Annotated in this window: 42 protein-coding genes, 1 tRNA gene, 2 rRNA genes and 4 pseudogenes (1 of these 49 cut by a window edge); 33 read left to right on the plus strand and 16 right to left on the minus strand. The window is 48.3% G+C overall.

Annotated elements, in window-relative coordinates; translation table 11 throughout:
* Positions 1-107: 107 nt before the first annotated feature.
* The 6 genes from QQM41_RS08715 to QQM41_RS08740 all read left to right on the plus strand — a co-directional run bounded on the left by QQM41_RS08715 (position 108) and on the right by QQM41_RS08740 (position 8915).
* Positions 108-2850 (plus strand): 23S ribosomal RNA (locus QQM41_RS08715).
* 108 nt (positions 2851-2958) lie between these two features.
* Positions 2959-3074 (plus strand): 5S ribosomal RNA (rrf, locus tag QQM41_RS08720).
* A gap of 55 nt (positions 3075-3129) precedes the next feature.
* Positions 3130-3206 (plus strand) — tRNA-Met (locus QQM41_RS08725).
* A gap of 158 nt (positions 3207-3364) precedes the next feature.
* On the plus strand, positions 3365-6022 hold the full coding sequence (locus QQM41_RS08730; RefSeq protein ID WP_339078094.1) for a Hint domain-containing protein: 2658 nt from the start codon (positions 3365-3367) through the stop codon (positions 6020-6022).
* Between the two features lie 104 nt (positions 6023-6126).
* Positions 6127-6516, plus strand: coding sequence for a hypothetical protein (locus tag QQM41_RS08735; RefSeq protein ID WP_339076883.1), 390 nt, complete (start codon positions 6127-6129; stop codon positions 6514-6516).
* Between the two features lie 23 nt (positions 6517-6539).
* Positions 6540-8915 carry a TonB-dependent receptor domain-containing protein gene (locus QQM41_RS08740; protein WP_339076884.1) on the plus strand — a complete coding sequence of 792 codons (2376 nt, stop codon included), beginning with the start codon at positions 6540-6542 and terminating at the stop codon, positions 8913-8915.
* A 16-nt stretch (positions 8916-8931) separates the two neighbouring features.
* Here the strand turns inward: QQM41_RS08740 and QQM41_RS08745 are convergent, their stop codons facing one another.
* A complete protein-coding gene (locus QQM41_RS08745) occupies positions 8932-9489 on the minus strand; it encodes an SCO family protein (RefSeq protein ID WP_339076885.1) in 558 nt (185 codons plus the stop codon).
* Between the two features lie 370 nt (positions 9490-9859).
* Here QQM41_RS08745 and QQM41_RS08750 point away from each other — a divergent pair, with 370 nt between their 5' ends.
* The 3 genes from QQM41_RS08750 to QQM41_RS08760 all read left to right on the plus strand — a co-directional run bounded on the left by QQM41_RS08750 (position 9860) and on the right by QQM41_RS08760 (position 14761).
* Positions 9860-11245, plus strand: a complete 1386-nt coding sequence (locus QQM41_RS08750; protein WP_012812583.1) for an IS1380-like element IS1380A family transposase — start codon at positions 9860-9862, stop codon at positions 11243-11245.
* A 131-nt stretch (positions 11246-11376) separates the two neighbouring features.
* Positions 11377-12888 carry an FAD-dependent monooxygenase gene (locus tag QQM41_RS08755; protein WP_339076886.1) on the plus strand — a complete coding sequence of 504 codons (1512 nt, stop codon included), beginning with the start codon at positions 11377-11379 and terminating at the stop codon, positions 12886-12888.
* Between the two features lie 85 nt (positions 12889-12973).
* Positions 12974-14761 carry a thiamine pyrophosphate-requiring protein gene (locus QQM41_RS08760; RefSeq protein WP_339076887.1) on the plus strand — a complete coding sequence of 596 codons (1788 nt, stop codon included), beginning with the start codon at positions 12974-12976 and terminating at the stop codon, positions 14759-14761.
* 80 nt (positions 14762-14841) lie between these two features.
* Here the strand turns inward: QQM41_RS08760 and QQM41_RS08765 are convergent, their stop codons facing one another.
* The 3 genes from QQM41_RS08765 to glgX all read right to left on the minus strand — a co-directional run bounded on the left by QQM41_RS08765 (position 14842) and on the right by glgX (position 18275).
* Positions 14842-15696, minus strand: coding sequence for a glucose 1-dehydrogenase (locus QQM41_RS08765; protein WP_339076888.1), 855 nt, complete (start codon positions 15694-15696; stop codon positions 14842-14844).
* Positions 15697-15716: 20 nt separating this feature from the next.
* Positions 15717-16019 (minus strand): plasmid stabilization protein, encoded by a 303-nt coding sequence (locus QQM41_RS08770; RefSeq protein WP_339076889.1) that lies wholly within the window; start codon positions 16017-16019, stop codon positions 15717-15719.
* Positions 16020-16154: 135 nt separating this feature from the next.
* A complete protein-coding gene (gene glgX / locus QQM41_RS08775) occupies positions 16155-18275 on the minus strand; it encodes a glycogen debranching protein GlgX (protein WP_339076890.1) in 2121 nt (706 codons plus the stop codon).
* A gap of 211 nt (positions 18276-18486) precedes the next feature.
* Here glgX and glgA point away from each other — a divergent pair, with 211 nt between their 5' ends.
* From glgA to QQM41_RS08800, 5 genes are all read left to right on the plus strand, one after another.
* Positions 18487-20115 carry a glycogen synthase GlgA gene (gene glgA, locus QQM41_RS08780; protein WP_339076891.1) on the plus strand — a complete coding sequence of 543 codons (1629 nt, stop codon included), beginning with the start codon at positions 18487-18489 and terminating at the stop codon, positions 20113-20115.
* 51 nt (positions 20116-20166) lie between these two features.
* Entirely contained in the window at positions 20167-22395 is a 2229-nt protein-coding gene (glgB, locus tag QQM41_RS08785; protein ID WP_339076892.1) for a 1,4-alpha-glucan branching protein GlgB, read from the plus strand.
* A gap of 32 nt (positions 22396-22427) precedes the next feature.
* Entirely contained in the window at positions 22428-24185 is a 1758-nt protein-coding gene (gene treZ / locus QQM41_RS08790; RefSeq protein WP_339076893.1) for a malto-oligosyltrehalose trehalohydrolase, read from the plus strand.
* Positions 24182-26779: a malto-oligosyltrehalose synthase gene (treY, locus tag QQM41_RS08795; protein ID WP_339076894.1), complete on the plus strand. Its 2598-nt coding sequence runs from the start codon at positions 24182-24184 to the stop codon at positions 26777-26779. The genes treZ and treY overlap by 4 nt, the downstream gene beginning before the upstream one ends.
* Before the next feature lie 71 nt (positions 26780-26850).
* On the plus strand, positions 26851-27732 hold the full coding sequence (locus QQM41_RS08800) for an SDR family oxidoreductase (RefSeq protein WP_339076895.1): 882 nt from the start codon (positions 26851-26853) through the stop codon (positions 27730-27732).
* 47 nt (positions 27733-27779) lie between these two features.
* Here the strand turns inward: QQM41_RS08800 and QQM41_RS08805 are convergent, their stop codons facing one another.
* Together QQM41_RS08805 and nac are read right to left on the minus strand one after the other, a co-directional pair.
* Positions 27780-29141 (minus strand): amidase, encoded by a 1362-nt coding sequence (locus QQM41_RS08805; protein WP_339076896.1) that lies wholly within the window; start codon positions 29139-29141, stop codon positions 27780-27782.
* Positions 29142-29286: 145 nt separating this feature from the next.
* A complete protein-coding gene (gene nac, locus QQM41_RS08810; RefSeq protein WP_339076897.1) occupies positions 29287-30234 on the minus strand; it encodes a nitrogen assimilation transcriptional regulator NAC in 948 nt (315 codons plus the stop codon).
* 351 nt (positions 30235-30585) lie between these two features.
* Between nac and QQM41_RS08815 the strand changes: the two genes are divergently transcribed.
* Entirely contained in the window at positions 30586-31788 is a 1203-nt protein-coding gene (locus QQM41_RS08815; protein ID WP_339076898.1) for a pyridoxal phosphate-dependent aminotransferase, read from the plus strand.
* Between the two features lie 97 nt (positions 31789-31885).
* Here the strand turns inward: QQM41_RS08815 and QQM41_RS08820 are convergent, their stop codons facing one another.
* Genes QQM41_RS08820 through QQM41_RS08835 form a run of 4 tightly spaced genes read right to left on the minus strand, consistent with a single transcriptional unit; the run spans position 31886 to position 34927 of the window.
* Positions 31886-32293 (minus strand): biotin/lipoyl-containing protein, encoded by a 408-nt coding sequence (locus QQM41_RS08820; protein ID WP_339078095.1) that lies wholly within the window; start codon positions 32291-32293, stop codon positions 31886-31888.
* Between the two features lie 25 nt (positions 32294-32318).
* Positions 32319-33716 (minus strand): acetyl-CoA carboxylase biotin carboxylase subunit, encoded by a 1398-nt coding sequence (gene accC / locus QQM41_RS08825; protein ID WP_339076899.1) that lies wholly within the window; start codon positions 33714-33716, stop codon positions 32319-32321.
* On the minus strand, positions 33713-34162 hold the full coding sequence (locus QQM41_RS08830; RefSeq protein ID WP_339076900.1) for a biotin/lipoyl-containing protein: 450 nt from the start codon (positions 34160-34162) through the stop codon (positions 33713-33715). Before QQM41_RS08830 ends, accC begins: the two co-directional genes overlap by 4 nt.
* 12 nt (positions 34163-34174) lie before the next feature.
* The gene (locus tag QQM41_RS08835; protein WP_050818406.1) at positions 34175-34927 is read right to left on the minus strand and encodes an SDR family oxidoreductase; all 753 of its coding nucleotides are present in this window, start codon (positions 34925-34927) and stop codon (positions 34175-34177) included.
* Positions 34928-35263: 336 nt separating this feature from the next.
* Here QQM41_RS08835 and pxpB point away from each other — a divergent pair, with 336 nt between their 5' ends.
* The 4 genes from pxpB (at position 35264) to QQM41_RS08855 (ending at position 38650) form a co-directional block, all read left to right on the plus strand.
* Positions 35264-35965, plus strand: coding sequence for a 5-oxoprolinase subunit PxpB (pxpB, locus tag QQM41_RS08840; protein ID WP_339076901.1), 702 nt, complete (start codon positions 35264-35266; stop codon positions 35963-35965).
* The gene (locus QQM41_RS08845; RefSeq protein ID WP_339076902.1) at positions 35962-36963 is read left to right on the plus strand and encodes a biotin-dependent carboxyltransferase family protein; all 1002 of its coding nucleotides are present in this window, start codon (positions 35962-35964) and stop codon (positions 36961-36963) included. Before pxpB ends, QQM41_RS08845 begins: the two co-directional genes overlap by 4 nt.
* Positions 36960-37721: a 5-oxoprolinase subunit PxpA gene (locus tag QQM41_RS08850; protein ID WP_339076903.1), complete on the plus strand. Its 762-nt coding sequence runs from the start codon at positions 36960-36962 to the stop codon at positions 37719-37721. The genes QQM41_RS08845 and QQM41_RS08850 overlap by 4 nt, the downstream gene beginning before the upstream one ends.
* 104 nt (positions 37722-37825) lie before the next feature.
* On the plus strand, positions 37826-38650 hold the full coding sequence (locus QQM41_RS08855; protein ID WP_011251455.1) for an IS5-like element IS12528 family transposase: 825 nt from the start codon (positions 37826-37828) through the stop codon (positions 38648-38650).
* On the opposite strand, the gene QQM41_RS08860 is transcribed toward QQM41_RS08855, so the two are convergent.
* Together QQM41_RS08860 and QQM41_RS08865 are read right to left on the minus strand one after the other, a co-directional pair.
* Positions 38622-39509, minus strand: a complete 888-nt coding sequence (locus tag QQM41_RS08860) for a hypothetical protein (RefSeq protein WP_339076904.1) — start codon at positions 39507-39509, stop codon at positions 38622-38624. The two genes, QQM41_RS08855 and QQM41_RS08860, sit on opposite strands and share 29 nt — an antisense overlap.
* A gap of 205 nt (positions 39510-39714) precedes the next feature.
* Positions 39715-40539 (minus strand): IS5-like element IS12528 family transposase, encoded by an 825-nt coding sequence (locus tag QQM41_RS08865; protein WP_011251455.1) that lies wholly within the window; start codon positions 40537-40539, stop codon positions 39715-39717.
* A gap of 145 nt (positions 40540-40684) precedes the next feature.
* Here QQM41_RS08865 and QQM41_RS08870 point away from each other — a divergent pair, with 145 nt between their 5' ends.
* The 3 genes and pseudogenes from QQM41_RS08870 to QQM41_RS08880 form a co-directional block, all read left to right on the plus strand.
* Complete coding sequence (locus QQM41_RS08870; RefSeq protein WP_339078096.1) at positions 40685-41596, plus strand: DMT family transporter; 912 nt, start codon at positions 40685-40687, stop codon at positions 41594-41596.
* A 131-nt stretch (positions 41597-41727) separates the two neighbouring features.
* Positions 41728-42948 (plus strand): MFS transporter, encoded by a 1221-nt coding sequence (locus tag QQM41_RS08875; RefSeq protein ID WP_339076905.1) that lies wholly within the window; start codon positions 41728-41730, stop codon positions 42946-42948.
* Between the two features lie 250 nt (positions 42949-43198).
* Positions 43199-45052: pseudogene (locus tag QQM41_RS08880) on the plus strand (TonB-dependent receptor plug domain-containing protein); the annotation flags it as partial.
* Between the two features lie 183 nt (positions 45053-45235).
* Here QQM41_RS08880 and QQM41_RS08885 read toward each other — a convergent pair.
* Positions 45236-46027 (minus strand): annotated as a pseudogene (locus tag QQM41_RS08885) (IS1380-like element IS1380A family transposase); the annotation flags it as partial.
* Positions 46028-46114: 87 nt separating this feature from the next.
* On the opposite strand from QQM41_RS08885, the gene QQM41_RS08890 reads away from it, so the two are divergent.
* Positions 46115-47137 (plus strand): IS110 family transposase, encoded by a 1023-nt coding sequence (locus QQM41_RS08890; protein WP_339076906.1) that lies wholly within the window; start codon positions 46115-46117, stop codon positions 47135-47137.
* A 261-nt stretch (positions 47138-47398) separates the two neighbouring features.
* Here the strand turns inward: QQM41_RS08890 and QQM41_RS08895 are convergent.
* Positions 47399-48001: pseudogene (locus QQM41_RS08895) on the minus strand (IS1380-like element IS1380A family transposase); the annotation flags it as partial.
* A 94-nt stretch (positions 48002-48095) separates the two neighbouring features.
* Between QQM41_RS08895 and QQM41_RS08900 the strand changes: the two are divergent.
* The 5 genes and pseudogenes from QQM41_RS08900 to QQM41_RS08920 all read left to right on the plus strand — a co-directional run.
* Positions 48096-48719 (plus strand): annotated as a pseudogene (locus QQM41_RS08900) (hypothetical protein); the annotation flags it as partial.
* A gap of 104 nt (positions 48720-48823) precedes the next feature.
* Complete coding sequence (locus tag QQM41_RS08905; RefSeq protein ID WP_080986835.1) at positions 48824-49567, plus strand: energy transducer TonB; 744 nt, start codon at positions 48824-48826, stop codon at positions 49565-49567.
* 90 nt (positions 49568-49657) lie between these two features.
* Complete coding sequence (locus QQM41_RS08910) at positions 49658-50668, plus strand: MotA/TolQ/ExbB proton channel family protein (RefSeq protein ID WP_246860366.1); 1011 nt, start codon at positions 49658-49660, stop codon at positions 50666-50668.
* A gap of 29 nt (positions 50669-50697) precedes the next feature.
* Positions 50698-51117, plus strand: coding sequence for a biopolymer transporter ExbD (locus QQM41_RS08915; protein WP_128104741.1), 420 nt, complete (start codon positions 50698-50700; stop codon positions 51115-51117).
* 54 nt (positions 51118-51171) lie between these two features.
* Positions 51172-51612 (plus strand): biopolymer transporter ExbD, encoded by a 441-nt coding sequence (locus QQM41_RS08920; RefSeq protein WP_012812288.1) that lies wholly within the window; start codon positions 51172-51174, stop codon positions 51610-51612.
* A gap of 74 nt (positions 51613-51686) precedes the next feature.
* Here the strand turns inward: QQM41_RS08920 and QQM41_RS08925 are convergent, their stop codons facing one another.
* Positions 51687-51836: a hypothetical protein gene (locus QQM41_RS08925; protein ID WP_339076909.1), complete on the minus strand. Its 150-nt coding sequence runs from the start codon at positions 51834-51836 to the stop codon at positions 51687-51689.
* A 174-nt stretch (positions 51837-52010) separates the two neighbouring features.
* Positions 52011-52937 (minus strand): LysR substrate-binding domain-containing protein, encoded by a 927-nt coding sequence (locus tag QQM41_RS08930; protein WP_339076910.1) that lies wholly within the window; start codon positions 52935-52937, stop codon positions 52011-52013.
* Between the two features lie 120 nt (positions 52938-53057).
* Here QQM41_RS08930 and QQM41_RS08935 point away from each other — a divergent pair, with 120 nt between their 5' ends.
* The 5 genes from QQM41_RS08935 to QQM41_RS08955 form a co-directional block, all read left to right on the plus strand.
* A complete protein-coding gene (locus QQM41_RS08935) occupies positions 53058-53927 on the plus strand; it encodes a pirin family protein (protein WP_339076911.1) in 870 nt (289 codons plus the stop codon).
* A gap of 98 nt (positions 53928-54025) precedes the next feature.
* The gene (locus QQM41_RS08940; RefSeq protein WP_339076912.1) at positions 54026-54598 is read left to right on the plus strand and encodes an NADPH-dependent FMN reductase; all 573 of its coding nucleotides are present in this window, start codon (positions 54026-54028) and stop codon (positions 54596-54598) included.
* 175 nt (positions 54599-54773) lie between these two features.
* Complete coding sequence (locus tag QQM41_RS08945) at positions 54774-55175, plus strand: heme-binding protein (protein ID WP_050818397.1); 402 nt, start codon at positions 54774-54776, stop codon at positions 55173-55175.
* Positions 55176-55200: 25 nt separating this feature from the next.
* On the plus strand, positions 55201-56436 hold the full coding sequence (locus tag QQM41_RS08950; protein WP_339076913.1) for an MFS transporter: 1236 nt from the start codon (positions 55201-55203) through the stop codon (positions 56434-56436).
* A gap of 457 nt (positions 56437-56893) precedes the next feature.
* On the plus strand, positions 56894-57671 hold the 5' portion of the coding sequence (locus tag QQM41_RS08955; RefSeq protein WP_128105765.1) for an NAD-dependent succinate-semialdehyde dehydrogenase. It continues 614 nt past the right edge of the window; only the first 778 of its 1392 coding nucleotides appear in the window; its start codon is at positions 56894-56896; its stop codon lies beyond the right edge, outside the window.

The raw sequence follows: 57671 nt of genomic DNA on the forward strand, positions 1-57671 counted from the left end.
GTAAGCGTTCAGAAGCGTTTTGAAGAAGTAGACGTACTCGGATGCGTCATGCTTTGGAGCTGTTTGTATCTGCGTTTGTAGGTATGGATGGTTTCTGTGCATGGGGTGAGTGAGTATGAGAAGGGCATTCGGTGGATGCCTTGGCACTAGGAGGCGACGAAGGACGTAGCACGCTGCGATAAGCTGTGGGGAGCCGCGAGCAGGCATTGATCCGCAGATTTCCGAATGGGGCAACCCACCCAGCGATGGGTATCGTGATCTGAATACATAGGGTTACGAGGCGAACCCGGGGAACTGAAACATCTCAGTACCTGGAGGAAAAGACATCAATTGAGATTCTGCTAGTAGTGGCGAGCGAACGCGGAACAGGCCAGTCATTTTTGAAGAAGAAGCAGAACAGTCTGGAAAGGCTGACCACAGTGGGTGATAGTCCCGTATGTGTAGTGTCTTTGAGAATGCTTGAGTAGGGCGGGGCACGTGAAACCCTGTCTGAACATGGGGGGACCACCCTCCAAGCCTAAATACTCCCTAGTGACCGATAGCGAACAAGTACCGTGAGGGAAAGGTGAAAAGCACCCCGACGAGGGGAGTGAAAGAGACCTGAAACCGGATGCCTACAAGCAGTCGGAGCCTCTTATGGGGTGACGGCGTACCTTTTGTATAATGGGTCAGCGAGTTTCTGTTTGCAGCGAGCTTAAGCCGATAGGTGTAGGCGTAGCGAAAGCGAGTCTGAATAGGGCGCATAGTTGCTGGCAGAAGACCCGAAACCGAGTGATCTAGCCATGGCCAGGCTGAAGGTGCGGTAACACGCACTGGAGGGCCGAACCCACGCCTGTTGAAAAAGTCGGGGATGAGCTGTGGCTAGGGGTGAAAGGCCAATCAAACTCGGAGATAGCTGGTTCTCCGCGAAATCTATTGAGGTAGACCGTCAGGTGGTTACCCCGGGGGGTAGAGCACTGGATGGGCTAGGGGGGCCCAAAGCCTTACCAAACCCAACCAAACTCCGAATACCCGGAAGTATAGCCTGGCAGACAGACAGTGGGTGCTAAGGTCCATTGTCGAGAGGGAAACAGCCCAGACCACCAGCTAAGGCCCCCAAATCGTGGCTAAGTGGGAAAGGATGTGGGGATTCCATAACAACCAGGAGGTTGGCTTAGAAGCAGCCATCCTTTAAAGAAAGCGTAATAGCTCACTGGTCTAATAGAAACCCTGCGCCGAAAATGTAACGGGGCTCAAGCCACGTGCCGAAGCTGTGGGTGCATATCTATGATATGCGCGGTAGCGGAGCGTTCCGTAAGTCTGTGAAGGAGACGGGGTGACCCTCTCTGGAGATATCGGAAGTGCGAATGCTGACATGAGTAGCGACAAACAGTGCGAGAAACACTGTCGCCGAAAGTCCAAGGGTTCCTGCGCAAGGTTAATCCACGCAGGGTTAGTCGGCCCCTAAGGCGAGGGCGAGAGCCGTAGTCGATGGGAAACAGGTGAATATTCCTGTACCTGCCAGAAGTGACGAATGCGATATGTTGTCAGGTCTTAACGGATTGACCTGGCTTTTGGAGCATTCCAGGAAATAGCTCTGGCGTATAGACCGTACCCGAAACCGACACAGGTGGACTGGTAGAGAATACCAAGGCGCTTGAGAGAACGATGCTGAAGGAACTAGGCAAATTGCTCGTGTAACTTCGGGATAAGCGAGACCCGTTGGTGGGCAACCATTGGCGGGTGGCACAGACCAGGGGGTAGCGACTGTTTATTAAAAACACAGGACTCTGCGAAGTCGAAAGACGACGTATAGGGTCTGACGCCTGCCCGGTGCCGGAAGGTTAAGAGGAGGTGTGAGAGCGCTGAATTGAAGCCCCGGTAAACGGCGGCCGTAACTATAACGGTCCTAAGGTAGCGAAATTCCTTGTCGGGTAAGTTCCGACCTGCACGAATGGCGTAACGACTTCCCCGCTGTCTCCAGCATCGGCTCAGCGAAATTGAATTCCCCGTGAAGATGCGGGGTATCCGCGGTCAGACGGAAAGACCCTATGAACCTTTACTGCAGCTTTACAGTGGCATCAGAGACATTCTGTGTAGGATAGGTGGGAGGCTTTGAAGCAGGGGCGCCAGTTCCTGTGGAGCCATCCTTGAAATACCACCCTGAATTTTTCTGATGTCTAACCGTGGTCAGTTAGCCTGATCCGGGACCCTGTATGGTGGGCAGTTTGACTGGGGCGGTCGCCTCCCAAAGTGTAACGGAGGCGCGCGATGGTGGGCTCAGGCCGGTCGGAAACCGGCTGTTGAGTGCAATGGCATAAGCCCGCCTGACTGCGAGAGTGACAGCTCGAGCAGAGACGAAAGTCGGCCATAGTGATCCGGTGGTCCCGCGTGGAAGGGCCATCGCTCAACGGATAAAAGGTACTCTAGGGATAACAGGCTGATCTCCCCCAAGAGTCCACATCGACGGGGAGGTTTGGCACCTCGATGTCGGCTCATCACATCCTGGGGCTGGAGCAGGTCCCAAGGGTTCGGCTGTTCGCCGATTAAAGTGGTACGTGAGCTGGGTTTAGAACGTCGTGAGACAGTTCGGTCCCTATCTGCCGTGGATGTTGGAGACTTGAGAGGATTTGTCCCTAGTACGAGAGGACCGGGATGAACATACCTCTGGTGCACCGGTTGTCGCGCCAGCGGCACCGCCGGGTAGCTAAGTATGGAAGGGATAACCGCTGAAAGCATCTAAGCGGGAAACCCACCTCAAAACTAGGTCTCCCTGAGGGTCGTGGTAGACCACCACGTTAATAGGCCAGGTGTGAAAGCGTGGTAACACGTGCAGCTAACTGGTCCTAATCACCCAATAGGCTCACTCTCTTACTGTCCCCTTAAAAGGACAGCCCGTGCACAGAAATCATCCATATAACGCCTACTTCTTCATAACCAACCGTCCTCCACACACCCCTTACAGGGTGGACTGGATGACCTGGTGGCCATGGCGGGGAGAGATCCACCCGATCCCATCCCGAACTCGGCCGTGAAAACCCCCAGCGCCTATGATACTGTGGCTTAAGCCACGGGAAAGTCGGTCGCCGCCAGGTCTTCCAATCCACCCTATACAAATCTTACCCCTACAAATTTCAACACATCTTCAACCGCGGGGTGGAGCAGCCCGGTAGCTCGTCAGGCTCATAACCTGAAGGCCGCAGGTTCAAATCCTGCCCCCGCAACCATATCTAAAGCCCCGCTCAACCAATCGGTTGGCGGGGCTTTTTTGTGTCTCAAAAACTCTCTAAACACCTTGGTGTCCGCGGCGGGATTCATCTATTTATAGATTTATATTATGAATGTTCAGTTAAACTGAGCATAGGTGTATTAACAATCTATAAAAATTCACCTCTCAGTATGGTCAGTCATAGACCTAATGTTGAGAATCCCGCTTATGAGCAGTCAGATTGATCTGGATAGTGATCAGACTTATAAAAATACGTCTTCAGTTACGACATCCAAGACAACGCTAACCATAGAACTTAGTGATATCGATGATATTACTGTTCAAAATAGCGGAACGCTTTCTTCAACTGCCAAGCGTGGGATTGATACGTCAGGCGAGGCTTCATCTGGTACGTCGGTTACTATTAATAATACGGGGACTATTTCTGGGTCTGATGATGCCATCCGTATTGATGATGCATTGCTCAATGGCACGTTGGTATTGGATAACAGCGGCATCATTCAATCTACAGACGATGGTCAGGCCGTAGATTTTAATTCTGTCAGTTCAGCATCTTCCATTACAATCATTAATGATAGTAACGGCAGCATTAAGTCTACAGATGCAGATGCGCTACGCCCCGGGGCAAATGCAACCATTGAAAATTCTGGTACGATTTATGCAGATGGCGCCAATGGTGCCACAAAGAATGATGGGATCGATTTTCAGGATTACAGCGGAACAGTCGATAATTCCGGTTCTATTTCCGGTGCACGTCACGGCATAACCAGTAGTAGTGATGTTACGGTTGTAAACAAAGCTGGTGGGACAATTACAGGCCGCGATGGGTCGGGTGTTGGGTCAGACGGGAATGGAACTGTCACTAACTACGGAACTATCACCGGAGCCTATGATAATTCTGGTACAGGTGACGGAGACGGTGTTGATATAGATGGTTATGCAAGCATTACTAACTATGGAACCATTCAGGGAACAGGTGCAGGCGGAAACGGAAGTGACGGTTATCCCAATACCAGCGAAGGGGTTTCGATAGGTGGTGGTGATATTGTTAACGAAAGCGGCGCTCTTATAAGTGGCGCAGCAAATGGTATTCTGGTTGATAACAGCAGCCAGGGAGATGCCCCTTATGCAACGACTATTCGCAATAATGGTACCATCCAAGGGTTAGATGGTTACGGTATTCGTATCACTGATACGTTTGGTGATACGATTACAAATGCTGGCACAATTTCTGGAACAACAGATGCCATTCTGCTGGGTGATGGGGATGATACATTAAATATCCAGACAGGTTCTGTTATTTCTGGAACAGTGGATGGTGGTGCGGGTACTAATATTGTTAATCTGTCTGGATCGGGCACATTCGATGGTGCCAATAATTTTCAGACGATGACTGTTTCTGGAAGTTGGATACTCTCAGGAGATCAATCCTATTCCACAATATCTTTGGCTGACAACGCCGCTTTAACCCTTCAGGGCAGCGCACCTTCTACGGAAACAATTACCTTTAGTGGAGGTGCTGAGCTTATTTTAGGTAGTCCGTCATCTTTCAATGCAACACTTTCCAACTTTGCTATCGGCAATATTCTAGATTTCTCGACAGTCACGTATGATACAGAAGCGACTGTGAGTGTATCGGATAACCAGGTTGTTATCAGTAGTGATGGCATTACTTATACACTGACGATCTCTTTAGCGGACACATCAGAACAACTCCAGTTAGCGAAAGATGAAGACGGCTCACTTATGCTGGAAGCCGTGGTATGTTTCCTTCCAGGGGGTATGATTGCTACTCCCGATGGCGAACGTGCTGTGGAAACGTTGCGCCCAGGTATGTCTGTCCTGACTTTTGACGATGGTGAAATCACGCCAAAAGATATCGTATGGGTTGGTTGCCAGCACGTTACAATACGGGCGGATTGTCCACCTGATGTTGGTGGAGTGCCCATCCGTATTTCCAAAGATGCGCTTGCGGTTGGTGTGCCGCATCATGACCTGTTGGTGACACCTGAGCATTGTCTTTATCTGGAAGGGTGTTTTGTGCCCGTTCGGATGCTCGTGAATGGTATGACGATTTCTTATGCACATGAGATACGTTCTTACAAATGTTATCATGTAGAAACACGAGATCACGCCGTAATCCGTGCAAATGGTCTTTTTACAGAAAGCTATCTTGATACCGGAAACCGTCGTAATTTTAACCCACTAGCAGATGGCGCTGTAGTGCCCGCTTTTAATGGGCCTGCACGCAACTGGAATGAACATGCGGCCGCCCAGCTTTGCACAGAGCGTTTTTTTGTTGAGCGGCTTTATCATCAGATCATCCAACGGGCCTGTATGATAGGAGCTATTGCGGCTGAAAACGAGCGAGCATACGTGCAGGATCCTGCGCTTAGGCTGCTTCTGCCAAATGGCTCAAAAATAGTGCCCTTGCGTATTATCGGTCGTCGTTATGTGTTTGCGTTGCCTGCCAATATTGATGTTGTTCGGGTTATCTCTCGTTCAGCCCGTCCGTGCGATACAATTGGCCCGTATGTGGATGATAGACGCAGCCTTGGTGTGTTGATTGGCCGCATTACGGTTTGTGATGCGCACCAAACCTATGACATCAACGCGCATCTCGCTAACGATCTTCCGGGTTGGCATGCGCGGGAAGAGGGGGAATGCCGCTGGATGCAAGGGGATGCCGTGTTGCCAATAGGTTCTTGCAAACCAAGTTGCCACACAATTCTGGTTGTGCATGTTGAAGCCGCTGGCCCATATTTGGCTGACAATAAACCAACAAGCATGGAGCGGGTTGCCATGATAGCGTGATTGGCACCAAGAGGGATTCAGTTAAAAAGCATTCTCCTTTGCTGCGTATTTTGATCACCAAATATGATCTTGTTAATCAGGATAATCTGCAGTAGGCATTATGCATGTCAGCGCGCTCTCATAGTTTGAAGCATCTGGTGGTCTTCTGGCCATTGGTGCTGCTTGCTCTGATTGCGCGTTTAACATTTGGTGGAATTGTTTCCCCAAACATTTTGGTTGAAGATCCGATCAGAGAACTCACGAAACTGAGTATTCTTTGTGACGATCAGTCACCACTTTCTAATCCTGATGGGCAGCAGCATCACGTTTCAGATCAGCAGGATGATGGTTTCCTGTTATCTGAAGCTCTTGAGCTGTTTTTGCTTAGTGTTGCATTCTGTCTTTTTTCTAAGCTGAGCACAGTAAGCGTTTGTCGGGCGTGGATGTTTGCCCCTATCCGTGGGCCACCCGCGCCAAAACGTACATCTCTATGTCCGCAAGGACCTCCCGTCTGACCTGAAATTACAGGGCCGCTCGCGTGTTTTGGCACGCGGGCTTTTTGTGTTGTTCATTCAGGTTCAGAATCATGTTTCATGTTTATGGCACACCCCTTCGGTTTTCCGGGGTGATGGCAGCCGTGTCTCTTCTTTCTGCTGCCAATATGTCTGTTGCTACAGCCCAGATCGCTCGTGGGCGCTTGCAGACACATCACGGCAAACAAGTTTCTTCGGCTACGCATAAGGTAAAAACTGAACAGCTTACGGTAATAGGAAACAGCCGTAATTCCGCAATGGCGCGTCCGGCCGGACAAACAACCTACAGTGCTGACCGAAGCAGTTTTGGCAATCAGATTGGGCAAAGTGTTGCGGACATGGTTGTCACCATTCCCGGCGTAAGTTTCACGCAAGGGAACGGCCCGCGGGATACAGTTGTCTCTGTCAGAGGTTCTGGGGATCGTCAGTCCTACGGTCTAAAAAACTTACAGGTTCTCGAAGATGGTTTTCCGATGACACAACCCGACGGAACCGCGCGTGCCGATCTGATAGACCCTCATGCTTATGAGGGTATGGATGTTTTTGAAGGCCCAGCATCAACCCTTTACAGCAATTATGCCATTAACGGTGCAATCAATTTTCGCACCCGCAAAGGCACCGATATCCATGGCCTTGAGGTTGGTTCTGATTTCGGCAGCTTTGGGATGTTCAACAATTACGCTGCATTAGGATTTGGCAATAAGCGTTATGATCTGATGATTTTTGGAAGCGATGTCCGAGGGAAAGGGTTTATTGCCAATAGCCGGTACAATACATCAACAGAAAATGTGCGGCTGCGTGTTAATCTAACAGCATCAGATCGGCTTATCTTCAAGTTTGTGAATAACGTTACAGATGCTTTCTTACCCGTAAGGCTCTCGCTCAATCAGTATCATACTAACCCTTATCAGAGAGGGTGTTACAATGCAGCAGATGCCGTAGCAGGGTGTGCATCTGTTAATTTGCTTGTCAATGGTCGCTACGGAGCAAAGGAAGCCATGAGCCCGGAAGCGGCGGGGTTAGGCCGCTTTGACCGTCGTACGATTGTCGGCTTGCGTTGGGAGCATGATTTTAATGCCCGTACAATCTGGCGTAATCAGTTTACCTATGATCAGCGCCATATTGATCAGCCAACATCACCAGTAGCTTATGTTGGTCCATACAATTCCTACAATGCCAGTAGCGATGTAACCAACCATGCGCGTCTTGGCGGCAGACCATTGGAAACTTTTGGCGGGATTAGTTTTGATTACCTCGATTTTGGTTCTCAGATATACAACATCATGCCGTTAGGTGGTGCGACCCGTGGCGCAATGAATTCAGAATCTTACGGCCATCAGTGGAATCTTGGTGCACGGTTTCAGGAAGATTGGCATTTAGCTCCCAACTGGCACATGGTTGTGGGGCTTGGTGGAACATATTCCGATATTGGGGCTGCCGAGACACTCTACAGTTACTCTGTTGCGGGCCAAAGTTTACGCTATATTACAGCCAACCGCTTCTACTTCAATCTGGCTCCAGAAGGAGCATTAATTTATACGCCATCAAAGAAATGGACACTCCATACGCGTGTTGGAACGGCATATGGAACGCCATCATCTTCAAATCTATTTATTACGCCGCAGGGGCAGTATGGGAACAATACGCAACTGAAAAGCCAGACAAGTGTTGGCATTGATCTTGGTGCAGATTGGCACCCTTCTTCTAACATGAGTATTCAGGCAACGGGGTTTTACGAGTTCTATAACAATGAGCTTGTCAGCCAGTCTGCCGGTGTAAATGCGGTTGGTTCCTATACGTTTAATGCACCAGCTTCCCAGCATCGGGGGATTGTTCTGGGTCTGGAGTGGAAGCCACTTCCCACAATGCTGCCTGGGGGGCGGATCAAGCTTAGCTATACTTATGATAATCAGGTTTATACAAATTATACGGAAGTCCTTTCAAATAGTAACCTTTCGCGTAGTTTCAGCCGTAACGGAAAGTCTATTCCCGGGGTTATTCCCAATTTTCTGAATGCGCGTTTTTTATACGATCAGCCTAATGGCATTTTGGAAGGGTTGGGTGGTTACGCCGAAGTGACATGGCGGGATTCATACTGGCTGGATAATGCCAATCGTCTGAAAGCGCCGGGTTACGCGCTGCTGAATTTGGAAGTGCATTATGATCCGCCAACCCGGCTTGGTTGGGCGCATCGGCTGCATTGGTATTTTGAAGTGCTGAATGTCACAAACCAAACATACATTGCAGGGGCCACAAATATCAGTGACAGCTTGCAGGCTAACGGACAACAGGCAACAGCCCGCACGCTTATGAACAGCACAGGATCTATCTATGCGGGATCACCCAGAGCATATTTTGGCGGTGTGCGTATTCGATTTTGAAAAAGTCAGGAAACACTTATGCCGGATGATTTTTTGGCGGTGGTAAAAGCTGTTTAAGGTCAACTGCAATCTGATGGGCGCTAGAATCAACCGGTATCATGCCGACCAGATGGTTCTGACCATCCATCAGATACAGGAGCGAACTATGATCCATAAGGTAACCATTCCCTGTATTTGCACGGCGCCGTGCTGAGACATGAAATGCGGTCATGATAGGTTGAAGTTCTGCTTCAGTTCCGGTGAGCCCCACAATGCGCGTTGAAAAACGTTGGATATACTCTTTTACAACAGGCGGTGTGTCTCGCGCTGCGTCAACTGAAATGAAAATGGGCGTAACCTCTTGCCCTTGGGGGCCTAGTTCGTCCAGAGCCGCCGAGACAGTGGCAAGTGTAAGTGGACAAACATCCACGCAATGTGTGTAACCAAAGTAGATAAGCGTATAATGACCGTGAAAATCTGCCTGTGAAACCATGCGCCCGTTTTCATTCGTCAGGGTATAAGGGCCGCCAATCTGAGTGTGTGGGTGCGCTGTTAGAACAGCACGCAGCCCAGTCGCACTGATAAGAAGAGCCAAGCTAATTCCGACAACGGGTAAGGCCATTTTCCAATTTTGTTTGCGTGGAGAAATGGATTTTTTCTTATGAGATAAAGGGTTGCGTTGGCTCTTCTGGATCATGAACACATTATAGCAAACAGCACAGATATCTGCAGCAATGCATTGTTATTTCCGATAGGGCAGTGGGTTGCATATTTGGGAGAAGAGGCCGGAACAGGGGCAGCCTATTCAGCGTTAAGGGCTGTACTATGTCTTGCGCATAAATAACGATTTCTTCGGATAAAAACATGTCGACGCGGAAATCTCACAGAAGGGTTGTACATCGGGTTAGATTATGAAAAAGTCTATTTTGTGTAAAAGAAATTTTCGTAAGCTATAAGAAAACCCGATGCAGACAGAGTGTAGCGCAGGCGCGTATGAATTTCCAGCCTCCTGTGGACGGCGTGTTGTGGCCCGTTTTGACGGGGGTCGCATGAGTTCGGATGGGGGCGTCATTCTGGTGAAGCAGGCTGATGATATTCTGGGTCTCAGCCGCCGCTTTGCTGCCTGTTTTCGCGATAAGCGGCATCCCGGCTTTGTGGAATACCGGGTTGAAGACCTTGTCCGTCAGCGGATCATGGGCCTGGCACTGGGCTATGAAGATCTCAATGATCACGATGCCCTGCGGCATGACCTGATCTTTGGTCTGGCCTCGGGCCGTCTGTCAGGAGGCCGGGCAAACTGCGCAGCACTGGCAGGAAAATCCACGCTGAACCGGCTGGAGCGCAGTGGCCACAAGGCAGATCGTTACTGCCGCATCATTGCTGATCATGAGGCCCTGGCTACCCTGTTCGTGACGCTCTTCATGGACCAGCATGAGCGCGCACCCGCCCGGATCGTTCTGGATGTGGATGCCACCGATGACCGTATCCATGGCCATCAGGAAGGCCGGGCCTTTCATGGGTATTACGGCCATAACTGCTATCTGCCGTTATACATCTTCTGCGGAGACCATCTCCTGAGCGCCACCCTGCGCACGGCAGACCGGGACCCGGGGAAGGAAGCACTGGCAGACATCAGCCGGATCGTGGAGCAGATTAGGAACCGCTGGCCCCGGGTGCGTATCCTGGTGCGTGGGGACAGCGGTTTCGCCCGGGACAGTCTGATGACATGGTGCGAAGACAACCACGTTGACTTCCTGTTCGGGCTTGCAGGCAACACCCGCCTGTATGACCGGATTGCCTCTTTGTCCGCTGAGGTTCGTGACGAAGCCGCCACGACAGGCAGAGCTGCGCGCGGTTTCGCCTCCTTTGACTGGATCACAAAGGACAGCTGGACGCGCCGCAGGCGGGTGGTGGCCAAGGCCGAATGGCGCCACGGCAACCGCTATCATCGCTTTATTGTCACCACGCTACCGCAGGGAATGTCCGACCCCCGCCATCTCTACGAACAGATTTACTGCGCACGCGGGGATATGGAAAACCGCATCAAGGAATGCCAGATGGATCTGTTCTCAGACAGGACCTCGTCCCACACCATCCGGGCCAACCAGCTCCGGCTGTGGTTCTCGGCCGCAGCCTATGTCCTGCTGACCGCTCTGCAAAGACTGGCCCTTGGCCAGACCAGCCTGGAGACGGCGACCTGTGGCACCATACGCGCACGACTGCTCAAAATCGCGACACGTGTAACGCTCAGCGTCCGTCGGATTGTCCTGTTCATGCCGGACATGTTCCCCTGTCAGCACGAATTCGCCCTCGCTCATGCACGATTGCGAAGGCTCCGGCAGGCCATCTGAAGAAACAGACAGTGCACAGACCACATAGCTTCCACCAACACTGCCTTCTCAGGCCGTGACACCCTCACTGCGTTCAGAACCCGCCGCCAGAAGCAGAATATCGTCAATATTCCAGATCGGGCTCCTGTGGGATGACTGAATTCTACAAAATGACCCGAAATTGCCTCAAGTGTGAGAAATCAGCGTCGAAACCTGTTCTTGTTATTGGCGCAGGTCCTGTGGGCCTGACTATGGCCATAGAATTGGCCCGTTATGGGGTGCTTGTCAGAATTATCGATAAGTTGCCAACACGCACTACGCAATCTCGGGCATTGGCGATATGGCCCCGAACTTTGGAACTGCTGCAAGCTGCAGGGTGTGTTGAGGCTTTTGTTGCTCATGGGCTGCATACGAAAGCTCTTGGGATCTATTGGCGTAATAAAATACTTGGTTGCCTTTCCTTTAGGACAATCCCTTCTGAATTTGATTATTTGCTGATGCTACCACAATCGGAAACAGAGAGGTTGTTGGAAGAATACCTTAAAACTCTTGGTTGCTCTGTTGAGCGTGAAACGGAAATCACAGACTTTCTGGATAAGGCAGAGAGTGTTTTATGCACGCTTAAACATAAGGAGGGGAGTGAACAGTTAGAAGCTGCATGGCTTATAGGCTGTGATGGTGCCCATTCTTTCGTACGCAACAGGCTTGGTATAGTGTTTGAAGGAGACACGATCCCCATAAATTTTGTGCTTGCTGATGTAAGTATAACAGGTCTTTCTATTCCATCTGTCGAACCAGCTATTTTCTGGAGTTCTGATGGCGCAGTCATGATTTTTCCAATATCACATGACCGCTACCGTATTATTGCAGATATTGGGTCAAATCCAGCGCATATGCCGAATTTGGAAGAAATGCAGACCATCATAAACCAACGCGGGCCGGGTGGAATTGCTTTGTCCGATCCGATATGGCTATCTGGCTTTAATATTAATGAACGCAAAGTTCGAGAATATCGTAAAAACCGTGTATTTTTGGCAGGCGATGCAGCACATGTTCATAGTCCTGCAGGTGGACAAGGCATGAATATAGGCATGCAAGATGCCTTTAATCTTGCATGGAAGCTAGCCCTTGTAGAACAGGGAAAAGCTAAACCCTTCCTTCTGGATAGTTATAGTATTGAACGCAATGGTGTGGCGCAGCAGATATTGTCGGTCTCTAGGTGGATGACTAAAGTTGTTCTCGTTAGAAATCATCGGTTGCAGAAAGTACGCAATGTTATTGTGAAATTGGTTTTCAGTATTCCGATAATTCGTCGCGCTCTTGCTAACAGGCTGTCTGGTATCAGAATCAATTATCCTGATAGTCCTCTCAGTGCAGGTTCACGACGTGGTTTATATAGCCCTGGAGAAAGATTGCCTTTAAAGCATCACTTCCATCAGGGTGATACTCCGCGTTTTTTGCTTGCAGCCAAACACAGCGTAAAAGCACGTAATATGCTTTTACGTTATGTATCCTTGTTAGAACCAGAATTATACGTACCACCGTATGCAAATGGTATTTGGCTTATAAGACCGGATGGTTATGTTGCAGTGGCAGCTCAAGGTGGAGACTGGACAATTATTGATACATTTTTATCTAGTATATCCGTAAAGAAACATCAGTAATTTAAAATATATTTACGTAATTATAAAGCAACCTCTTCAAAATATGGGCGTTTATTCACTTCACCCCTTGGAGGAGATTCCAAAAATGAATGTGAGTGAATTCTTATGGAAACGTCTTCAGGAGTGGGGGCTCAAACGTGCCTATGGTTATCCGGGCGATGGAGTGGGTGGTATTGATGTCGCGCTTCAAAAAGAAATTAATGCCGGGAACTTTGAATATATTCAAGTGCGGCATGAAGAAATGGCAGCATTTATGGCCACGGCTCATGCCAAATTTACAGGGCAAGTGGGACTCTGCTTTGCGACATCCGGCCCCGGCGCGATCCACCTTTTAAATGGACTGTATGATGCCAAGCTAGATCATGTTGGTGTTGTGGCCATTATGGGCCAGCAGGCACGGGTAGCGATTGGCTCCAATTACCAGCAGGAAGTTGATCTGCAATCACTCTGCAAGGATGTCGCTTGCGAATATATCGTGACAGTAACTGAACCATCACAGATCCGCCACGCGATTGATCGTGCAGTACGGATTGCACGAGATAAACGTGCCCCCACGGTTATTATTGTGCCTAATGATTTACAGTTACTCCCTTATTCAGAACCACTTATGGCGCACGGCTTTACGCACACGGGCATTGGCAGAACAACTGTTAGCAAAGTGCCAGAAGATGAAGCCTTACGTGCGGCTGCCGAGATACTGAATGCAGGAAAAAAAGTTGCAATTCTTGCTGGGGCTGGCGCGTTGGATGCAACAGATGAGCTTGTGGATATTGCGGAAATACTTGGTGCAGGTATAGCCAAAGCTCTTTTGGGTAAGGCGGTAGTTCCTGATGACTTGCCTTTCGTTACCGGTTCCATTGGCTTGTTGGGTACAAAACCTTCGTGGGACTTAATGAAAGAATGCGATACCTTTTTAATGGTTGGCTCAGCCTTTCCCTATAGTGAATTTCTGCCCAAACCAGGACAGGCGCGTGGTGTGCAAATTGATATCAACAGTGCCAATCTTTCCCTGCGTTACCCAATGGAAGTGAATCTTCAAGGTGATAGCGTAGCAACATTGCGAGCCCTTGTGCCGCTCCTTCGGCGCAACCACAATCGTTCGTGGCGGGTGCGAATTGAAAAAGAGGTGGCTAAATGGTGGAAGGTTCTGGAAACGCGCGCCATGGCGCGTGCACAGCCTCTTAATCCCCAACGTGTATTTTGGGAGCTTTCATCCCGTTTGCCAGAAAATGCTATTATTACGGCAGATTCTGGTTCTGTTGCCAATTGGTATGCGCGGGACCTTAAAATACGACGAGGCATGAAGGCTTCTCTTTCGGGTGGGTTGGCATCTCTTGGGGCAGGCACACCATACGCTATGGCAGGAAAAATGGCGTTTCCAGAACGCACAGTTATTGCCTGTATGGGAGATGGCGCCATGCAGATGAATGGTTTAAATGTTATGATTACAATTTCCAAATACTGGAAGCAGTGGTCCAACCCAAAATTGATTGTTCTTGTATTAAACAATCAGGATCTGAATCAGGTAACTTGGGAAGAGCGTATTCAGCTAGGTAAAGGTAAGACGGAATCAACTCAATCTATTCCTGATTTTCCTTACCATAAGTATGCAGAACTGCTGGGACTTAAGGGGATTTATGTTGATGATCCAGAAAAAGTGGCGGCCGCATGGGAAGAGGCCCTAGATGCAGATAGGCCAGTTATTCTTGAAGCCCGAACAGATCCCAATGTGCCGCCATTGCCTCCTCATATTACTTTACAGCAAGCCAAGGCCTTTCTTTCATCATTGCCAACAGATGCAGAACGTAGCAGTGTAATTAGTAGATCAGCTAAACAGATTTTTGCGTCTATTATGCCTGCACGTAAATCATAATCCGTTGGGTAAAATCTTTGGCCGCCTATTAAAAACAAGGCGGCTGTAAGTTTTTTGTTTTTACCTGCGGCATCTTTATTCTAAAGCATAGGTCTTCCGCCAGTTACGGGAAGAACAGCGCCTGTTGTGTAACTTGCTTCATCTGAAGCGAACATGACGTAGGCAGAAGCGAGTTCTGCTGGTTGTGCTGGCCGGCCAAGAGGAGTGTTTTTACCAAATTTGGCAATCTCTTCCTGCGGCATTGTTGATGGAATAAGTGGTGTCCAAACTGGACCAGGTGCAACAGCATTTACACGAATATTTTTTTCTCCCAACATTTGGGCAAGGCCCGCTGTAAAATTGGAAATAGCTGCTTTTGTGGCAGCATAGACAGGCAAATGCGGGGATGGTTGTACAGCGTTGATCGAAGTTGTGTTAATAATCGAAGCCCCACTGCTTAAATATGGCAAAGCTGCCTGACAGAGAAAAAACATACCGTAAAAATTTGTACGGAACGTAGTGTCAAGCTCTTCTTCATCAATTTCGGAAAGATTTTTAATAGATTTTTGATGAGCCGCATTGTTTACCAAAATATTGAGATTTCCGAATGCATCTATTGTACGTTTTATAATATCGTTACAATGTGAGCGTAATCGAATATCTCCCGGGAGTAAGATTGCCCGGCGCCCGGCTTTTTCTACCCATTCAGCTGTTGTCTGAGCATCTTTGTCTTCTGTATAATAAGCAATTGCGATATCTGCACCTTCACGTGCAAAAGCAATGGCAACTGCTCGACCTATTCCAGAATCTGCTCCTGTTATCAAAGCAACTTTACCAGAAAGTTTGCCAGATCCTCGATAACTTTCTTCCCCATGATCGGGGATAGGATTCATTTTGTCTGTTTCACCAGGAACTGCCTGATGTTGAGGGGGAATTCTTTCTTCATGTACCATCATATTTGCTCCTAAAGAGTGCGTTATGTTGAATTTTTCTTGCGAGTTTGAGCGGCTTTTCGTGCAAAGGCAGAGCGCTCTTCTGCCGTCCGGTGGGCGGAGGCCTCTCCACCCGCTTTGCCTCCTTTGCGTGAGGGAGCATGTGTTACGGGATGGCCTCTTCCTGATCCACTTTTCTTGCCACCACCGGTTTCTTTGTTAACCGTAGCCCAAGCCCGGCGTTCAGCTTCCTTTTCACTGACACCATGTTGCTCATAGCTTTTTTCGATATGTTCAGCTTGTCGTTTTTGCTTGTCTGTGTAAGCAGATTTGTCACCACGAGGCATGATTTATGCTCCGTTTTTATGGTTCTAACTTTCTTTTCGTATGTCACGAAAGAAAGATATATGTTTGATAGTAACGTTGAGTAATGAGAAAAGTTTTTATTAAATCAGACTGTTCTATACACTGTTAATGAAAATTTAAGTTCCAAGGAGTTCAAAAAGTAAAACGGAACGTTCGGTGACAGTAAAAACTCTTTTCTGTTCAAAGATATCCTTTTCTATTTCATCGCCAGCATCGGGACGGTTGGTATCAAGAAGCAACTTCCAATCTCCGCCTTCAGCTTCTGGTAAAGTAAATTCCACGCTGTCTGTCCAGCCGTTTAAAATCAGGAATAATGTTGCATCTCCACCACGTTGCATAATTCCACTCGGTTGGGCGCGCCCATCTAACATAAGACCAAAGCATTGTGCATGGTCCCATTCTTCCTGCATTATTTCCATGCCATTAGCGCTAATCCAGGTAAGTTCTTTAATATCCAGTTCTTTGTTGTAAGCTTCAGTAAGAAAACGGCTACGCCGTAAAATAGGAAAACGCTTTCTAAGATAGAGTATTCTTTGTGTGAAAGTTTTTAGGGTTTGCCCTTCTTCTTCAATGTTCCAGTTTATCCATGATATATCGTTATCTTGGCAATATGCATTGTTGTTTCCATTTTGAGTGCGACCAAATTCATCCCCTGCCAGAAGCATGGGAGTTCCTTGTGAGAACAGGAGAGTTGCCAACATATTTCGGCATTGTCTCCAGCGTAATGTATTAATATTTTTATCGTGAGTAGGGCCTTCTATGCCATAGTTACAGGAACGGTTGTTGTCTGATCCGTCTTTGCCATCTTCACCATTGGCGTCGTTGTGTTTGTCGTTGTAGGAGACACAATCTTTAAGTGTGAAACCATCATGGGCTGTAATAAAGTTAATGCTCGCCCATGCCTGACGGCCGCTATGGTTAAAAAGGTCCGGACTACCAAGAAGGCGCGGTGCCAGAGCAGCAGCACGTGCTTCTCCTCGCCAGAAATCACGCACGGTATCACGAAATTGGTCATTCCATTCTGCCCAACTGGGAGGGAAATTTCCAACCTGATATCCACCGGGGCCAATATCCCATGGTTCGGCAATGAGTTTGAGATGCGCCAAGGTGGGGTCTTGTCGGCAGACGCGTAAAAAACCAGCTTGGCGGTCAAAACCATTTTTTTCCCGCGCTAGAATAGAGCCAAGATCAAAGCGAAAACCATCCACGCCCATTTCTTCAGCCCAGTAACGTAAGCTGTCTGCCACAAACTTTATGACGTGCAGGGTATTCAGATTGAACGTGTTGCCGGTGCCTGTATCATTGATGTAATAGCGAAAATTATCAGGTGTGAGCCGATAGTAAGAGGCATTGTCCAATCCTTTAAAGGACAACGTGGGGCCAAGTTCATTACCTTCTGCCGTATGATTATAGACGACATCCATAATAACTTCCAAATGAGCTTCATGGCAGCGCGCAACCATCTGCCGGAACTCTGCTGTTGGATCAGCATGGTTTGCAGCATAGCGCGTATCTGGGGAGAAGAAACCGATGGTATTATAGCCCCAATAATTTGTAAGACCTTTTTCTATAAGAGATTGAGGGTTTACAAAACTCTGGATAGGCAGAAGTTCAATAGAGGTTATGCCTAAATACTTGATATAATCCAATACAGAATCATGGCAGAATCCGGCATAGGTGCCGCGTAAATTCTCAGGCACCAAAGGGTTATTTTGTGTAAATCCCTTAACATGTGTTTCGTAAATAACAGTATCAGACCAATTTATTTTTAGTGGTTTGTTTTTTCTTTCTGATGGTGTGGAAATAATGCATTTCGGAATAAAAGGTGCGCTATCTTGCTCATCAAAACTTAAATCCAAATCAGGATGTCCCAGTTGATACCCAAAAAGGGCAGGGTTCCATTCCAGATTTCCCAAGTGGCTGCGAGCATATGGGTCTAAAAGCAGTTTGTTGGGGTTAAAACGGTGTCCAGCATCGGGCTCGTAGGGGCCATGTGCACGTAACCCATAAAGCTGGCCCGGATGTAAATCAGGTATCCAACCGTGGAAGACTTGATCTGTGTATTCTGGAAGACGAATACGGTTTGTTTCTGTTTTTCCATCCTGATCAAAAAGACAGATATCTACAGCCGTAGCGTTGGCAGAAAAAACAGCAAAATTAACACCAGATCCATCATATGTTGCCCCAAGTTCTACGGGGTTTCCTTCATGTAGGCGCTGACGAAGCGGAAGACTCATTGGCAGTGTCCTCATTCATTTTTCACCCCTTGGCGAAAATATGGCACAGCATAAGTCCGTAACGCATGGTCATTGCGAAAATTCAGTAACATAATCGTGTGTGAGGGACATTTTAGGAAGGTCAACGTTCTATATGTCATAGCTACTGATAGCTGCGTCATGCCTGTCAGGGCGAAATATTCCATTCAAGATATACAAAAAGGGATGAGACATGACGCAGACATCCGTTGAAATGCTACCAACCAATCTGAACGTTCTTTCCGTTGCGTCAGAAATGTATCCGTTAATAAAAACTGGTGGTTTAGGGGATGTTGTCGGCTCTTTACCCGGTGCTTTACGTTCATATGGAATAAAAACGCATACATTATTGCCTGGCTATCCTTCCGTAATGGATGCTTTGGAAGAACGACAAATTGTGAAACAATTTGATAATGTATTAGGATATTCTGTTACTATTTGGGAAGGCATGACAAAGAATCGTGCATTATTTGTAGCTGATGTGCCCGCTTTATATAATCGAGTGGGAAACCCTTATGGCAGCCCAACAGGCCAGGACTGGCCGGATAATGGCATACGTTATGCGGTTCTGGCACGTATTGGCGCATTTATTGCGCAAGGATATCTGGAACATTGGCGGCCTGCAGTCGTGCAAACTCACGATTGGCATTCCGCATTAGTTGCAGCTTATCTGCATTATGATGCCGTAGAAGCTCCGCCTGTTGCACATGTTATTCATAATTTGGCGTTTCAGGGCATTTTCCCTCGTAATAAACTTGAAGAATTCGGGTTGCCACCGCATGCATTTGCCTTGGAAGGTTTGGAGTATCATGGGCAGATAAGTTTTTTGAAGGGAGCACTATTTTTTGCAAATCGCTTAACAGCGGTATCTCCTACATACGCAGAAGAGATTCAAACACCAGAACATGGTATGGGTCTTGATGGTTTGCTTCGTACCCGGTCGGCTGCGTTGAATGGCATTCTCAATGGCCTAGATCTTTCGGAGTGGGATCCTATGACAGATCCTGCCGTAACGTTTCCATATGCAGTTGGGGACATCATTGGGCGCCGTGCAAATAAAAGAGTATTACAAGCTGAATTTGGATTGCCGCAAACGGCAGAAACCTTTCTTTTAGGGCTTGTTAGCCGTTTAACCACACAAAAAGGTGTGGATATTCTGGCCGAAATTGTACCGCGTCTGTTTGAATGGAATATACAACTTATTATTGTAGGTGTGGGAGATCGGGAAATTATGCGATCTCTTGCGGAATTGCAAAGTCGTTACCCACATCAATTAGCATGTCATTTGCATTATAGCGAAAATCTTGGCCATAAATTGCATTCTGCTGTTGATGCTTCTCTTATCCCATCCAGGTTTGAGCCGTGCGGTCTCACCCAACTACATGCGCTGCGTTATGGATCTGTGCCGATTGCAGCGCGTGTTGGCGGATTATCAGATACCATTGTGGATGCAAATTCAGCAGCTATAGCGGAAGGTGTTGCGAACGGTGTTTTATTCGCTCCAACCAATAGTGAAACACTTTTGGTAGCTATTAGGCGAGCATATGCCTTGTTTCAGCAAAAATCTGTTTGGGCACGTTTGCAGCGTAATGGTGCATTGCATGATGTCTCGTGGGAAGGGAAAGCGGCAGAATATGCCCAATTATTTAGAGATTTAGCTGGTCACTCCCCATTACATCATAATACTTACGCCGAAATTGCGCCTCGCCGAGGCGATATTTTACAGCGCTCGTTCCGGGCTCTGCGCAGAATACAGCCAGCCCGTATGCCGCTTGGTGGGCAAAAGAGTGAAAGCCTGAAGAGCACAGGAACATATGCTTGATTAAGCAGAACAGAATTATTTTGCAGTAATAAAAAAACGGTGTGTATTGCGATGCCTGCGCGCTCTGTATCTAAAAATCGTAAAACGGCAGATTTGGCGCTTCAAAAGCACATAGAAGAGCTTGTTGTCGGAAACTGCTCTAATCCTTTTGCTGTATTGGGGCGGCATCCTGATGGGCGAGGGGATATTGTGCGCGTATTTTTCCCGGATGCTTTTGAGGTTCGGGTCATTATTACCTCATCGGACGGCTCTATCGTTGAGCGACAAATGCAGCGTATTCATCCTCATGGCGTTTATAGTGTGACGATTCCCAAACGTAGCCAAAGTTATTTTGTAAGGGTGAAGTGGGCGGATAGTTGGCAAGATGTTGTTGATCCTTACAGTTTTGGTAAATTATTAGGAGATTTAGACCTACATTTGTTTTCAGAGGGACGCCATCACTCTCCTGATGACATTATGGGGGCACATTGTATCGAGATTAATGGTGTAAAAGGTGTGCGCTTTACGGTTTGGGCACCTAATGCCAGTAGGGTTTCTGTTATTGGAGATTTCAACATTTGGGATGGTAGACGCCACCCTATGCGGTTACGCCATGGAGCAGGAGTATGGGAGTTGTTTGTTCCAGGCCTTATGGCAGGTGAACGCTATAAATATGAAATTCTTTCTTCTAAAGGCAAGGTTTTACCAGCAAAGGCAGATCCTTATGCGCGTTTTACGGAAAAGCCTCCAGCTACAGCGTCGCGCGTTGCAGCCCCACAGAATTATGAATGGCATGATACGGAATGGATGGAGCAAAGGCATAAACGGCATAAAGTGAATGCCCCGCTCTCTATTTATGAAATTCATGCACCCTCTTGGAGACTGCCAGAAACTGGCCAAGGGTTTATATCTTGGAGCAGTTTGGCTGATGTACTTATTCCCTATATTCAGGAATTGGGATTTACGCATATAGAGTTACTTCCAATTACAGAGTATCCTTTTTCTGGATCCTGGGGATATCAGCCTGTCAGTATGTATGCGCCAACAGCTCGGCATGGCGAGCCTTTTGAGTTTGCTGCATTTGTGGATCGGTGCCACCAGGCTGGTATCGGGGTAATTATGGATTGGGTGCCGGCTCATTTTCCTTCTGATCCGCATGGACTTGCCTGTTTTGACGGTACACATCTTTACGAACACGCTGATCCACAGGAGGGATTTCATCAGGACTGGCACACACTTATCTATAATTTTGGCCGGAACGAGGTGAGGGGCTTTTTACTGGGAAGTGCCTTGTACTGGCTGAAGCACTTTCATATTGATGGTCTGCGGGTCGATGCCGTTGCGTCCATGTTGTATCGTGATTACAGCCGTAAGGATGGGGAATGGAAGCCTAATATTTATGGTGGACGTGAAAACCTTGAGGCTGTCTCGTTTTTTCACGAATTTTCTGCTCTTATCCGAGATACGCATGATGACGTTATGCTGATAGCTGAAGAGTCTACTGCGTGGCCGGGCGTAACCATGTCTGCTGAGGCAGGCGGATTAGGGTTCCGTTTTAAATGGAATATGGGCTGGCTGCATGACACTTTGCGTTATATGCAGCGAGATCCGCTCTGGCGTGGTTATCATGCGCATGATCTGACGTTTGGCATGATTTATGCCTATTCCGAACGGTTTATTTTACCTCTTTCTCATGATGAAGTTGTGCACGGCAAAGGTTCTCTTTTGTCGCGCATGCCGGGGGATGCTTGGCAGAAGCATGCAAACCTACGGTGCCTTTATGGGCTTATGTGGGCGTATTCTGGAAAACAGCTGCTTTTTATGGGAGGAGAGTTGGCCCAATGGGAGGAATGGAACCATGATGGCCAAATAGCCTGGCACAGGCTGGTAGAGGCATCTGGAAAGGGGATGCATGATACAGTTGCCACTCTCAATCGCCTTTATCGTGCTTATCCGGCTTTATATGCAGATGATTATAGCCCTCAGGGTTTTCAATGGGTGATTGCAGACGATACGCAAAATTGTGTTTTTGCATGGTTGCGTTATGCGCCAGATGCAGCACCAGTGTTGGTTGTCTGTAATATGACCCCTGTGCCTCGCCATAATTATAGGGTGGGAGTGCCGCATGGTGGGTATTGGCACGAAATCCTTAATACTGATGCTGCATGTTTTGGTGGCTCTAATGTTGGCAACGCTGGGGGCCTGTATGCGCAGGATGTGTCTGCGCATGGAATGTGTTGTTCTCTAGAGGCAACGCTCCCACCACTTTCTGTTTTATATTTTAGTCCGGTTGCTATCTAGGCACGTTATGCTTGCTTGAAAGGTTCCTGACCATGCGCACGTTTCTTTTTAGAAAAAGTTTTGGTGCGGAACTGTTGGAAAAAGGACAAACCTTTTTCACTCTTTGGGCACCTTCAAGTGAAAATGTCTTTGTCCGTATCGAAGGTATGCAAGATCAAAAAATGCATTCTGATGGCCTTGGGCATTTCAGCCTTATGGTTCCTTGTGGTGCAGGGGCTCGTTATCGTTTTTGTATTTCTGGTGGTCTGTGCGTGCCGGACCCCGCAAGCCGTAGTCAGCCAGATGGCGTGCTTGGTGCAAGTGAAGTTATAGATCCAGAACATTATCAATGGCAGTGCCCAGAATGGCGGGGTAGGCCGTGGCATGAAGCTGTTATTTATGAACTGCATGCAGGTTTGCTAGGTGGCTATGGCAGCATATGCCAACAGCTAGATGAATTGGCAGCGCTTGGCATTACAGTTATTGAACTTATGCCGATAAATAGCTTTGGGGGGACTAGAAACTGGGGATATGATGGTGTTTTACCGTATGCTCCAGCAGTTTCTTATGGTCGGCCAGATGAATTGAAGCATCTGATTGATGCAGCCCATATGCGTGGAATTATGGTTATCCTTGATGTTGTTTACAATCATTTTGGACCTGAGGGAAATTTTTTACCTGAATATGCTGATGATTTTTTCGATCACGATCAGCACTCTACATGGGGTGTAGGTATTCATTTTAGCAAACCTGAAGTGAGAGATTATTTTATAGAAAATGTAATATACTGGATTATGGAATATCGGTTCGATGGTGTACGGATTGATGCAGCATCTGCCATTTCTGACCATACATGGTTTGAAGCTTTGCAGAAACGGGTCCAGACCACGATTGAACCTGGCCGGCATGTGCATTTGATCCTTGAAAACGAAAATAATGATGCAGGTCTGCTAAGAAATGGTTTTACAGCTCAATGGAATGATGACGGCCATAATGCCTTGCATGTTCTTCTGACTGGAGAACATGAAGGATATTACAAAATGTTTTCTAAAAACCCAACGCAGGATTTAGCGCGTGTTTTAGCAGAAGGTTTTGTTTATCAAGGGCAATTCAATCCTTATTCTGGCAAAAGGCGGGGAATGCCTAGCGGGGATCTGCCGGCAACAAAGTTTATTTTATTTTTGCAAAATCATGATCAAACAGGCAATCGCGCATTTGGGGAGAGATTGTTAGCGCTGGCAAATCCAAAAGCTGTGAAGGCAGCGTATGCTTTGCTCCTTTTAAGCCCAATGATTCCCATGATTTTTATGGGAGAAGAGTGGGGGTGTATCACACCGTTTTATTTTTTCTGTGATTTCCATGGTGAATTGGCTGAGCAGATCAAAGAAGGGCGACAAAACGAGTTTTCCCAATTTTCTGCTTTTCGAAACGAGGAAGACCGTAAACGTATTCCAGATCCGAATGCATTAAGCACTTTTGAAGCGTCTAGACCTGATAGAAGTTTGCGGGATACAGATTGGGGAAAGGAATGGTTGGCCGTTACACATCACTTACTCGAACTACGTAAAAAATGGATTATTCCTTATCGGCATTATGTGCAGAGTGCAGGAGTAAAAATACTAGGAGTGGGTGCTATTTGTGCTCATTGGTATTTGAGAGATAAAAAATTACTTACTATTTTCATAAACATTTCTGATAAAAATTATGAAATTACTGAGCCACATGGTGTTTTGTTCGCTATTCCAGATACAAGAGAAGCAGGAACATTGCCGGCATTCAGTTTTGTGGCCAGTATGGAGAGCAGGTCATGAACAAATCATTACGTGCAACTTATCGCCTGCAATTTCATAAATATTATACTTTGTATGATGCCGTACAACTTGTGCCGTATCTTGAAAACCTTGGCATTAGCCATATTTATGCATCCCCACTATTGGCCGCGGTGCCAGGTTCAATGCACGGATATGATACAATTAGTTGGGATTATATAGATCCAGAAAAAGGTGGAGAAGCTGGGCTACAAGTTTTGGTAGATGCACTACGTGCCCATAATATGGGCCTTATTCTTGATATTGTACCCAACCATATGTCCACACACTATCTTAACGTATGGTGGCAGGATGTTTTGAAATATGGATCTAGTAGTAAATATGCAGATTTTTTTGATATCGATTGGGATGCATCTCAGGCAGATGAGGCGCATCATATTATCCTTCCATTTCTTGAGAAACCTTTAAGTGATATTATTAAAGAAAAGAAAATTCGTCTTTCATATATGGATGAAGAAAGATCTTTTGTCTTTGTTTATGAAGACAGAATTTTTCCAGTAGCCTTAGAAAGTATGAAATGGGTAGAAGGTTTTGCTGAGTATAAGAATGAAGAGAGTCTTACCTCTGTTTCAAGAAAACATTTGATAGATTTTTTTTCTTCTGAAACGTCAGAAGGAAGGCAAAACCTTTCGATGTTACTTCAAAAGCAACATTACCGATTGGTTTGGTGGCGTAATGCTGGTGATTTAGTGAATTGGCGTCGTTTTTTTGATGTAACATCGCTTATTGCACTGCGTATGGAACAGTCATACGTTTTCACTTATACTCATGCATATTTATTTGATTTATATCAACGAGGTTTGGTTGATGGGTTTCGAATTGATCATATAGATGGTTTGTTACAACCAGAGGAATACTGCCGGAATTTAAGAAAAAAACTGGAACAATTAAAACAAAAAAGACCAGAGCCTTTACGTAATGATCCTATCATTTTTGTAGAAAAAATTTTAGCTGATAAGGAATCTCTGCCAAAAAAATGGCAGGTTTCTGGCACCACAGGGTATGATTTTCTTGAGCAAATTTCTCTTCTTTTACATTCTCCAAAAGGAGAGAAAAAGTTAGATTTCGTATGGGAACAATGTAGGAGCTTCCCCTATAATAAAGTGCAGGATTTAGCGCGGAATGAAAAACTGAATTCTTCATTTTATAAAATGTTTCATGATTTGATATTATCTTTTGTAAAATTTTTTCCGTTAGAGCAGAATATAACAACGCATTCTATAGAAACTGTGCTGCGCACTATTCTACTGTCATTTCCTATATATCGTATTTATTTTTCAGGAAATACTATAAGCAAACAGAGCCTTCCATACTTACGAAAGGCCTGTAATGAAGCACGTAAAGAGTTACCTTCTTATCATCTTCCATTATTGAATAAGATTGAGCAGATTTTAAGCCAGACAATTTATCAAACATTGAATAGAAAAGCCCCTGAAAATTTATTTGTTAATCTCACAGCTCCTTTAGCGGCAAAGGCCGGGGAAGATACCGCATTCTATCGTTATGCACGTTTACTATCTCGGAACGAGGTTGGGGCAGATCCAGCCCATTTTTCAAAAAATATAGAAGCATTTCATCACGCCAATATGTCACGTTTTACATCATATCCAGAGGCATTGCTTTGTACGGCGACGCATGACCATAAACGAGGAGAGGATGGCAGGGCTCGCCTTATGGTTTTAAGTGAGCCTGAGGTGAAATGGCCTGAAACTGTCATGCGCTGGTTTGAAGAAAATCCATATATTTCTAAAGCAGATCAACTTTTTATATATCAAACCCTTATTGCTGCCTGGCCATTAAATAATGAAGATTTTTCTAATTTTTCTCAAAGACTTCAATCTTATTTAACCAAAGCTTTGAGAGAAGCTGGCTTATGCACTAGTTGGGATAATCCCGATTTGGTATATGAAAAAACATGCCAAAATTTCATGGTGCAGCTTTTATATACATCATTTGTCAAAGATCTTGCTACATTCATAAATAATATTTCTCCTGCTGCAGCTATTAATAGTCTTACCCAAGTTATTTTACGTTATACGGTTCCTGGCGTTCCTGACCTGTATCAAGGGCGTGAGGAATGGGATTTTAGTCTTGTAGATCCCGATAATAGAAGGTCTGTGAATTATCTAAAATTACAAAAAAGTTTAGGGAAAGAAGAAAATCTTTCAGCGTTAGCAATCAGTTGGCGTGATGGGAGAATTAAACAAGAAATAATCCGAAAACTTTTGATATTGAGAAAAAAATATCCACAATTATTTATAAACGGTTTGTATAAAGAAGTCTTGGTGGAAGGTGATTTGTCAGATCATGTTGTAGTATTTCAGAGAGTTACTAAAGATATAAAAATAATTGTTATTACTTCACGGTTTAATTTTTCACTTAAAATTAATGAGAGTTTACAAAGCTGTCATGAAGGATGGAAAAACACCAAGATTTTTTTATATGATGATTGGAAAAGTGCAGAATGGAAAAGTATTTTATGGAATAAATCCTGTAAAAATAAAGACTTTGATAATCTTGGCTATTTTTATGGTGCGTTGCCGTTTGATGTTCTTATTGCGCATCATGTTACATGATCTGGTGTGTAAAGCAGGATGCGGATTAAAGGTTAAAGGGCAGATTGGGAACATATACGCCAGACCACACGTTGTTTGATCTCTATCTGAATGACGAAGAGGAAAAAGCTGTGGCGACAATACTCATAACTGGTGCAGGCACAGGTTTTGGTCACGAAGTTGCACTTCGGTTGGCCGCCAAAGGTTTTAACGTAATTGCTGGCGTGGAAATTGCAGCACAAGTTCATTCTTTGTCTGAAGAGGCAAAAAAACGTGGTGTCAACTTATGTGTTGAGAAACTGGATGTGACGTGTGAGGGGGACCGTTTGAAGGCAGCTAAATGGGATGTTGATATTTTGCTGAATAATGCAGGTATTTCTGAAGGGGGTGCAATTGCAGATATTCCAGCAGAAAATTTGCGCCGTCAGTATGAAGTCAACGTCATCGGTCCAGTTATACTTACGCAGTTGTTACTGAAGAAAATGGTAAAGAACAAGAAAGGCCGGATTGTTTTTATGTCATCTGTAGCTGGTTTGACGACAGATCCGTTTTCCGGCGCATATTCCTCTTCCAAACATGCTATTGAGGCAATTGCATCTGCTCTAAGTCAGGAAGTCAAGGAGTTTGGTATCGAAGTTGCCACGGTAAACCCAGGACCATTTCTTACTGGCTTTAATGACCGTATGTTCGATAGTTGGCAAAGTTGGGTCGATGATCCTACACAACGTCTATTCGACTATGAAAATATTGCATTTCCGCATGAACAGTATGATCCCGAACCTGTTTTTGAAACGACAATTGGCGTTCTGACAGGGGAAATTGATAATTATCGCAATGTTGAACCCAAGGAAATCATCAGTCAGCAGAAAGAACTTCTGGATGCTGTATGGAAACAGAAAGTGACTGATGGACTTGGGAAACGGTCCGACCTGGTGCAAAAGGCTTACGATATCAGGCCGGGAACTCCAGCCTGATGCAGCCTTCGGAAAGCAGGTTGGCAATAGGTGCTGGCGTATGAAGTTTAATCTGACAGCATATGTTCAATCTGTGCAGCAATATGGAAAAGGTTACGATCTTCTGCATGGCGGCCCATAACCATCAGTCCTACGGGAGCCTCACCCGCACGATGGCATGGAAGACTGATAGCACAAAGATCAAGAAAATTGGCTATAGTGGTGTTGCGCAGTAAAAGCAGATTAGTTGCGATGTAATGGGCATTATCATTCATATCGCTGATTTTGGGCGCGATAATAGGCACAGTTGGTAAAATAACAGCGTCATAATGGTTCATAATATCGGCTGCCTGCCGGATCAGTCTGGCTCTGCTTTGCTGCAAAGAAATATAATCTACGGCGTTTTGCTCATAACCTCTTAGAATGCGCTGCAATACAAAAGGATCATAAAGGCTACGGTGCGTTTTTAGCAAAGATTGATGCCATGTGAGAGATTCCGCTGCGGGAAAACCTCCCTTACTGTTGGCCTTAGGAATTTCCTTAAGGGGAGGGCATGTAAATGTTTCCAGTACAACGCCGTTACCGGAGAGTTTGCGCAAACTCTCCTCCCATGTCTGGGCTACTGTTTTGTCCATATCTTCCATAACGGAAGTGCCAAGAATACCTAAGCGGAGCGTGTTCCCCTCCCGTCCGGTTGGGGCATCTTGTATGCGGAGTGTTCCTGTTGCCATAAGGCTATCTGCAGCCCAGCAGCACTTTACGGTACGACCAATGCTGCCAATGGAATCTAACGTGAAAGAAAGGGGCACAGTGCCTTGGGTAGAGATACGGCGTGCTGTAGGCTTGAAACCAACAAGGCCAGTAAGTGCCGCAGGGATACGGCAGGACCCCCCTGTATCACTGCCAATACCGACAAGAGCCATGTTGTCCGAGACTGAAATGGCGGCTCCAGAAGAAGAACCGCCGGGAATGCGTTTTTCATTTCTGTGCCACGGATTGGCTGGGGTGCCAAAGTGAGGGTTTATGCCAATGCCGGAAAAAGCAAATTCGGTCATGGTTGTTCTGCCAACACTAATTAGCCCGGCCTGCTTAAGCCGCTGAATAGCTGGCGCATCCATACTGGCTGGTGGCATATCTGCTAGCACCATGGAGCCAGCTTTGGTGGTGGAACCAGCTTCATCAAAAAGATCTTTAACGGAGACAGGAAGCCCGGCTAAAGGAGATGGGGCTTGTCCCTTTGATCGTAATCTATCCATGTCATCGGCTTGCTGGCGCACAGCCTTGGCGTGCACAGATATGAAGGTACGCGCGCCTTCTCCATGTGGGTCTGCAATGTTGGCTAAAGCGTTTTCTACTAATTGCCGGGCCGTTGTACGGCCATCCGCAAGTGCCTGTGCAGCATCTAGCATGGATGGGAATAGAAGGGACATGAGGGGCAGTTCCGTGTTTATTGGCTGTTGATCCATGACAAGAATGGGTGGGAGTGTATCATGGTTGGCTTACAGCCACAGCAAAAGACAGGTCACGCCAGTTTTATGTGAAGGTATGTCCCGAATTATTGATTGTGTTAAACTTTTAATTATTGGCATCCATAATTTGTGTGCCCGGCCAATTTTGAGACATCACCATGCTTTTTGCCAATTCAATAAGAATATTTCTAACGGCAACACCAGCTTCTGTTTCAGGAATACTTTCTGGTACGCATAGAGAAACATCTTCCTGAATGATGGGGCTGCGGAGTTCATGCACGCGGGATTTGCCCGGAACAATAATCTTGCTGGCAACAGACCAAGGCAGGATAGTAAAACCAATACCAGCAGCAACGGCGTCCTGAAGTGTCAGAAGAGCTTCAACTTCTGCAACAATATGTGGCTCTATCTGCTTGCGTGCAAAAGCAGTGTTGATACGTTTGCGCACAAAATTGTAGTCTGGAGGAAGCAATAGGGGCACTTCAGTGAGTTCTGAAAGTTTGACAGGTGCTGATCCCCTTTCTGCAAAAGGGGAGTTTTCTGGCGCAACCAAGAAAAAATTTTCTTTCATCAAGGGTGTAAAATTCACACCTTTGATTGGCCCAGCGCCGTGGATAATGGCCATATCTAACCGACCGGTCATGACCATTTCGCTGTAAATATCATCAAAGCTTTCGGTTAAATGAAGGATGATACCAGGCAGTTTGGCACGCACTTCTTTCAGAAGAGCCAAAGACAAAGTGGAACCAGAGGAATACGGCGAAAGACCAACAGATACTTTGCCAACTAAAGGCCCACCACCATTGCTGACTTCTGTCATGGCCCGATCAAGCTGTTTGATCATGGTTTGAGCGTGACGGTAAAGTTCCAACCCTGCAGCTGTAGGAGTGACCCCCATTTTACTGCGGATAAGCAACTTTTGTTTAAATGCGGTTTCAAGAGAGGCTAACTGTTGGCTGAGGGCTGGCTGCGCAATGTTCAGAATATCAGCAGCACGGGAAATGCTTCCGATATCAATAATTTTTACGAATGCCTGTAGTCGCCTGATGTCCAATTTGAGTCATCTCCATGCGCTGCATTTCAAATTATTGTTACCGAAAATATGCTATCAGTCAATAAGCATTCGAAACGAATATTTTGATGGAACTTCCATTCATGATTGAGTATTTATTTTAATAAACCTATGAAACGACATTATTTTTAATAAAGTTATAAATAAAATAAGAAAACACAAAATATTTGTTGTGTATTCCATTTATATACTTTCCATAATATTCTTGTATGGGGGTAGAAGATTTTCAAAGCTATCTCTTAAGGGTGGGTTTGGCGTACATTCATTGGATATTGATAATTGACTGAATATTCTCACGCGCCTGCGCAAGAATATCTTCGGAGTATGTGTGTAATGCCGGGTTTTGCCGATCGACTTAACGGAATTGCCATTTCTGCTTCAGCCGCAATGACGGATAAAGCAACAGCATTGAAAGCAGAGGGCATTCGGGTCATCAGCCTTTCATCGGGAGAGCCGGATTTTCCTACGCCTCCACATGTTGTTGAAGCTGCGGTTGAAGCCGCACGTGCGGGTGATACAAAGTATCCGCCACAATCAGGCAAGCCCGCACTTAAAAAAGCGGTGCAGACCAAATTCTTGCGCGAAAACAATCTGGATTATGCGCTGGATGAAATTCTGATTGCCAATGGCGGCAAGCAAATCATTTTTGATGCCATTATGGCAACCTGTAACACGGGTGATGAAGTTGTTCTGCCAACACCTTTCTGGATTAGCTATGCTGATCAGGCACGCCTTGCCGGGGCAAGCGTGGTGCAGGTGCCGTGCAAAGCAGAAAATGGTTTCCGCCTCCACGCAGCAGATTTGGATGCTGCGATTACCGAACGCACCAAATGGGTTATTCTCAATTTCCCTAATAATCCATCTGGCGCATGCTGCCCCCGCGCAGATATGGAAGCTATTGCAGCCGTACTACTGAAGCACCCTCATGTTTGGATCATGACGGATGATATCTACGAACACCTTGTGTATGATGGTTTTGAATTCTGCACGATTGCCCAGGTTGAGCCACGGCTAAAAGATCGTGTTCTTACTGTTAACGGTGTTTCTAAAGCCTATGCCATGACAGGCTGGCGTGTAGGATATTGTGGCGGCCCCAAAAATCTGGTTGCCGCTATGAATAACATGCAAGGGCAGTCAACAAGCGGTATCAACACAATAGCACAGGCCGCAGCCGTAGCCGCACTGGAAGGGCCTCAGGACTTTCTCAAAGATCGTGCGCAAGAATATCAGGCACGGCGTGATCTTGTAGTTGATCTGCTGAACGCCATTCCAAATGTGTATTGCCACAAGCCACAAGGTGCCTTTTACGTATATGCAGATATTGGCGCATGTATGAACAAGGTTTCTGCTGGTGGTAAAACTATTGCCATGGACACAGATTTTGTCATGGGGCTACTTGAAGAACAGCAGGTCGCAACAGTACAGGGAACAGCTTACGGGATGAGCCCGTTTTTCCGTATTTCCTACGCAACAGATGTAGAAACATTGCGCGAAGGTTGTGAGCGTATTGCAAAGTTTGTTGAAGGCTTGAAGTAAGAGATTTTTGCCTGCAAGGCTTGTGAGATAACCCCATTTCTTAACGAGATGGGGTTATTTTTTGTTTTCTCACTGGGGTTTTAGAAAAGAATAAAAATTAAGAAGACTGAAGCGTTAGAATAGGCTGACCGTATCCAATTAACTCACCTTCTTTAGCGAGAACGTCTGCAACTATACCATTACTGGATGCTGTAACTGGTATGGTAACGTCTTCTATCTCCAATATGGCAACAACAGCACCTGTGCAAACAGAGCTTCCAACAGGTGCTAATGCTTCCTTTGTTGCAGGATTGTGCAGTAACAAATGACCAAAATAGGGAGCTGTAACAGTTACATCTGTTTCCGCTTGTATGCTGAGTGATGATGGTTCCAAAGCATTGTGTTGCTCAGAACCATCCGTAGGTATTTCAGCCGTTTCAACACAAATACGGAAATGCATGCCCTGTGTATTAGAAAGCTCCAGAGAACTCAGGCCTGCTGCATGTAGCCATTGGCTAATCTGCACAACTTCGTCTGAATTAGGCAGGCTTTCAAATGTCGGCAGAGACAGAGGCTTTGTCATCAGGATTTTCCCTTTTTTCCAACCAGTGTTCTAAATGGTGGATATCAACCCCACCTTTCAGAAAATCCCGGTCACACAGTAATGCCTGATGGAGCGGAATATTGGTTGCTATTGTTTCAACCTGCATTTCAGAGAGGGCAACCTTTAGGCGTTGAATGGCCTCTTCTCGTGTTGCTCCGCGCGCAATAATCTTGGCAATCAAGGAATCATAATATGGCTGCACCACACTGCCCGCAACAATATGCGTATCTATACGAATACCAGCCCCACCGGGCAGATCCCACTGGCTGATCTGGCCGGGGGAAGGTGCAAAGGTAAAGGGGTCTTCAGCATTAATTCGGCACTCAATGGCATGACCACATGTCTGAACAGCGTTTTGTGCCATCATGAGCGGCTTGCCTTGCGCAATTTCAATTTGCGCACACACAATATCAATGCCTGTGGTTTCTTCTGTAATAGGGTGCTCAACCTGTAGGCGCGTATTCATTTCAATAAATGCAAAGATACCATCTTCATACAGGAACTCGAACGTGCCCGCGCCGCGATACCCGATATTACGGCAAGCCTGCGCACAGCGTGCACCAATTTCTGCAATAAGTTCAGATGGAATACCCGGAGGAGGCGCTTCTTCCAGCACTTTCTGATGACGACGCTGTAAGGAACAATCGCGCGCTCCCAGCCATAAGGCGGTGCCATGCGTATCGCATAGAACCTGAATTTCAATATGTCTGGGTTTTTGCATAAACCGTTCAAGGTACAGTGTTGGGTTGCCAAATGCCTGCTGTGCTTCCTTGCGCGTAAGAGCAACAGCTTTGACAAGTTCATCAGCAGACCAGACAACCCGCATGCCGCGGCCACCACCACCACCAGAGGCCTTCACAATAACCGGAAAGCCCACAGAATTGGCAAGGTCCAGAATGGCGTTTTCGTCTTCTGGTAATGGGCCATCAGATCCGGGCACGCAGGGTACGCCAGAGGCTTGCATGGTCTGTTTTGCCGTAATTTTATCCCCCATCAGGCGGATAGAATCAGGCGTAGGGCCAATAAAGGTTATCCCTGCTTTTTCAACGGCTTCTGAAAAATCAGCATTTTCTGAGAGAAACCCATAGCCAGGATGAATGGCAGTGGCTCCAGTCACTTTTGCAGCTAGAATAATGCTAGCGGCGTCCAGATAACTGCGTGCGGCAGAAGCCGGGCCAATGCATAATGCAATATCGGCTTCCAGAACATGGCGGCTTTGAGCATCAGCTTCCGAATAAACGGCAACAGTTTCTAGCCCAAGCTGCCGGCAGGCACGTTGAATGCGGAGTGCAATTTCGCCCCGGTTGGCAATCAGAACGCGCCCAAAGCGCTGCGGCGCGCTCATGATAGACGTATCAGAGGCTGATGCGCCTCAACTTCACTGCCATCAGGTACTAAAATGGCTTCAACACGTCCGGCAATCTCGGTTTTGATGGGTGTAAAAACTTTCATGGCTTCAATCAGACCTACTTGCTGTCCGGCATGAAGAGTGTCTCCCACAGCCACAAAAGGCGGTGCATCCGGTGCAGGAGAAAGGTGTAGTGTTCCATACATGGGGGCAGTTACCAGTAATTCTTTGGGAGGGCTGGCTTCTGCTTTTTCTATAGGGGGCAAAGATGTTGTGGGGGCAACTAGTGGAGCTGCCGGAAGGGAAGAAGCAGGAGGCATTGAAGCCTGTACCTGCTTTGCCCGTGTGATTTTAACAGTTTGGCCGCAATCCGAAATCTCAAGCTCACGGAGCGGAGCACGGCCAAACAGGTCTATCAGCGCTTTAAGAGCTTGAGTATCCATGGTTATCAGCTATCAGGCTTTGGTAGGTTTCTTTGCGAAGTTCAGGCCACCCACAACCTGCATGGTTGGCAGCACTTCCATAAAGCTGACATTCATGCGCTGCGGTGCTGTAATGGCAAAAGCAATGGAGTTAGCTAAATCTTCTGGCAGCAGTGAATCATATTCATCAAAGAAGCGGCGCTGTGCTTCTTCCATATTCCCAATCAGGCGACCAAACACTTCTGTTTGTACACGAGCCGGAGAAACTTCTGTAACGCGAATATTCTTGCCGAACAGATCACATCGGAGCTGTTGAGAGAGAGAATGCACGCCAGCCTTGGTGGCATGATAAACCGTGTTGCCACCAGCAAAGGCATAATGCCCAGCAATGGAGGTGATGTTCACAATATGGCCGCGGTCACGTGCAATCATTCCGGGAAGGGCAAGGCGGGTGAGTTGCAGAACAGCGCGCAGATTGATGTCCACCAGGCCATCAATGTCTTCTTCTGTGGTGTTGGTAATGTTGCCTGTGCGGGACTGGCCAGCATTGTTGATAAGAATATCAATTTCATGGTCTTGGAAAATAGCAGCCATGGCATCAAGATCGGCAACACTTGCAGCGTGCACAATGCAGCCCGTTTCTTCTGCCAGCTTGTCCAGACGCGCCTTGTCACGCGCAACAGCATGCACTTCCAGCCCCAGTTCTCGCAGGCGGCGTACGGTTGCTGCGCCAATGCCAGATGAGGCGCCGGTAACAAGTGCTGTACGGTAGGGCTGATTTGTCATGGCATAAGTTCCCGATAAAATATGGATTAATCTGCTTATGATAAAAACAGAATTCACCAAGTCATTTCACTTTAGAGACGAAATAATGCATTGACCAAGATGAGTTCGATCTTGCGTCATAAGATTATCCAATGCGTCCAAGTTGTGAATTGGTCATAAGATTATTGTATATCACCACACAAAGATAATGTTAGCCGGGCTTTGCTCTCTCCCTTTATCGTTACGAATACAATACGTAACGCCGCAAAACAGGATGTCTTTGGTGGTAGCTTTCTTATTTCAGTGCTCGTGTTGTTTATCTTCCAAGCACATTTGGGGTGATAAGGCCGCACATTCATGACAGATACTATCTCTATGCTGGAAAACACTCCATTTGGGCATTCAGCGGATACGCCAACAATTAGTATGATCGGCACGCGGGCTATGCTGTTTGAAGCCCCCGGTGCATTCACTCTGGCTTGTCAGCGGCGTATCTGGGCGTTGATGGATGCCTGTGCAGATCGGGCAGATATTGAAGAAGTTATGCCGGGTGTAACCAACCTGATGCTGATTTTTTCAGTTCCGCCAGAAGACCCGGAAGCTGTGGCAGGCTGGTTGCGCAAGGCATGGGCAACATTGCCAGAAAAACATATCAAAGGTCGCTTGTTTGAAGTGGGCGTGCGCTATGGTGGGGAATTGGGGAGTGACCTGCCACGTGTGGCAGAGCATTGCGGTATGTCTGCGCAGGATGTGATTACCCTACATCAGGCACCCCTTTATACAGTATGTGCCTTGGGCAGCGTGCCTGGCTTTGGCTATCTGCATGGGTTAGACCCACGCCTTGCCACACCGCGCAAGTCTGTGCCTTCTTTAAAAATGCTTGCTGGTACCGTCACTATTGGCGGGCCACAAGCAGGTATATCAGCCCTGACAGGGCCGAATGGTTGGAATTCCATAGGCTTTACAGACCTTGTGATGTTTGATCCGGAGCGTGATCCGCCAGCGTTATTTGCTGTGGGGGATCAGATCCGCTTTTATGCCGAAAGTATTGAAGTGTGATTACAGTTCTTGAAACAGGTGTGCTCAACAGTGTGCAGGATGTAGGGCGGTTTGGGTATCGTCATCTGGGTGTTAGTACTGCTGGGGCAATGGATCCGCTGGCTTTGCGCTGCGGCAATGCACTGTTGGAAAATGCGCCCAATGCCGCCTGTATTGAGGTGCAGACATTTCCATTCAAGGTTCGTTTCGACAAAGCAGTTAGTTTTGTTGTCACAGGTGGGGAAGGTGCTCTCACACTTGGCGAAAGAAAAATCCTGCCTTGGTTTGTTGTGTCTGCCCAAGACGGAGATGTTTTAACAATTGATCATCCTACCGTTGGTGCACGGATCTATCTTTGCGTATGTGGTGGCATTGATGTGCCGGAGGTTCTTGGGTCCCGTAGCACGCAATTGCGAGGTGGATTTGGTGGCTATCATGGCCGCCCCTTGGAACAGGGGGATCATCTTGCAGGTGCCGGAGGGTGTGTGCCTGATGGTTTTGGGGCGCTTCCACCATTGCAGGCATTGAAAGCAACCTGTGAAAAGGAAAAAACCGTAACATTACGGGTTATTCCGGCAACGGATTATCTTTTGTTTGCTGAAGACTCTCGCAAGCATTTTTGGGATGCATCATGGCAGATCACAGCGCAAAGTAACCGTTTGGGGTACCGCCTAAAAGGTGGCGCGCTGAAGCTGCAGCACCCTGTGGAATTACGTTCTTACGGCGTCATTCCGGGTCTTATTCAAGTTCCTCCTGCTGGGGAGCCTATTGTGCAGATGGCAGATGCCAATACTGCTGGTGGTTACCCACGTATTGCAACAGTAATTGATGCTGATTTGTGGCGGCTCGCGCAGGCACGTATCGGAAGTTACATTCAGTTCCAGCAATGCGATCAAGCAGAAGGCTTGCAGGCCATGCGAGAAGTTGATGACTATCTGAATAATATTCAAGATATTGCGGCACTTTACAAAAAATCGCTCATCAGAAGGGATGCCGGAAATGCCGGTAAAAAATCATGAAGATTGATTTGAACGCTGATATTGGCGAAGGCTTTGGCCGGTGGACTGTTGCGAATGATGATGCGTTGATGAAGGTGATTTCATCTGCAAACATCGCGTGCGGTTTTCACGCAGGTGATCATCTGATTATGGATCGCGTGGTAAAAGCAGCCAAGGAACAAGGAGTGAGCATTGGGGCGCATCCCGGTTTGCCAGATCGCATGGGGTTTGGTCGGCGCAATATGGTGGTCAGCCCAGAAGAAATGGAAGCGATGCTGGCTTATCAGATTGGCGCACTGAAAGGGATTGCTGCAAGGCATGATATGCGTGTGGGCCATGTAAGTTACCATGCTGCTTTTGGGAATATGGCCAACGCTGACCAGGATTTAGCAGATCGCTTAGCCCGTGTGATTGCAAAAATTGATCCTGAACTGGTTATGCTGGCTATGGAGGGGCATCCCATCGATCTTGCTGCCAGAAAAGCAGGATTACGCGTGCGATATCTTTTTCTGGCAGATCGGGCCTATCAGTCCATCGGAGCTCTGGTTCCACGTGGGCAGGAAGGGGCGGTGATTCATGATCTGGATAAAGTTAAAGACCGTGTAAAGAACTTCTTGGAAACAGGAAGTGTAACGACAATTGATGGTAAAATATTACCTATAAAATCACGTTCCATACTTGTGCATAGTGATACGGCGGGTTCCGATAAATTAGCAGAGGCCATTGCAACTCAGGTTCATGCCATGGGTGGAAGAATTGCTGCGGCGGATACGGAGTAAGCTGCCATTATCTGGCAGATAACAGTGGAAAATACGGTAAGAGCCCTTTTGGAAATTCGCTATGATAGGTTTTCAAGAGGTTTTGAGCGTGATTCAAAGGCAGGATGTGGACGCCAGCACAACGAGGCCGCATGGCCGGAATTACACGCAAGACGAAACGCTATCCGTCTGATCTGACAGATGAGGAATGGGAGCGCATAGCGCCTCTGATGCCCCCTGCGAACCGGCGTGGTCGGAAACGGACAACCGATTTCCGTGAGATCATCAATGCTCTGCGCTATCTCGTGCGCTCAGGCTGCGGTTGGGAGATGCTTCCGGTTCATTTTGGCCCATGGCAAACGGTTTACTGGTGGTTCCGCAGGCTGATGCGCCGTTTCCTGTTCCAGACCATTCATGATGTCTGTCTGATGCTCGATCGTGAAGCGGCAGGACGCGAAACCAGTCCATCGGGTGGTGTCATTGATAGCCAGAGTATCAAGGCACCCCACGCAAAGACACGTGGTTATGACGCAGGCAAGAAGATCGTCGGTCGGAAACGTCACATCGCAGTTGATACGGATGGCCGCCTTCTCCTGGTTCAGCTGACAACAGCCGATATTTCGGACAGTGCAGGAGGGCAGATGATCCTTGATGCCATTCGTAAACGCTGGCCTTGGGTGAAGCACCTGTTTGCCGATGGAGCCTATGACCGCCTCCAGTTGATGGATAAGGCCACTTTTCTCGACTTCACAGTCGAGATCATCCGGCGGTCAGAGACAGCAAAAGGGTTTGAAATCCTGCCGCGTCGGTGGGTTGTGGAACGGACCTTCGGTTGGATGATCCGCTGGCGTCGCCTTGTGAAGGACTACGAACAGCGGATCGACGTCGCAGAGGCCATGATCCACATCGCCATGGGAAGCCTCATGCTACGCCGAAACGCTCATCCGTGAATTTCCAAAAGGGCACTAAGCCCGAAACATAATGATCTGTTAAATTGTTCTGGTTGATTTTATACTCTAACATTTGCAACAAGGGTGAAGGGGAGGACCCCATTCCATCATATTGCTCACGCATGACGGACAGTTTGTCTGGGATAACAACCTCAATAAAACGAGCGCCAATGCCAGAACAAAAATCTCGGCGTTCTTTAAAAAGATTTATCCATTTTTCGGCACTTTCTTCCACTTCTTTTGAACCATATTCATGATCATATATGCTCAAAACATTATTGGAGCCGCGGGTTAGGAATAGATGCCCATTTGTGCCAACTTCACATTGTAGATCAGGAGATACTGTTCCTACTTTTATATAAAATGGGGAAATGTTTTTCTGAATATCATCATGCTGAGGCAAAGGAATTTTATTATTGTTTAAAGATGAAATGGAAGCAAGTTCTGCATAATATATATTGTCATCAATAGATTTTTTCTCATTAAAGATATACATTTCAAGTTCATGAGCATCCATCTGTTGAAAATCTTTCAATAGATGGGAGAAGACCTTAAATTTTATAGATTTTATAACGTCACTTCTAATTTCTATCTCAGTTTTTTCTGAATCTTTTTTGTAAAATACTTTTATAGCCCCAGAAAGTACATCATAATAAGAAAAAGGTTCTGTTGTTTCTATAGTAAAGGCACAGGCACCCAGACCGGCTGATTCTAGATCATTTCTGGCAAGGTTGTTTTCACCAAGGCCGATAATATGGCCCATTTTTTCAATCTCTATTTCTACCTGGTTTCCATCATCATAGATCCATCCTGAAACCATGTTAGGTTCTGCAAACCAATCAATTGTACTTTGTGCCATTTAAAGATTCCAATATGTATCAACGATGAAGAGTATTTTTATTTTGTGTTTAAAAGAAAATAAAGATAAAAAATCAGCGGTTTTCTTAAAAGCAGAGAGTTGTTGTTTTCTCTTGATATTGAGCTTTGAGGCGTTTGATGAAATAGGCAAAGGCATAATTTATAACGTCTTGGGGTTTGATTAGGCTTAGTGCCCTTTTGGAAATTCACGGATGAGCGTTTCGGCGTAGCATGAGGCTTCCCATGGCGATGTGGATCATGGCCTCTGCGACGTCGATCCGCTGTTCGTAGTCCTTCACAAGGCGACGCCAGCGGATCATCCAACCGAAGGTCCGTTCCACAACCCACCGACGCGGCAGGATTTCAAACCCTTTTGCTGTCTCTGACCGCCGGATGATCTCGACTGTGAAGTCGAGAAAAGTGGCCTTATCCATCAACTGGAGGCGGTCATAGGCTCCATCGGCAAACAGGTGCTTCACCCAAGGCCAGCGTTTACGAATGGCATCAAGGATCATCTGCCCTCCTGCACTGTCCGAAATATCGGCTGTTGTCAGCTGAACCAGGAGAAGGCGGCCATCCGTATCAACTGCGATGTGACGTTTCCGACCGACGATCTTCTTGCCTGCGTCATAACCACGTGTCTTTGCGTGGGGTGCCTTGATACTCTGGCTATCAATGACACCACCCGATGGACTGGTTTCGCGTCCTGCCGCTTCACGATCGAGCATCAGACAGACATCATGAATGGTCTGGAACAGGAAACGGCGCATCAGCCTGCGGAACCACCAGTAAACCGTTTGCCATGGGCCAAAATGAACCGGAAGCATCTCCCAACCGCAGCCTGAGCGCACGAGATAGCGCAGAGCATTGATGATCTCACGGAAATCGGTTGTCCGTTTCCGACCACGCCGGTTCGCAGGGGGCATCAGAGGCGCTATGCGCTCCCATTCCTCATCTGTCAGATCAGACGGATAGCGTTTCGTCTTGCGTGTAATTCCGGCCATGCGGCCTCGTTGTGCTGGCGTCCACATCCTGCCTTTGAATCACGCTCAAAACCTCTTGAAAACCTATCATAGCGAATTTCCAAAAGGGCTCTAAGAAAAAGGATATGATTTTGCGCAAAAAAGGACAGAAAAAAGAGGATATGTTTCTGTCCGGAGCAGAGCAATAATGGCTATGCAGCATAATTTGGCGCGAGGCGCTTATTTGCTTGCCTTGGCAACATTATTTACGGCTCTGCTTAATGCGCTTCAAAAAATCACAGGTTCAACACTTTCTGTTGTTGAAATTGTCTTTTTTAGAAACCTCTTTTCAATGCCGTTTGTTATTGCCATCGCCCTACGTGGTGGTCTGGTTTTAAAAACACACCACTTTGGCGGCCATGTTATTCGCTCTGTTGTGGGGCTTATCAGCATGATTATGACTGTTGTGGCAGTCACTCATCTGCCGTTAGCTGAACAACAGGTTCTTTCTTATACACAGCCGCTGTTTCTCATCTTGCTGTCTATCCCATTCATGCATGAACGGCCATCTGTTCAAAGATGGGTTGCGGTAGGTGTCGGATTTGTTGGGGTTATTATTGTTGCAACCGGCAAGGGTCTGTTAGGGGCGGCACATGGTACGGTGCCTACATGGGCTTACGCTGTTGCGTTGGGGCAGGGCGCTGTTGGGGCATTAACAACCATGCAGATCCGGCAGCTTTCAGCAACGGAAAAAAGCACAACAATTGCAATGTGGCAGGCCATTTTAATGACAATTGCTACAGCAGCAGCTCTACCTTTTGTCTGGCAGATGCCAACACGGGCTGATGTATTATGCCTTATTGCAGTTGGTGCTTTTGCTGGCATTGCACAAGTGTTGCAGACAGAGGCTTTTGCTTCGGCTCAGGTTTCAGCCATTGGGCCATTTGCATATTGCGGTCTGATTTGGGCGGCTCTTATCGGCTGGCTAGGTTTTCATGAGATACCTGGTGTTGCCATGTTTATAGGCGGTCTGCTGATTATTGGTTCAGGCCTGTGGATGTTACGGCATGAACGACCACAAAAACAAAAAGTGGTTTTAAAAACAGAATCTTCATCTGGCGCATAATCAGAAAGACGTTTTTTCTTTTGTCGACGGGTGAATTGCGTCCATAATGTTTCGGTATCGTAAGTAATATTGATGATCTGCGCGATGCAGGGTGGCTCTTGGAGCCATAAAGTTGAAGGGTAGAGGAAGATATGAACAAGGCTGCAGGTTCATCAAGATACATATTCTTCACTATGATTTTTCTGATGTATGTCATCAGTTATGGAGACCGCGCAGCTCTTTCTATTTCACTTCCGGCATTGGGGCAGGAGTTCTCCTTGTCTTCCGTTCAGATGGGGTGGGTCTCTTCCAGCTTCCTGTGGTCTTATTTCTTGCTGAATTTGCCTTCAACAATATTTCTGGATCTTGTTGGCGCGCGTTTGGTTGGTAGTCTGGCTGTTTCTGTTTGGTCATGCGCCATGGTGCTTGGCGGACTTACACAAAATGTTACTCAATTTATTTTATCACGCATGCTGTTGGGGGTAGGAGAGGCTCCTACATTCGGGGTTGGGGCAACTATAGTTCGGAACTGGGCCAAGCCGCATGAGCGTGGAACAGTGATGACCATATTGCTGACCGGTATGCAGATTGGGTTGGCTGGGGGAACAATTGCTGGCGCGTATCTTATAGCAAAAGTAGGGTGGCGGTTTGAATTTATGGCCTTGGGTGCCATTGGGCTTGTTTGGGCTCTTGCATGGTGGCTGATTTATAGAAATCCGGCTAAAACTGCCGCGCAACCGCGTGTTCGCCCTATTCGGTTTTCAGAAGTATGCGCACTTTTTCGATCTTCAACGTTTTGCGGCATTCTTGTTGTGCAGTGCACTCAAAACTTTCTGAATTTTCTATTGATGTCCTGGGTGCCATTTTACCTTATTCATGAACTACATGTTAATGTTATTGGATCAGGGAGCGGTACGGCAGGATGTTATGTGCTGGGCGCTGTGGGAGCTATTATTTTAGGGCGTATTGCGGAGCATATTGTATTCCGCAATCATTCAGATCCTAGTCATCGCCGGTTTATTGTCGCGTTTTGCATTATAGGAAGTGCGATGATTGGTGTTCTTCCTTTCTTTCATCAGGCAACGCCTATCCTTATTATTTTATCTCTGTCTCTTTGCTGTCTGATTGCAGCAAATGGTGCCAACACAGCCATGTTGGCCGACATGCTGAAGGATGGACAGAAAATAGGATCCGTTACAGGGGTTACGCTTACTTTCAGCAATGCCCTTGGGCTTACAGCACCAATTCTGACAGGATATATTGTGTCATATACAGGAAATTTTAATATGGCATGGTATAGTTGTTCAGTTGCGTTGATTCTCGCTGGCTTCATTTCGCTGCTGACAGTGCGTAAGCCGATTGTTATGGCATAAGTGCTTAAAAGAGAAATATAGATACTTAAGAGTATCTATTGATTGTATGGGAAAGTCCCTGTGAAAGCTGTAAGCGCAGCTTTGCGGGGATTTTTTATTATGCAAAACCTCGGTTTTACCGAGAGATATAAGCTCTGCCGTGAGCGCAGGGGAGATATATCAATATTAAATATGACGTCAAAACGTAACGGAACCGTATCATAATTTCATAAGATATTTTCTTAATCCTACCGGATTTGAGGGTGATGCGATGGCCAGGATCTCAAAGTTTGAATTGTCGCTTGTCGCGAGTGTGGCATTCGGTGCTCTCATTCCGGCAGAAAGTGGGTTTGCTGCAGATGCAACATCTGCAACAGCAAACCCACAAAAGGTTCTCGTAAAAAAAACCAAAAGTGCAAAAGCAGCGCCAACCCGACGTACCAAAAATCTTGCGGCATTGCGTGGTGGTGAAGAGGCTGTTGAAGTTGGTGGACATTCCAGCAACTCTGTATTTTCTCCGGTAACGCAAAAGCATAGTACGACGCAGGTTACTGTTGTGACGGGTGCTGAACTGTTAAAAACAGGCCAGACGAACGTACTTTCTGCTCTGGCGCAGGCAAACCCGGCTATTACAACAGCAGCTTTGCCAGGTGGCGGTGCCAGTTCATTTGTGCAAACTATGCAGCTGCGTGGGCAATCTCCTGATGATACGCTAATTTTGGTGAATGGTCATCGTCGGCATATCGGGGCAAACTTCAATTCAAACTCTGGCACAAACTGGGGGAGTGAGCCTGCTGATATTTCTCTCATTCCAGTATCTGCTATTGATCATATTGAAGTTGTTACAGAAGGTGCTTCGGCCCTTTATGGGCAGGATGCCATTGCCGGTGCTGTAAACATTGTGCTCAAGCACAATACGCATGGTGGCAGCGTGAATTTTAAAAACAGTGGTTATTATGCAGGTGATGGTCAGGCCTTGGATGGCTCGGCTAACTACGGTATGGCGCTGGGTCATAATGGTGGCTATCTGGATCTTGCAGCGCAGATTTCTCATCAATTGCCAACCACACGTGGCGGCGATTTTTATGGGACAATGTTTGATGATTCCAGAAATGAAACGGCAAACCGCAATGTTCAGCGTGGGCTAGGTATTCCTAAATCCACACTGGAAACTATCAGCGAAAACATGTCTGTGCCGTTGGCAAGTAGCGGGTTCAATTTCTACAGCACCTCCACGTTTTCTCACAGACGTGCCAACGTGCCAGAAACCTACCGTGCCAACACGGCGTCTGATGAGTGGATCAATCCAGACCTGTATCCTGCTGGTAACCAGCCTTATATTGCAATGGATCAGCTGGATTTTGAAACGGATAACGGCATCAAGGCCCGCAAGTTTGGTTTTGCATGGGATGCTTATGTAACCTACGCACGTGATAAGCAGAATTACCGCACTACCAATTCTGAAAACGTTTCCATACCCGGCAGCACGCAAACATCTTTTTACGATGGTGCTTCAGTTGCAACAGAGTTAACGGCTGGCCTGCGTGGTTCTCGTTCGTTCCGTCCAGATTGGGCGCCACGGCCTATCAATCTGCGGTTTGGTGGTGAATATCGCCACGATACTTTCCAGATGGTTGAAGGTGAAATGGCCTCATGGAGCGGGATGGGCGCAACAGATCACCCTGGTAACGTTCCCATGGCGGCAACCTATCAGAACCGCGATGTTTATGAAGGTAATGTCAATCTTGATTTCTATGTGACCAAGCAGTGGGAATGGACATTGGGTGGCCGTGTTGGCAGCTATAATAACATTGCAACAGTGGAAACAGGGTCTGTTGGCACGCGCTATAACTTTAATAAGCGCTGGGCTATCCGTGCGAATGTGAATACGGGGTATCGTCCACCTACCTTGGGTGCGATGAATTACTTCTATTCTGCGCCGTATCCAGGCTATACGGTAGACCAGATTCCTGCAGGCAGCCAGATTGCTAAATATCTTGGTGCGGGCAGCATGAAAGGGGAATACTCCCGTAGCTACTCAATCGGTTTTGATTCCACGCCGGTTGATGATTTCCACGTAACAGGCAACCTCTATTACATTGCCATTAACGGCAGAATGGGGACGCTGATTTCTCACACTTGAGGCAATTTCGGGTTATTTTGTAGAATTCAGTCATCCCACAGGAGCCCGATCTGGAATATTGACGATATTCTGCTTCTGGCGGCGGGTTCTGAACGCAGTGAGGGTGTCACGGCCTGAGAAGGCAGTGTTGGTGGAAGCTATGTGGTCTGTGCGCTGTCTGTTTCTTCAGATGGCCTGCCGGAGCCTTCGCAATCGTGCATGAGCGAGGGCGAATTCATGCTGACAGGGGAACATGTCCGGCATGGACAGGACAATCCGACGGACGCTGAGCGTTACACGTGTCGCGATTTTGAGCAGTCGTGCGCGTATGGTGCCACAGGTCGCCGTCTCCAGGCTGGTCTGGCCAAGGGCCAGTCTTTGCAGAGCGGTCAGCAGGACATAGGCTGCGGCCGAGAACCACAGCCGGAGCTGGTTGGCCCGGATGGTGTGGGACGAGGTCCTGTCTGAGAACAGATCCATCTGGCATTCCTTGATGCGGTTTTCCATATCCCCGCGTGCGCAGTAAATCTGTTCGTAGAGATGGCGGGGGTCGGACATTCCCTGCGGTAGCGTGGTGACAATGAAGCGATGATAGCGGTTGCCGTGGCGCCATTCGGCCTTGGCCACGACCCGCCTGCGGCGCGTCCAGCTGTCCTTTGTGATCCAGTCAAAGGAGGCGAAACCGCGCGCAGCTCTGCCTGTCGTGGCGGCTTCGTCACGAACCTCAGCGGACAAAGAGGCAATCCGGTCATACAGGCGGGTGTTGCCTGCAAGCCCGAACAGGAAGTCAACGTGGTTGTCTTCGCACCATGTCATCAGACGGTCCCGGGCGAAACCGCTGTCCCCACGCACCAGGATACGCACCCGGGGCCAACGGCTCCTGATCTGCTCCACGATCCGGCGGATGTCTGCCAGCGCTTCCTTCCCCGGGTCCCTGTCTGCCGTGCGCAGGGTAGCGCTGAGGAGATGGTCCCCGCAGATGGGGTGGTTGCCGTCCTCCCCGCACGGCATCGCAATGTGCCAGAATGGTCGTTGAGTAAAAACAACCGCGTGAAAGGACGGCAGATGAAGGATACAGTGATTGGCGTTGATCTGGCAAAGACCATTTTCCAGGTTCATGGAGCTTCGCGTGCGGGCGAGGTGATGTTTCGCAAAAAGCTGCGTCGTCAGCAGTTTATGCAGTTCATGGCAACGCAGCCGCCTGCTCTGGTCGTTCTTGAAGCGTGCGGGAGCGCGCATTACTGGGCCCGCGAACTGGCGGCATCTGGTCACGAGGTCAGACTGATCGCTCCGCAGTATGTGAAGCCTTTCGTGAAGCGGCAGAAGAACGATGCTGCCGACGCGGAAGCGATCGTCATTGCGGCCCGTCAGCCGGAAATGCGCTTTGTCGAACCGCGCACTCAAGCGCAGCAGGCCCGAAGCGTTCTCTTTCGCTCCCGCGAGCGTCTGGTGCACCAACGCACGGAACTGGTGAATGCCCTGCGTGCCGTTCTGTATGAATTCGGTCTCGTCGTGCCACAGGGGATTGCGCATATCAAACGCATTGAGGCCATGCTGGATGAGGCAGTTCTGCCAGAGCTTGTAAGGCAGGAATGCCTTGATCTGCTGCAACAGATTTCGGAGCAGAGTGTGCGAATTGATGCCAGAACAAAGAAGATCAGGATGCTTGCCCAGGGAAGTGAAACCGCCTGCAGATTGCAGAGCATGCCTGGAGTGGGTCCTCTGACCGCTCTTGCGGTTGAGGCTTTTGCGCCTGACCTGCAGACCTTCCGGCGCGGGCGCGACTTTGCTGCGTGGCTGGGACTGGTGCCCCGGCAGTTCTCATCTGGCGGAAAGGAAAGGCTGGGGAGGATATCAAAAGCCGGACAGGCTGATATCCGCAGGCTTCTCATCATGGGTGCCATGACCCAGGTGAACTGGGCCAGTCGCAAGGGCCCAGCACCGGGAAGCTGGCTGGCACGGATGCTGGCCCGCAAGCCCCGTATGCTGGTAGCGATTGCCCTGGCCAACAGGATGGCAAGGGCAATCTGGGCCATGGCAACGAAACAGGAGGATTATCGGGATCCGGCCCTGTCCGTGGCAGCCTGAGCGATGGCTCGGCTCCCGCGGATGGAACCGGTAGGGGTGTGAGAGGGCGATGACCTGAATGGGCGCATGATCGTTTGATCCGGATCGGAAAAACCAGTATGTCTTTTCGTACTTTCAAGCACGCCCCGCAGATTTGGATCTGATCCGCTGATCACCATACCGGCCAGTGGCTTCTGAAAGGCCACATCAACAGGCCTTACAGAAGACCGCACACGATCACACGTCAATATGGGTCAGAAAACTCTTGCATAACGGACGGCAACCACAGAAGAAGACATACAGGGGAAGATAGCAGTTATGGCCGTAATATCCATGAAAGGCGCGGCCTTCCTGATGGCCATGGATACGGTCATCGGTGGCATCCACATCCAGAACGATCCGGGCGGGTGCGCGCTCATGCTGGTCAAGGAAGAGCGTGACGAACAGGGTAGCCAGGGCCTCATGATCAGCAATGATCCGACAGTAACGATCTGCCTGCTGCCCACTGCGCTCCAACCGGTTCAGTGTAGATTTGCCAGCCAATGCTGCGCAGTTTGCCCGGCCTCCTGACAGACGACCCGAGGCCAGACCAAAGATCAGGTCATGCCGCAGGGCATCGTGATCATTGAGATCTTCATAGCCCAGTGCCAGGCCCATGATCCGCTGACGGACAAGGTCTTCAACCCGGTATTCCACAAAGCCGGGATGCCGCTTATCGCGAAAACAGGCAGCAAAGCGGCGGCTGAGCCCCAGAATGTCATCAGCCTGCTTCACCAGAATGACGCCCCCATCCGAACTCATGCGACCCCCGTCAAAACGGGCCACAACACGCCGTCCACAGGAGGCTGGAAACTCATACGCGCCTGCGCTACACTCTGTCTGCATCGGGTTTTCTTATAGCTTACGAAAATTTCTTTTGTGCAAAACAGACTTTTTCATAATCTAACCCGATGTACAACCCTTCTGTGAGATTTCCGCGGGGAGCACAAAAACCTATTCGGTAGATCAGAATGACTCTGTTCTTCTGGAAATGCTGAAAAACGCAAATCTGGAAAGCGCAACCTCACTCTCATATTATGCAAACCTGTATAATACGCAGACATTTGGTGGTGATTTGAGTGCAGACTATACCCTGCACACCAAAAATCTTGGTCAGTTCCGCTTTGCTATGGGGATCAACTTCTCAGACAACGAAATTCGTTCTGCAAAGTCTGATCTGGTAAATGAATATACCAAGATGATGGTGTTGCACTCTGCTCCCAAAAATCGTGAGCAGATCAGCGTCAATTGGACGCGTGGAAAATGGTCCTTTATGGCGCAGGAACTTCGGTATGGTTCCATTGTCTATATGGCATCCCCAACAGGGGCGGGTAGTGTACCGTTCCAGCAGAATCCAGGCTTTATTACCAATCTGGAAGTTGACTATAAAATTTTCCCGCGGTGGACTGTGGGTATTGGGGCTAACAATGTAGGAAATAAGCATCCTACCCGTGTGCCAAGTTCCATTGCCAATACCCAGCAAGGTCTTGCCAAATATGCATCCTATTCTCCGTATGGGTTCAGCGGCGGGATGTATTATGTGAAAACTTCTTTGGATTTCTAAAGGGAAAGGAAGGTGTTCACATTTAAGCCTTTGGGACCATGGCTGACACATCTTGGGTTGTTGAAACAAATAGCCCAAGCCAGTGCAAAAACAGCGAGAGCATAATGCAGAATATTTCAGAACACTCCGAAAAGCTGGAAAGTGACGCTGCTCAACGAACAGAGGGGAAGGAGCGTTATGTTCTTCGCGCTGGTGGTGCGGTTGGGGCTGGTGCGCTTATAGCGGTTCTTCTTTTGCATGGAGCTGGTGTGTGGGGGCTGATGTATGGGATGGGTACGAAGGCGAGCGTGCCCGTTGAACACCCGCCCATCCAGACGGAAGTGCTGCCACCACCTCAGCCGCCACCGCCGCCACCTCCACCGCCGCCACCACCGCCGGTGATGGCAGAGCCGCCGCCGCCGTTCATTCCACCGCCCAAGATCAAGGTGCCGCCGCCGCCCAAGCCGCCCATCAAGCATGTGGCCAAGGCGCCCCCCAAACATCCGGCACCCCCACAGACCAAAACGGCCAAGGCGCCACCTGCCGCCACCGAACCTGCCGCTAGCGCACCGTCATCCGATGCGCCAGACACCACGGCCGGAACGGCACCGCTTAACCATGTGCAGCCGGTCTATCCCCCAGAAATGGAGGAAGACAACATTGAAGGCCGCGTGACGGTCGCATGTGATGTGGAACCCACGGGCATGACCAGCAACTGCCAGGTGCAGTCGGTCTCTGGTGGTCAGGCCTTTGCCCAGGCGGCGTTGGATTACGTGCACAAGGCCCGTTATCGCCCGGCCATGCGCAATGGTGTGCCGGTGAAGGAACTGCACAAGGTCTATGTCATCCACTTCAAGCTGGATGACTGAGATCAGCTTACGAACACAATAACGGATTGCCCGGCCCATAATGGCCATACCCTGCCGGATCGGGCCCTGATGATGAGGATTATGAGGAAGATGACCAGACTGCCCCGTTCTTTTGTGTCAGGTCTTGCGGCTCCGGCTCTGGCGCTGCTGATGAGCACTGCAGCCCCAGTTGCGGCTTTTGCGCAGGATGCTGCTCCTGCAGCACCCGCAGCCACGGCCCCGGCTCCTGATGCGGCGCCATCTTCCGCACCGGCACCTGCCGCCACACCGGATGCAGCCCCAGCCCCTGCGGCGCCAGAAGCGCCTGCACCTGCTGCCAGCGCCCCGGCTGAACAGGCGCCACCTGCGGCAGCAGACACCAAGGAAGAAGCCAACCCCTACGGTCTGGGTGCTCTGTGGTCCAATGGCGATATCATTGCCCGCGGCGTGCTGCTGATCATGCTCACCATGTCCCTGGGCACATGGTATATCATGATCACCAAGTTCATCGAGCAGGCCCGCCTGTTCGCCGCCGCCAAGGAAGCCACCAAAAGCTTCTGGACCAAGCACAGCATTCAGGAAGGTGCTTCCGCACTCACCTCCACATCCCCGTTCCGCTACATCGCCGATACCGGTATCGTGGCTGCCGAACACCATGAAGGCACAATGCAGGAAAGCATTGACCTGCATAGCTGGACGGGCATGTCCATCCAGCGCGCGGTTAACAACATCCAGAACAGCCTGCAAAAGGGTCTGGCCTTTCTGGGCACCGTGGGTTCCACCTCTCCGTTTATCGGTCTGTTCGGCACGGTGTGGGGGATCTACCACGCGCTGACAGCCATCGGCATTGCCGGTCAGGCTTCCATCGACAAGGTGGCAGGTCCTGTGGGTGAATCCCTGATCATGACGGCCATTGGTCTGGCCACCGCTGTGCCGGCCGTTCTGGGCTACAACCTGCTGGTGCGCCGTAACAAGACAGCCATGGACCTGGTGCGTGACTTTGCCGCTGACCTGCAGTCCATCCTCATCGGTGGCGTGCGTCATGGGGCTGCGGTGGATCAGATTGTGGTGCGCCCGGATAACTCCCCCACCACGGCCACGGTTTCCAACCGCGTCGGCTAATCGCTCAGGTCAAGGCAAGGAGAACGCTTATGGGCATGCAGGTTGGCGATAGCGGCGGGGAAGACGACGTCGTCTCCGCCATCAACACCACACCGCTTGTGGATGTGATGCTGGTGCTGCTGATCATCTTTCTGATCACCATTCCGGTGGCGACACATACCGTGAAGGTGCAGCTGCCCAAGGACATGAACCAGCCAACCCAGACCAAGCTGAGCAATGTGGTTCTGGCAGTCACGGCGGATGGTCAGACCTTCTGGGATGAAACGCCGATCAGGGACCGGGCCGATCTTCTGGCCCGGCTGGAGAAGGCGGCGGTGCAGAAGCCCCAGCCGCAGATCCAGATCCGCGGAGATGTGACCACACGCTATGAGAGTGTGGGCCGTCTGGTGGCGACGTGTCAGGAAGCGGGCATCAGCCATATCGATTTCATTACGGAAAAGCCGAAATAGGCAGGGGCGGGTGGCGCAGCACGCCACCCCATCCTGTGGGGGAGAGCACAGGCCATGGGCATGAATGTTGGCTCTGAGAGCACAACGGAAGATGAAGGCATTGTTGATATCAACACCACGCCGCTGATTGACGTGATGCTGGTGTTGCTGATCATGCTGATCATCACCATCCCGTTGCAGACGCAGGCGGTCTCGATTGATCTGCCGCAGGGCAACCCGCCGCCCAGCACGGAAGAAACACCTGTGGTGACACTGGTTGTGGACTTTGACAACTCGCTGACCTGGAATGGCCAGCCCATCAATGGCGAGGCCGATCTGCAGGCGCATCTGCGTGAGATCGCCAGCGGGCCAGAGGCTTCCCGCCCGGAGTTCCATCTCCAGCCCAACCGTCTGGCTGACTACAAAACCGTCATCCACGTCATGGCCGACGCACAGCGCCTCGGCGTTACAAAACTCGGAATCGTCGGACAGGAACAGTTCGCTGACGGTAAGTAATAAGAAAGCTCTCTCCTTAGGAATGTTTGCCTAAAGAGAGAGCTATCGTGAAGGCACGTTAAAGATAAACATTCTTATTTCTTGGTTTTTTTTGGCGGATCTTTATCTCCGGTAAAACCCGTTTGAGACGGCGGATCACTAGCCGGAAAGCTTTCATCCAAAGCCTCATCAAGCTTTTCATCTTGAGCCTGCTTTTTGCTGTCTTTGTTTTTCTTTTCGGCCATAACAAACCTCATACATATTGTAGTGGAACAAGCCGCATCCAAAATGGCAGAATATTTGGGTGTCTGCCTGATTGGTGTAGGGCGTGTAGATACAACGTTCCCGACAAATAAGGTTTCCGTTTTTACAATTCTGAAAAATGTTTTTGTTATCTGTTTTGAAAAGATGTTTTTGTATCAGAGGGATGTTTTAAAAACTTCAGTGGCCAGGTTGCGTTGTGTGCGGCATTCTTCGGCCAAAAAATCCAGTAAAGCGCGAACAGCGGGTACAAGCCCACGGCGAGATGGAAAGACTGCATGAATAATACCTGCCTGTGGCTGCCAGCCAGGAAGCACACGTACGAGGCGCCCTGCTTCAATATCCTGCCAAACCATCATGGTGGGCATTTGCACAATACCTGCGCCTACAAGGGCAGCTTCACGTAGCACAGCCATATCGTCTGTTGCCAATCGTGGTTCATGGAAAATGGTCGCTGTTTGTCCTTCCTGATTTTCGAGCAACCATGAGTGAGAACCCGGCGTGGTATGAAAATCCAGGCTGGGAAAAGCGTTTAAATCAGCCGGAGAAGCCAGAGGGCGAGGTACAAGGCTAGGGGCTGCAATTAAACATTGCGTGCTGGTATCAAGCGTACGCATTACAAGATCGGATGATGCAATGGGCGGAAACCGCACGCGTATTGCAAGGTCCATGCCTTCTTTTAAAACATCTACGCGCCTGTTGGTGCTTTCAAGCTGTAGCGTTACGGACGGATAGAGCATGATAAAGCGGGCAAGTAAGGCACCAAACTGAAAGTTCAGTAAGGCTACAGGGCAGCTTAGGCGCACAAGCCCACAGGGCTCGCTTTGAAGTTGAGCTACAGAGCGCTCTGCCGTGTCTGCTTCCTCCAACATGGCAATACAGTGTTCGTAAAAACGATGTCCTGTTTCTGTAACACTAAAGTGGCGTGATGAGCGTTGGATCAGGCGTGTATGCAGGCGTTCTTCCAAAAGGCGGATGCGGCGGCTGAGAAGAGATTTTTGTAGGCCAGTTGCACGCGCAGCGGCAGAAAAACCACCATATTTTACAACCTGCACAAAATATCCAAAGTCGTTAAGGTCTCTCATCGTCCTACTCATGCAACGCAATGTTTTATTTAGGAATCTTTATAAGACGATAAGAAAGGTGCATGTTTCATGTCAACACAAGGCGCAAAAGCGCTTCTTGCTTCAGACAGGACAAAAGTCATGCAGAAGAAAATTCTTGGTCGTTATGGAAATGACCGTGGGCACTGGGTTGGTGATGGTTTTCCCGTACGCTCTCTGTTTTCCTATACGGATTTTGGTGAGCATCTGAGCCCGTTTCTGCTGTTAGATTATGCTGGCCCGCATAAATTTGCGCCCACAGATAAGCGGCGCGGCGTAGGCCAGCATCCACACAAAGGGTTTGAAACCGTTACCATTGTTTATGATGGTGAAGTGGAACACCGTGATTCATCTGGCGGTGGCGGTATTATTGGCCCCGGGGATGTGCAGTGGATGACAGCAGGCAACGGCATCCAGCATGAGGAATTTCATTCTCCAACCTATGCAAAAACGGGAGGAGATTTTCGGATGGTGCAGTTGTGGGTGAATTTGCCTGCCAAAGACAAAGGTGTGCCGGCAGGTTACCAAACCATAGAGGCAGGAAATATTCCGGCAGTTATATTCCCGGGTAATACTGGCAGCTTGCGTATTATTGCAGGAGATTATGAAGGCCAACACGGTCCTGCGCGTATTTTCTCTCCGCTGAATGTGTGGGACGGGAAGCTGGAGGAAGGAGCACACATCACACTTCCTCTGCCAGCAGGGCATAACGCAGCCATTGTTTCACTTGAAGGGAAGCTGATTGTGAATGGTGCGGAAGAAGTGGGAAGTGCACAATTTGCGCTTCTGGACAGGGAAGGGGCAGAGGTAACATTACAAGCAACCCAGCCTTCCAGTTTTCTTGTTTTAACTGGCGCACCGTTGAATGAACCTATTGCCGGATATGGACCGTTTGTCATGAACACGCGGGAGGAAATCCGTCAGGCGATTGAAGATTTCAAGAGCGGACATTTTGGCAATATCTCAGCCTGATACCTCATGCCATGGCACGCAACGATTGTGCAGACTGCACGTCATGTCATCCATGGCGATCTATTGTTCAATAATGACTTCAAGTTAGGGCAGAAAATATGACGCAGGAAAAAGAAACTCTACATTTTGTAACGATGTTGGGAAGCCTGCGTAAGGCATCTTATAACGGTATTGTGGCACACACGTTACCTGCATTGGCGCCAGAGGGCATAACTATTTCAGCACTCGGGTCCATTGCTGAGTTTCCACATTATAATCAGGATGTGCAGGAGCAGGGTTTTCCTGCTGCTGTGCTTGCGATGGGGGAGCAGATTAGGAAAGCCGACGGCGTTATTATTGTTACGCCAGAATATAATTATTCCGTGCCGGGTGTGCTGAAAAACGCGCTTGATTGGCTTTCTCGTCTTACGCCGCAACCATTTGCACGTAAGCCTGTTGCATTACAGACGGTTTCTCCCGGAATGATTGGTGGTGCACGTGCGCAGTATCACATACGCCAGAGCATGGTGTTTATGGATGCTCTTGTGCTGAACAGGCCAGAAGCCATGATCGGTCAGGCAGCGGATAAGTTTGATACAGACAAGCTGGAACTGACAGACGAGCGCACACGCGCTTTTCTTACGCGCCAGATACAGGCATTGGCAGATCTGGCACGTAGAGAACAAAAATAGACTATCGGAGGAATTGTGGGGCCGAAAATAAAAAACCAATAAGGGCCTCACACTCAATTTGTAACAAGAATATGTTCATTGCCGTTAAATAAATGTGTTTTGTGTATAATTTCTCTTTCATTTAAGAGCGAGATGAGTAGTCTGCGCGCTTTTCTTCGTGCAGGAGTTCTGTTTCATGCAGCTTTCTATGGCTTTATCCATGCTGGATGCCGCCTTGGCAGAGGCACGCCGGCTTAACGTGAATGTATGTGTCTCCATTGTAGATGCCGCTGCATGGCCAGTGGTTTTTGCCCGGATGGATGGGGCACCATTAGGTGTGGTTGATGTCAGCCAGAAAAAGGCGCGCACGGCGGCTCTGTTTCAGATGGACAGTGCGGATTTTGCATCAAAAGGCCACCCGAATGGTGAGGCCTATACACTGGAAAATACAAACGGTGGTTTAACCAGCTTTGGTGGTGGGTTGGTAATTAAAGCCACTGATGGTTCCTTTTTAGGTGCCATAGGTGTTTCCGGCGCCAAAACGGAAGATGATATTGCCATTGCGCGTGTTGCAATGAAGCAGGCCGTAAATAACTGATCCTATCTTGTTTTTGAGTTTTTAAATGACCACATCTCCTCAGCCTCCTCCCGCAAGTACCTCGTTCATTGAACCCCCTCATGGTCGTGCTGCAGCCCTATTTATTCTTACTTTTGGCACTTTTGTTGTGGGAACTGGTGAATTTGCCATTATGGGCATGTTGCCAGAATTTGCTCGTTCCTTACATTTATCCGCGGCAGATGCAGGATACGCCATTACAGCCTATGCTTTGGGGGTGGTGATTGGCGCGCCACTTATTACAATTCTGGGTGCGCGGCTTTCCCGTAGAGAGCTCCTTCTTTCTTTGTTGGTGTTGTTTTGTTTCGGGAATTTTCTGAGCATTTGCATGCCCACGCCAGAACTGGTTGAAGTGGCGCGGTTTATTACCGGTCTGCCGCATGGGGCATTGTTTGGTATTTCTGCGCTTGTTGCGGCTTCCATGGTGGAGCGTTCACGCCGCGGATGGGCTGTTGGGCGGGTTCTGTCTGGTATTGCCATTTCTACTTTGGTCGGCGCACCGTTTTCTACATTTGCGGCGGATCATTTTGGCTGGCGTGTGGCTTATCTTATTATCGGTATATTTGGCTGCATTACCTTTTTGGGGGTGTGGCGGTATATTCCGGCAGATCAACCCAACCGCAAGAACTCACCGCTAAAAGAAGTTTCTGCCATGGGTAACACACAGGTTTTGCTTACGTTGCTTACAGCAGCTATCGGTTTTGGCGGTATGTTCGCCATTTATACTTATCTTACCAGTATCCTGCAGAATGTAACGCATGTGCCGGAATGGTCCGTTATGGTGTACATGGTTATCTGGGGCATGGGCATGTTGGTGGGGGCCAATCTGGGCGCATGGCTTGTTGATCGTAAGTTGGATCTGGCTGCAATACTGGCTCTTGGCGGGAGCGCAGTTGTGATGCTTGGCTTTTCTACGGTTTTGCATCAGCCGTTGCTCTTGGCGCTTGCAGTCTTTCTTATTCCAACCTTTGTAAATGGTTTGGGGCCTGCATTGCAGACACGTCTGATGGATTTTGCAGGGGATGCACAAACCTTGGCGGCTTCCCTTAACCACTCTGCATTTAATATTGCCAATGCATTGGGGGCAGCGCTGGGGAGCATGTTGCTGGCACATCAGTTTGGGTATTCTGCTCTGGGTGTTGGGGGCGCTGTTCTCTCAGCTGGTGGTCTTGTCGTGTATTTGCTGGCCATTCTGGTGTTGCGCCGGAGTGGGCAGAAAGAAGTCAGGCAACCTATTTCCTAAATAGATTATGATAGAATGCCCGAGACGGCATTTTATATTGAGTTGTGTGCGAACATTTTAAGCTGGAAGGGCAATATCCCTTCCAGCTTTTTTGTATTTACTACATGGCAAGGTGAAAGGGGGAGGGCAGAAGCATAATGCCTGCTTGAACCCATTTATACGATCCCACCATAAATGGGATAAGAGTTATAAGACGACTGGTCTAATTATAAATTGACTTCATCTATATCCGTTCATATACAGATAACCAGAACAGGCCATACAGATTCGGTAGGAATATTTCCAGTTTGTATATGGAACTTTACCATCAGGGATTTTCCTGCTCGATAAAAGTTGACCGGTCTATTTTTTGGATGAGGGAGACGATGCCACACATAAGAGCATTCTGCTCTGCCGGGTGCATGCCGCATTTGCGGGCTCGTTCTGCTTTTTCCATTTCACTGTTCACGAGGTAAAAATGGCGTACGCGACAACCAATCCCTATACAGGGGAAGTTCTTGCTAATTTTCCTGAAGCTACAGATCAGGAAGTTCAGACCGCACTGTCCGAAGCTCATGCCGCTTTTGAAAAATGGCGTGATACCTCCTTTGCTGAACGCGCTCGTATTATGAATGCCGCAGCTGCCATTCTGCGTCGTGATGTTGATAAGTATGCCCGTCTGGGCACGCTGGAAATGGGCAAGCTGTTTGCAGAGTCCAAAGCAGAAGTTATTCTTTCTGCTGAAATTTTCGAATACTATGCAAAATATGCAGAAGAGCTGCTGAAGCCGGAATCTCTGCCGGTTGCTGATCCGGCTGAAGGCAAGGCTGTTCTGGTGCACGAACCTCTGGGTATTGTGCTGGCAATTGAGCCATGGAACTTCCCGTTCTATCAGGTTGTTCGCATTATTGCGCCGCAGCTTTCTGCTGGTAACGCTGTTCTGCTTAAGCATGCTTCCAACCTGCCGCAGTGCGCTGCTGCATGTGAAGAGCTGATGAACGAAGCTGGCCTGCCAAAAGGTCTGTTCCGTAACCTTTATACAGCACGCCGCCACACAGAAGTTATCCTGAATGACCCCCGCGTTTGCGGTGTGGCACTAACAGGCTCTGAAGGCGCAGGCACCATTATTGCTGGTGTTGCTGGTAAAGCCCTGAAAAAGGCAACCATGGAACTGGGCGGCGCAGACGCCTTTATTGTTCTGGACGATGCCGACGTAGAAAAAGCTGCTAAATGGGCCGTTATTGGCCGCCATTGGA

The organism is Acetobacter sp. AC2005, assembly GCF_037901235.1.
Lineage (GTDB): Bacteria > Pseudomonadota > Alphaproteobacteria > Acetobacterales > Acetobacteraceae > Acetobacter > Acetobacter oryzoeni.

Coding starts and splice junctions, on each gene's coding strand:
- QQM41_RS08735 (WP_339076883.1), top strand. CDS start 6,127: ATGTCAGCGCGCTCTCATAGTTTGAAGCATCTGGTGGTCTTCTGGCCA.
- QQM41_RS08750 (WP_012812583.1), top strand. CDS start 9,860: ATGCAGACAGAGTGTAGCGCAGGCGCGTATGAATTTCCAGCCTCCTGT.
- QQM41_RS08755 (WP_339076886.1), top strand. CDS start 11,377: ATGACTGAATTCTACAAAATGACCCGAAATTGCCTCAAGTGTGAGAAA.
- QQM41_RS08760 (WP_339076887.1), top strand. CDS start 12,974: ATGAATGTGAGTGAATTCTTATGGAAACGTCTTCAGGAGTGGGGGCTC.
- QQM41_RS08765 (WP_339076888.1), bottom strand. CDS start 15,696: ATGATGGTACATGAAGAAAGAATTCCCCCTCAACATCAGGCAGTTCCT.
- QQM41_RS08770 (WP_339076889.1), bottom strand. CDS start 16,019: ATGCCTCGTGGTGACAAATCTGCTTACACAGACAAGCAAAAACGACAA.
- glgX (WP_339076890.1), bottom strand. CDS start 18,275: ATGAGTCTTCCGCTTCGTCAGCGCCTACATGAAGGAAACCCCGTAGAA.
- glgA (WP_339076891.1), top strand. CDS start 18,487: ATGACGCAGACATCCGTTGAAATGCTACCAACCAATCTGAACGTTCTT.
- glgB (WP_339076892.1), top strand. CDS start 20,167: ATGCCTGCGCGCTCTGTATCTAAAAATCGTAAAACGGCAGATTTGGCG.
- treZ (WP_339076893.1), top strand. CDS start 22,428: ATGCGCACGTTTCTTTTTAGAAAAAGTTTTGGTGCGGAACTGTTGGAA.
- treY (WP_339076894.1), top strand. CDS start 24,182: ATGAACAAATCATTACGTGCAACTTATCGCCTGCAATTTCATAAATAT.
- QQM41_RS08805 (WP_339076896.1), bottom strand. CDS start 29,141: ATGTCCCTTCTATTCCCATCCATGCTAGATGCTGCACAGGCACTTGCG.
- QQM41_RS08815 (WP_339076898.1), top strand. CDS start 30,586: ATGCCGGGTTTTGCCGATCGACTTAACGGAATTGCCATTTCTGCTTCA.
- accC (WP_339076899.1), bottom strand. CDS start 33,716: ATGAGCGCGCCGCAGCGCTTTGGGCGCGTTCTGATTGCCAACCGGGGC.
- QQM41_RS08830 (WP_339076900.1), bottom strand. CDS start 34,162: ATGGATACTCAAGCTCTTAAAGCGCTGATAGACCTGTTTGGCCGTGCT.
- QQM41_RS08835 (WP_050818406.1), bottom strand. CDS start 34,927: ATGACAAATCAGCCCTACCGTACAGCACTTGTTACCGGCGCCTCATCT.
- pxpB (WP_339076901.1), top strand. CDS start 35,264: ATGACAGATACTATCTCTATGCTGGAAAACACTCCATTTGGGCATTCA.
- QQM41_RS08850 (WP_339076903.1), top strand. CDS start 36,960: ATGAAGATTGATTTGAACGCTGATATTGGCGAAGGCTTTGGCCGGTGG.
- QQM41_RS08855 (WP_011251455.1), top strand. CDS start 37,826: ATGTGGACGCCAGCACAACGAGGCCGCATGGCCGGAATTACACGCAAG.
- QQM41_RS08860 (WP_339076904.1), bottom strand. CDS start 39,509: ATGGCACAAAGTACAATTGATTGGTTTGCAGAACCTAACATGGTTTCA.
- QQM41_RS08865 (WP_011251455.1), bottom strand. CDS start 40,539: ATGTGGACGCCAGCACAACGAGGCCGCATGGCCGGAATTACACGCAAG.
- QQM41_RS08870 (WP_339078096.1), top strand. CDS start 40,685: ATGCAGCATAATTTGGCGCGAGGCGCTTATTTGCTTGCCTTGGCAACA.
- QQM41_RS08875 (WP_339076905.1), top strand. CDS start 41,728: ATGAACAAGGCTGCAGGTTCATCAAGATACATATTCTTCACTATGATT.
- QQM41_RS08890 (WP_339076906.1), top strand. CDS start 46,115: ATGAAGGATACAGTGATTGGCGTTGATCTGGCAAAGACCATTTTCCAG.
- QQM41_RS08905 (WP_080986835.1), top strand. CDS start 48,824: ATGCAGAATATTTCAGAACACTCCGAAAAGCTGGAAAGTGACGCTGCT.
- QQM41_RS08910 (WP_246860366.1), top strand. CDS start 49,658: ATGACCAGACTGCCCCGTTCTTTTGTGTCAGGTCTTGCGGCTCCGGCT.
- QQM41_RS08915 (WP_128104741.1), top strand. CDS start 50,698: ATGGGCATGCAGGTTGGCGATAGCGGCGGGGAAGACGACGTCGTCTCC.
- QQM41_RS08920 (WP_012812288.1), top strand. CDS start 51,172: ATGGGCATGAATGTTGGCTCTGAGAGCACAACGGAAGATGAAGGCATT.
- QQM41_RS08925 (WP_339076909.1), bottom strand. CDS start 51,836: ATGGCCGAAAAGAAAAACAAAGACAGCAAAAAGCAGGCTCAAGATGAA.
- QQM41_RS08930 (WP_339076910.1), bottom strand. CDS start 52,937: ATGAGAGACCTTAACGACTTTGGATATTTTGTGCAGGTTGTAAAATAT.
- QQM41_RS08935 (WP_339076911.1), top strand. CDS start 53,058: ATGCAGAAGAAAATTCTTGGTCGTTATGGAAATGACCGTGGGCACTGG.
- QQM41_RS08940 (WP_339076912.1), top strand. CDS start 54,026: ATGACGCAGGAAAAAGAAACTCTACATTTTGTAACGATGTTGGGAAGC.
- QQM41_RS08945 (WP_050818397.1), top strand. CDS start 54,774: ATGCAGCTTTCTATGGCTTTATCCATGCTGGATGCCGCCTTGGCAGAG.
- QQM41_RS08950 (WP_339076913.1), top strand. CDS start 55,201: ATGACCACATCTCCTCAGCCTCCTCCCGCAAGTACCTCGTTCATTGAA.